The organism is Paraburkholderia sp. UYCP14C (assembly GCF_004197395.1).
In the GTDB taxonomy this organism is placed as follows: Bacteria; Pseudomonadota; Gammaproteobacteria; order Burkholderiales; family Burkholderiaceae; genus Paraburkholderia.
This window is the reverse complement of the sequence record NZ_SELS01000009.1, coordinates 1-56,816: the sequence shown is the minus strand read 5'-3', so window position 1 is coordinate 56,816 and position 56,816 is coordinate 1. Positions and strand designations below refer to the sequence as shown.

Annotated in this window: 57 protein-coding genes (1 of these 57 running past the window's edge); 23 read left to right on the top strand and 34 right to left on the bottom strand. The window is 62.3% G+C overall.

Features of this window, described 5'->3' with window-relative positions:
• The 7 genes in view from EVC45_RS10790 to EVC45_RS10760 are tightly spaced (at most 16 nt apart) and all read right to left on the bottom strand, a layout consistent with a single transcriptional unit that may run on beyond the window.
• Positions 1–1,352 carry the 5' end (the start) of a proton-conducting transporter membrane subunit gene (locus tag EVC45_RS10790; RefSeq protein ID WP_129957982.1) on the bottom strand. 1,744 nt of this gene lie to the left of the window's left edge, so the window shows 1,352 of its 3,096 coding nt (coding positions 1–1,352); the start codon lies at positions 1,350–1,352; its stop codon lies beyond the left edge, outside the window.
• A complete protein-coding gene (locus EVC45_RS10785) occupies positions 1,346–1,720 on the bottom strand; it encodes a sodium:proton antiporter (protein ID WP_129957981.1) in 375 nt (124 codons plus the stop codon). Before EVC45_RS10785 ends, EVC45_RS10790 begins: the two co-directional genes overlap by 7 nt.
• Positions 1,721–1,736: 16 nt before the next feature.
• The gene (gene mbhE / locus EVC45_RS10780) at positions 1,737–2,441 is read right to left on the bottom strand and encodes a hydrogen gas-evolving membrane-bound hydrogenase subunit E (RefSeq protein ID WP_129957980.1); all 705 of its coding nucleotides are present in this window, start codon (positions 2,439–2,441) and stop codon (positions 1,737–1,739) included.
• Entirely contained in the window at positions 2,438–2,782 is a 345-nt protein-coding gene (gene mnhG / locus EVC45_RS10775) for a monovalent cation/H(+) antiporter subunit G (protein WP_129957979.1), read from the bottom strand. Before mnhG ends, mbhE begins: the two co-directional genes overlap by 4 nt.
• A 3-nt stretch (positions 2,783–2,785) precedes the next feature.
• The gene (locus EVC45_RS10770) at positions 2,786–3,028 is read right to left on the bottom strand and encodes a hydrogenase subunit MbhD domain-containing protein (protein ID WP_008918956.1); all 243 of its coding nucleotides are present in this window, start codon (positions 3,026–3,028) and stop codon (positions 2,786–2,788) included.
• A 3-nt stretch (positions 3,029–3,031) separates the two neighbouring features.
• A complete protein-coding gene (locus EVC45_RS10765) occupies positions 3,032–3,292 on the bottom strand; it encodes a monovalent cation/H+ antiporter complex subunit F (protein WP_129957978.1) in 261 nt (86 codons plus the stop codon).
• Positions 3,285–3,812, bottom strand: coding sequence for a Na+/H+ antiporter subunit E (locus EVC45_RS10760; RefSeq protein WP_129957977.1), 528 nt, complete (start codon positions 3,810–3,812; stop codon positions 3,285–3,287). Before EVC45_RS10760 ends, EVC45_RS10765 begins: the two co-directional genes overlap by 8 nt.
• 557 nt (positions 3,813–4,369) lie before the next feature.
• Here EVC45_RS10760 and EVC45_RS10755 point away from each other — a divergent pair.
• Positions 4,370–5,152, top strand: a complete 783-nt coding sequence (locus EVC45_RS10755) for an ABC transporter substrate-binding protein (RefSeq protein WP_129957976.1) — start codon at positions 4,370–4,372, stop codon at positions 5,150–5,152.
• A gap of 212 nt (positions 5,153–5,364) precedes the next feature.
• Positions 5,365–5,691 carry a DUF190 domain-containing protein gene (locus EVC45_RS10750; RefSeq protein WP_129958105.1) on the top strand — a complete coding sequence of 109 codons (327 nt, stop codon included), beginning with the start codon at positions 5,365–5,367 and terminating at the stop codon, positions 5,689–5,691.
• Between the two features lie 39 nt (positions 5,692–5,730).
• Here the strand turns inward: EVC45_RS10750 and EVC45_RS10745 are convergent, their stop codons facing one another.
• Together EVC45_RS10745 and EVC45_RS10740 are read right to left on the bottom strand one after the other, a co-directional pair.
• Positions 5,731–7,143, bottom strand: coding sequence for a DUF2252 domain-containing protein (locus tag EVC45_RS10745; RefSeq protein WP_129957975.1), 1,413 nt, complete (start codon positions 7,141–7,143; stop codon positions 5,731–5,733).
• Positions 7,144–7,355: 212 nt separating this feature from the next.
• Complete coding sequence (locus tag EVC45_RS10740) at positions 7,356–7,784, bottom strand: VOC family protein (RefSeq protein WP_129957974.1); 429 nt, start codon at positions 7,782–7,784, stop codon at positions 7,356–7,358.
• 188 nt (positions 7,785–7,972) lie between these two features.
• On the opposite strand from EVC45_RS10740, the gene EVC45_RS10735 reads away from it, so the two are divergent.
• The 5 genes from EVC45_RS10735 to ggt all read left to right on the top strand — a co-directional run bounded on the left by EVC45_RS10735 (position 7,973) and on the right by ggt (position 12,887).
• Positions 7,973–8,656, top strand: coding sequence for a GntR family transcriptional regulator (locus tag EVC45_RS10735; protein WP_129957973.1), 684 nt, complete (start codon positions 7,973–7,975; stop codon positions 8,654–8,656).
• A gap of 85 nt (positions 8,657–8,741) precedes the next feature.
• Positions 8,742–9,563, top strand: coding sequence for an ABC transporter substrate-binding protein (locus EVC45_RS10730; protein ID WP_129957972.1), 822 nt, complete (start codon positions 8,742–8,744; stop codon positions 9,561–9,563).
• A gap of 13 nt (positions 9,564–9,576) precedes the next feature.
• On the top strand, positions 9,577–10,344 hold the full coding sequence (locus EVC45_RS10725) for an amino acid ABC transporter permease (RefSeq protein ID WP_129957971.1): 768 nt from the start codon (positions 9,577–9,579) through the stop codon (positions 10,342–10,344).
• A 1-nt stretch (position 10,345) separates the two neighbouring features.
• Positions 10,346–11,158 (top strand): amino acid ABC transporter ATP-binding protein, encoded by an 813-nt coding sequence (locus EVC45_RS10720; RefSeq protein ID WP_129957970.1) that lies wholly within the window; start codon positions 10,346–10,348, stop codon positions 11,156–11,158.
• A gap of 136 nt (positions 11,159–11,294) precedes the next feature.
• Positions 11,295–12,887 carry a gamma-glutamyltransferase gene (gene ggt, locus EVC45_RS10715; protein WP_129957969.1) on the top strand — a complete coding sequence of 531 codons (1,593 nt, stop codon included), beginning with the start codon at positions 11,295–11,297 and terminating at the stop codon, positions 12,885–12,887.
• A gap of 77 nt (positions 12,888–12,964) precedes the next feature.
• Here ggt and EVC45_RS10710 read toward each other — a convergent pair whose 3' ends face one another.
• Positions 12,965–13,441, bottom strand: a complete 477-nt coding sequence (locus EVC45_RS10710; RefSeq protein ID WP_129957968.1) for an SRPBCC family protein — start codon at positions 13,439–13,441, stop codon at positions 12,965–12,967.
• On the bottom strand, positions 13,434–13,769 hold the full coding sequence (locus EVC45_RS10705; protein WP_013093983.1) for a helix-turn-helix transcriptional regulator: 336 nt from the start codon (positions 13,767–13,769) through the stop codon (positions 13,434–13,436). The genes EVC45_RS10710 and EVC45_RS10705 overlap by 8 nt, the downstream gene beginning before the upstream one ends.
• 520 nt (positions 13,770–14,289) lie before the next feature.
• Between EVC45_RS10705 and EVC45_RS10700 the strand changes: the two genes are divergently transcribed.
• On the top strand, positions 14,290–14,991 hold the full coding sequence (locus EVC45_RS10700; RefSeq protein WP_129957967.1) for a potassium channel family protein: 702 nt from the start codon (positions 14,290–14,292) through the stop codon (positions 14,989–14,991).
• 235 nt (positions 14,992–15,226) lie between these two features.
• Here the strand turns inward: EVC45_RS10700 and EVC45_RS10695 are convergent, their stop codons facing one another.
• Complete coding sequence (locus EVC45_RS10695; protein ID WP_129957966.1) at positions 15,227–16,648, bottom strand: DUF2252 domain-containing protein; 1,422 nt, start codon at positions 16,646–16,648, stop codon at positions 15,227–15,229.
• 43 nt (positions 16,649–16,691) lie between these two features.
• The gene (locus EVC45_RS10690) at positions 16,692–18,416 is read right to left on the bottom strand and encodes a SulP family inorganic anion transporter (protein WP_129957965.1); all 1,725 of its coding nucleotides are present in this window, start codon (positions 18,414–18,416) and stop codon (positions 16,692–16,694) included.
• A gap of 815 nt (positions 18,417–19,231) precedes the next feature.
• Here EVC45_RS10690 and EVC45_RS10685 point away from each other — a divergent pair.
• The 3 genes from EVC45_RS10685 (at position 19,232) to ppk2 (ending at position 22,393) form a co-directional block, all read left to right on the top strand.
• Complete coding sequence (locus EVC45_RS10685) at positions 19,232–19,936, top strand: NAD(P)-binding protein (protein WP_248295084.1); 705 nt, start codon at positions 19,232–19,234, stop codon at positions 19,934–19,936.
• Between the two features lie 377 nt (positions 19,937–20,313).
• Positions 20,314–21,135, top strand: a complete 822-nt coding sequence (locus EVC45_RS10680) for a hypothetical protein (RefSeq protein WP_248295083.1) — start codon at positions 20,314–20,316, stop codon at positions 21,133–21,135.
• A gap of 436 nt (positions 21,136–21,571) precedes the next feature.
• Positions 21,572–22,393 carry a polyphosphate kinase 2 gene (gene ppk2 / locus EVC45_RS10675; protein ID WP_129957962.1) on the top strand — a complete coding sequence of 274 codons (822 nt, stop codon included), beginning with the start codon at positions 21,572–21,574 and terminating at the stop codon, positions 22,391–22,393.
• 298 nt (positions 22,394–22,691) lie between these two features.
• On the opposite strand, the gene EVC45_RS10670 is transcribed toward ppk2, so the two are convergent.
• From EVC45_RS10670 to EVC45_RS10615, 11 genes are all read right to left on the bottom strand, one after another.
• On the bottom strand, positions 22,692–23,396 hold the full coding sequence (locus tag EVC45_RS10670; RefSeq protein ID WP_129957961.1) for an SDR family NAD(P)-dependent oxidoreductase: 705 nt from the start codon (positions 23,394–23,396) through the stop codon (positions 22,692–22,694).
• A gap of 14 nt (positions 23,397–23,410) precedes the next feature.
• Positions 23,411–24,196, bottom strand: a complete 786-nt coding sequence (locus EVC45_RS10665; RefSeq protein ID WP_129957960.1) for a DeoR/GlpR family DNA-binding transcription regulator — start codon at positions 24,194–24,196, stop codon at positions 23,411–23,413.
• A 107-nt stretch (positions 24,197–24,303) separates the two neighbouring features.
• Positions 24,304–25,488: an exo-alpha-sialidase gene (locus EVC45_RS10660; protein ID WP_129957959.1), complete on the bottom strand. Its 1,185-nt coding sequence runs from the start codon at positions 25,486–25,488 to the stop codon at positions 24,304–24,306.
• A 27-nt stretch (positions 25,489–25,515) separates the two neighbouring features.
• Positions 25,516–26,943, bottom strand: a complete 1,428-nt coding sequence (locus EVC45_RS10655; protein WP_129957958.1) for a sodium:solute symporter family protein — start codon at positions 26,941–26,943, stop codon at positions 25,516–25,518.
• Between the two features lie 109 nt (positions 26,944–27,052).
• A complete protein-coding gene (pdxA, locus tag EVC45_RS10650; protein WP_129957957.1) occupies positions 27,053–29,398 on the bottom strand; it encodes a 4-hydroxythreonine-4-phosphate dehydrogenase PdxA in 2,346 nt (781 codons plus the stop codon).
• Positions 29,395–30,564 (bottom strand): iron-containing alcohol dehydrogenase, encoded by a 1,170-nt coding sequence (locus EVC45_RS10645; RefSeq protein ID WP_129957956.1) that lies wholly within the window; start codon positions 30,562–30,564, stop codon positions 29,395–29,397. Before EVC45_RS10645 ends, pdxA begins: the two co-directional genes overlap by 4 nt.
• 58 nt (positions 30,565–30,622) lie before the next feature.
• Positions 30,623–31,510 (bottom strand): 4-hydroxy-tetrahydrodipicolinate synthase, encoded by an 888-nt coding sequence (gene dapA / locus EVC45_RS10640; protein ID WP_129957955.1) that lies wholly within the window; start codon positions 31,508–31,510, stop codon positions 30,623–30,625.
• Positions 31,511–32,045: 535 nt separating this feature from the next.
• Positions 32,046–32,633, bottom strand: a complete 588-nt coding sequence (locus EVC45_RS10635; RefSeq protein WP_129957954.1) for a membrane integrity-associated transporter subunit PqiC — start codon at positions 32,631–32,633, stop codon at positions 32,046–32,048.
• Positions 32,630–34,258: an intermembrane transport protein PqiB gene (locus tag EVC45_RS10630; RefSeq protein ID WP_129957953.1), complete on the bottom strand. Its 1,629-nt coding sequence runs from the start codon at positions 34,256–34,258 to the stop codon at positions 32,630–32,632. Before EVC45_RS10630 ends, EVC45_RS10635 begins: the two co-directional genes overlap by 4 nt.
• Complete coding sequence (locus EVC45_RS10625) at positions 34,251–35,519, bottom strand: paraquat-inducible protein A (protein WP_129957952.1); 1,269 nt, start codon at positions 35,517–35,519, stop codon at positions 34,251–34,253. Before EVC45_RS10625 ends, EVC45_RS10630 begins: the two co-directional genes overlap by 8 nt.
• 430 nt (positions 35,520–35,949) lie before the next feature.
• Positions 35,950–36,612, bottom strand: a complete 663-nt coding sequence (locus EVC45_RS10615; RefSeq protein ID WP_129958104.1) for a DUF3313 domain-containing protein — start codon at positions 36,610–36,612, stop codon at positions 35,950–35,952.
• A 289-nt stretch (positions 36,613–36,901) separates the two neighbouring features.
• Here EVC45_RS10615 and EVC45_RS10610 point away from each other — a divergent pair, with 289 nt between their 5' ends.
• Positions 36,902–37,498, top strand: a complete 597-nt coding sequence (locus EVC45_RS10610; RefSeq protein ID WP_129957950.1) for a TetR/AcrR family transcriptional regulator — start codon at positions 36,902–36,904, stop codon at positions 37,496–37,498.
• A 92-nt stretch (positions 37,499–37,590) separates the two neighbouring features.
• Here the strand turns inward: EVC45_RS10610 and EVC45_RS10605 are convergent, their stop codons facing one another.
• The gene (locus EVC45_RS10605) at positions 37,591–39,141 is read right to left on the bottom strand and encodes an NAD(P)/FAD-dependent oxidoreductase (RefSeq protein ID WP_129957949.1); all 1,551 of its coding nucleotides are present in this window, start codon (positions 39,139–39,141) and stop codon (positions 37,591–37,593) included.
• A 254-nt stretch (positions 39,142–39,395) separates the two neighbouring features.
• Between EVC45_RS10605 and EVC45_RS10600 the strand changes: the two genes are divergently transcribed.
• The gene (locus EVC45_RS10600; RefSeq protein ID WP_129957948.1) at positions 39,396–39,872 is read left to right on the top strand and encodes a pyridoxamine 5'-phosphate oxidase family protein; all 477 of its coding nucleotides are present in this window, start codon (positions 39,396–39,398) and stop codon (positions 39,870–39,872) included.
• Positions 39,873–40,522: 650 nt separating this feature from the next.
• Here EVC45_RS10600 and fnr read toward each other — a convergent pair.
• From fnr to EVC45_RS10575, 4 genes are all read right to left on the bottom strand, one after another.
• On the bottom strand, positions 40,523–41,317 hold the full coding sequence (gene fnr / locus EVC45_RS10590) for a fumarate/nitrate reduction transcriptional regulator Fnr (RefSeq protein ID WP_129957946.1): 795 nt from the start codon (positions 41,315–41,317) through the stop codon (positions 40,523–40,525).
• Positions 41,318–41,742: 425 nt separating this feature from the next.
• The gene (locus tag EVC45_RS10585) at positions 41,743–42,390 is read right to left on the bottom strand and encodes a response regulator transcription factor (protein WP_129957945.1); all 648 of its coding nucleotides are present in this window, start codon (positions 42,388–42,390) and stop codon (positions 41,743–41,745) included.
• Positions 42,391–42,748: 358 nt separating this feature from the next.
• On the bottom strand, positions 42,749–43,252 hold the full coding sequence (locus EVC45_RS10580; RefSeq protein ID WP_129957944.1) for a universal stress protein: 504 nt from the start codon (positions 43,250–43,252) through the stop codon (positions 42,749–42,751).
• A gap of 23 nt (positions 43,253–43,275) precedes the next feature.
• Positions 43,276–44,115, bottom strand: coding sequence for a universal stress protein (locus tag EVC45_RS10575; RefSeq protein WP_129957943.1), 840 nt, complete (start codon positions 44,113–44,115; stop codon positions 43,276–43,278).
• Positions 44,116–44,160: 45 nt separating this feature from the next.
• Between EVC45_RS10575 and EVC45_RS10570 the strand changes: the two genes are divergently transcribed.
• Positions 44,161–44,424, top strand: coding sequence for a hypothetical protein (locus EVC45_RS10570; protein ID WP_129957942.1), 264 nt, complete (start codon positions 44,161–44,163; stop codon positions 44,422–44,424).
• Positions 44,425–44,501: 77 nt separating this feature from the next.
• On the opposite strand, the gene EVC45_RS10565 is transcribed toward EVC45_RS10570, so the two are convergent.
• From EVC45_RS10565 to acs, 4 genes are all read right to left on the bottom strand, one after another.
• Positions 44,502–44,996: a hypothetical protein gene (locus EVC45_RS10565; RefSeq protein ID WP_248295082.1), complete on the bottom strand. Its 495-nt coding sequence runs from the start codon at positions 44,994–44,996 to the stop codon at positions 44,502–44,504.
• Positions 44,997–45,243: 247 nt separating this feature from the next.
• Complete coding sequence (locus tag EVC45_RS10560; protein ID WP_168991441.1) at positions 45,244–45,579, bottom strand: c-type cytochrome; 336 nt, start codon at positions 45,577–45,579, stop codon at positions 45,244–45,246.
• Between the two features lie 173 nt (positions 45,580–45,752).
• On the bottom strand, positions 45,753–46,364 hold the full coding sequence (locus EVC45_RS10555; RefSeq protein ID WP_129957941.1) for an acetate uptake transporter family protein: 612 nt from the start codon (positions 46,362–46,364) through the stop codon (positions 45,753–45,755).
• Positions 46,365–46,479: 115 nt separating this feature from the next.
• A complete protein-coding gene (gene acs / locus EVC45_RS10550) occupies positions 46,480–48,456 on the bottom strand; it encodes an acetate--CoA ligase (protein ID WP_129957940.1) in 1,977 nt (658 codons plus the stop codon).
• Between the two features lie 377 nt (positions 48,457–48,833).
• On the opposite strand from acs, the gene EVC45_RS10545 reads away from it, so the two are divergent.
• From EVC45_RS10545 to EVC45_RS10510, 8 genes are all read left to right on the top strand, one after another.
• Positions 48,834–49,076: a hypothetical protein gene (locus EVC45_RS10545; protein ID WP_129957939.1), complete on the top strand. Its 243-nt coding sequence runs from the start codon at positions 48,834–48,836 to the stop codon at positions 49,074–49,076.
• A 255-nt stretch (positions 49,077–49,331) separates the two neighbouring features.
• Positions 49,332–49,646 (top strand): hypothetical protein, encoded by a 315-nt coding sequence (locus tag EVC45_RS10540; RefSeq protein WP_129957938.1) that lies wholly within the window; start codon positions 49,332–49,334, stop codon positions 49,644–49,646.
• An 82-nt stretch (positions 49,647–49,728) separates the two neighbouring features.
• Complete coding sequence (locus EVC45_RS10535) at positions 49,729–49,920, top strand: DUF2964 family protein (RefSeq protein ID WP_129957937.1); 192 nt, start codon at positions 49,729–49,731, stop codon at positions 49,918–49,920.
• A 40-nt stretch (positions 49,921–49,960) separates the two neighbouring features.
• A complete protein-coding gene (locus EVC45_RS10530; RefSeq protein WP_129957936.1) occupies positions 49,961–51,097 on the top strand; it encodes an ABC transporter permease in 1,137 nt (378 codons plus the stop codon).
• Positions 51,098–51,099: 2 nt separating this feature from the next.
• Positions 51,100–51,798 carry an ABC transporter ATP-binding protein gene (locus EVC45_RS10525; RefSeq protein ID WP_129957935.1) on the top strand — a complete coding sequence of 233 codons (699 nt, stop codon included), beginning with the start codon at positions 51,100–51,102 and terminating at the stop codon, positions 51,796–51,798.
• A 47-nt stretch (positions 51,799–51,845) separates the two neighbouring features.
• Entirely contained in the window at positions 51,846–52,880 is a 1,035-nt protein-coding gene (locus tag EVC45_RS10520; protein WP_373683012.1) for an HlyD family secretion protein, read from the top strand.
• Positions 52,858–54,357, top strand: coding sequence for an efflux transporter outer membrane subunit (locus EVC45_RS10515; protein ID WP_129957933.1), 1,500 nt, complete (start codon positions 52,858–52,860; stop codon positions 54,355–54,357). Before EVC45_RS10520 ends, EVC45_RS10515 begins: the two co-directional genes overlap by 23 nt.
• Before the next feature lie 156 nt (positions 54,358–54,513).
• Entirely contained in the window at positions 54,514–54,789 is a 276-nt protein-coding gene (locus EVC45_RS10510; RefSeq protein ID WP_129958102.1) for a DUF1488 domain-containing protein, read from the top strand.
• Here EVC45_RS10510 and EVC45_RS10505 read toward each other — a convergent pair.
• On the bottom strand, positions 54,773–55,066 hold the full coding sequence (locus tag EVC45_RS10505; protein ID WP_129957932.1) for a hypothetical protein: 294 nt from the start codon (positions 55,064–55,066) through the stop codon (positions 54,773–54,775). The genes EVC45_RS10510 and EVC45_RS10505 overlap by 17 nt on opposite strands.
• A gap of 127 nt (positions 55,067–55,193) precedes the next feature.
• Between EVC45_RS10505 and ftsH the strand changes: the two genes are divergently transcribed.
• Positions 55,194–56,816: ATP-dependent zinc metalloprotease FtsH (gene ftsH / locus EVC45_RS10500; protein WP_248295095.1), on the top strand; the 1,623-nt coding region annotated here is incomplete at its 3' end.

Below are 56,816 nucleotides of genomic sequence, written 5' to 3'. Positions count from 1 at the left end.
AGCACGGCGACGCCGAGCAGCGGCAGCAGCGCGGCGAGGTTGGGGCGAGCTTTGGCTTCGACACCCGACGGAGCCAGCGCGCGCACGAACCAGTGGAACATGTAACCCGCTTCGAGCAGCGAGCCGGTGAGGATCAGCACGATCCAGTAGGGCTTGCCGGCGGCGGTCAGGCGCATCACGAGTTCCCACTTCGCCCAGAAGCCGGGGAACGGCGGCAGCCCCGCGATCGCGACGAGGAACAGGCCGAGCAGGCCGATCAGCAGTGGGCTGCGCGACAGGATCGCGCGCGCATCGTCGCCGTGGCGTCGCAGCACGCCGATCAGCCAGAACAGCCCCGCCTTCGCGAACAGATGGTTGATGAAGAGGCCGCCGACGACGAGCGGGATCGAGGTATCCGCGCCGATCTGGCGCAGCAACGCGAGCGACAGCATCAATAGCGCCATTTGGCCGATCGACGAATAGCCGAGCACGCGTTGCGGTTTCGTCTGCTTGATCGCGAGCAGATTCGAAAACAGGAACGTGACGCCGCCCGATACGGCGAGCAGCGTGAGCTGGCCGTCGAACAGCGGCAGCAATTTCAGCAGCGCGAAAAACACGCCCGCCGATACGCCGACCGATACCATTGCGGCGACACCGCTCGGCGCGGTCTCGTAGACGTCGAGCCCCCAGCCGTTGGCCGGAAACGGCTTCAGCTCGATCACGAGGCTCGCGAATACGAGCAGGATCGCGGTGGTGCCGATCGGGCCGCCGATCTGGTTGCGCAGCGACAGCAGTTCGTCGATATTCAGCGTGCCGGCCACGTAGTACAGCAACATCGCGCCGAGCAGGAACAGCGTCGACGCGATCACGGTCGCAAAGATGTACTTGAACGCGGCGGCGAGCGCGGCGGGCGTGCGTTCGAGCCCGAACAGGCCGTAGGTCGCGATCGACACGATCTCGAGAAACACGAACAGGTTGAACAGGTCGCGGGTCATCACCATGCCGTCGATGCCCATCACCAGAATCAGGTACAGCAGCAACGCCGCGTAGTTGCCGCGCAGACGATCCCACAGATGCAATGCGCCGAGCAGCGCGACCACGTTGACGCTGAACGTGAAAAAGCCTTCCCACAAGCCGAAGCGCAGATTGATCGACACCGGCGGCAGCGCGCCGGCGGTCAGGATCTCGATCGTGTCGCCGCCGTCGAGCAGGCCGTAGAACGACACGCCGGACACGAGCACGATGCCGCACAACGCGATGAAAAAGCCGAGCGTGAGCCACGGCTTGCCGAGCCGGTACAGCAGCGGAATGACGAAGCCGCCGCCGAGCCCGAGGATGAAGATATGCAGCGGATGAAAGAGCGCGGCTACCATTTCGACTCGGTGAAGGCGTCGATGGAGAGGGTCTTTTTGGCGGCGTAAAGACGGATCGCGAACGACAGCATGATGGCGGTGACCGAAAGCCCGATCACGATCGCCGTGACGACGAGCGCCGATGGAATCGGATCGATCGCGCGGTGCGCGGCGGCGGATTTGCTGAGCGCCGCGTCGATGATCGGCGCGGTGCCGCCCGTGATGTAGCCGGTCGCGACCATCACGATGTGCAGGCCCGTGTCGATCACCGCGAAGGCGATGATGATGCGCAGGATGTTGCGGTGGGTCAGCATGCCCCACAGGCCGATCAGCGACAGGCAGAAGCCCGTGATCAGCAGGATCTTCGAAACCGGGATGCCCGTGCTCATGCGCTCTCCTTGTCGCTCAGCTTCTGAAGCGGTCGATGATGACGCTGAGCTCCGCGCCGACCTTGACGCCGAGCAGCGCGGAAATCAGCGGGATCGCGCCGGCGCTGAAGAACGCGCCGAACTCGCCGCGCGGCAGAAAGCGCGCGTCGAGAAAGCCGCCCGCGAGCACGAGGCCCAGAATGCCGATGCAAACGTAGATCACGCCCGCGAGCGATTCGACGACGCTCAGCAGCGCGACATTCAGCGTCGAGTGGGGCCGCGCGAGCAGCATCAGCATCACCGCGGACGCGACGATCGCGCCGCCCTGGAAGCCTCCGCCCGCGGACAGGTGACCGTTGACGATCACGTAGCCGCCGAACGTGAAGATCATCGGCAGCAGCACCTGCTTGCCGGTATGGACGATCTCGCCGGCGGGGCGGCGCGCGGCCGCGGTTTCAGCTGCCGCATCGGCGGAGGTCGCATCGCTTTCCTCTTTCAGCAATACGCCGACGCTCGCCGCGACCATGAACAGCACCGCGACTTCGCCGAGCGTGTCGAAGCCGCGAAAGGTGATCAGGATGCCGGTCACGATGTTCGGCGCACCGAGTTCGAGCGGCCCTCTGACGACGTAGTACCAGGCGAGCGGGCGCAGCCCCTGCAACTCCGTATAGCCGCCGATCATCCGCCAGAACACGACCGCGAACAGCAGCACCGTCAGCAGCGCGAACGCGCGACGCATCATGATTCGGCCTCCCCGGCGGTGCGGCCGTCTTCGTCGGCGAGCGCGTCGGTGATCGTGGACGAGGTCATCGGCGTACGGATCAGCCAGGCGGCGCGCGATAGCGCATGCGAGGACACCGGGTTGGTCACCAGCACGAAGTAGATCAGCAGGATCAGACGGAAGGTCCAGTTCGGGTGGTAGAACGCGAGGCCGATCAGCACGAGCATGTTGCCGAGCGTCGATGCCTTGGTGCCGGCCTGAATGCGGGTGTACGCATCCGGCATGCGCAACAGCCCGAGGCCGGCGGAGAACAGAAAGACGGCGCCCACGAGGATGAACACGCTGCCGATCAGTTCGAACATGCGCTAGCCCTTCTGATAACCGGTTTTGCGGATCGCGTACAGAAAGATGAAGGTCGCGAGTCCCGAGCCGATCGCCGCTTCGGCCATCGCGACGTCGGGCGCGGCGAGCAGCAGGAAGGCCACCGCGGCGAACAGGCTCGCGAGTCCCGAGCTGACCATCGCGGCCAGCAGATTCTTCAGGCACACAGCCAGTACGCCGCTCACCAGGATGCTCGCGCACATCAGCAGCAGGAGCAGTTCGAGCATGGCTCACAGCCCCCTTTCGAGAAACCGCGCAATCGCGAGCACCGCGAGAAAGCTCAGCAGTGCGTAGACGAGTGCGACGTCGATATAGACGAAACGACCGGAGATCTGCGCGTACAGCGCGATCAGCGACAGCGAGATGACCGTCAGCATGTCGATCGCGACGATGCGGTCGACGAGGGTTTTGCCGATCACGAGACGGATCACGCCGAACAGGATCGCGAAGAAGATCAGCACCGCGGCGATCCGGAGCATGATCTCAGCCAAAGATCTTCTCCAGATGCTTTTCGAACGGTGCGACGAGCGTGTCGGTCGCTTCGTCGATATCGGTCGTCTTCACGTCGAGCCAGTGAATGAATAGTATGTCGTCCCGAATATCCATCACGAGCGAGCCCGGTGTGAGCGCGATCGAATTGGCGAGCGCAAGACGGCCGAGCGGTGTCTGGAGGCGGGTGCGAACCTTGACGATGCCGGGCTTGATGTCGATTCGCGGCGAGTACACCAGCGCCATCACGTTCAGATTGGCGCGCACCAGCTCGACGACGAAGGTCGCGCTATACGCGGCGAAGTGATAAAGCGAGCCCGGCGTCAGACGCAGGCGCTGCCATGCTTCGCTCGAAGACACGAAGACACGCGCGATGACAAAGGTGATGACGAGACCGACGAGTGCGGGTTCGACGGCGAGCGATGCATTGGCGATCATCCAGATGACGAACAGGACGACCCAGAGGCCGGGCATTCCCCGAGGAACGAACGACGACACCGGTTTTCCGTTGTTCGAAGCCATGTCATCGGTTCCTAAGGAGGCCGTGCGGAAAATTCTAAGTGACAATTTATGGCAAATCAACCGGCGCGGTTATCCGCCGGGGGTTGCTTTCGCAAGTGTGAATAAGCTACTCGAAACGGAAGAAAGCTATGTGAAATGACGTGCTCGCCCGCGCATTGATATCGCGGGAAGGTGCGCGAGCGCTTATCGGCTGCGCATCGAATCAATTAGTCTTATTGCGATCTTTTCAATAAAATGGCGCGCCAAAACCCGACAGCGGGCAGCGCTCGTTTATTAAAAGAGACTGTGTCGCCGAGATAAAGCAGGTTCGTCTGGACAATCGGCATGCCACGCAGAACGACCTTGGATCGCTCAACGGCACGCACGGTTTTTTGTTGACGCTTGAACGATCGAACCATCGAAGCCTTATGCAGGTCTATGCGCGGACCGCATGAATTGATTTTTTTAATGAATTTGTGCAGGCGACCGGATCACGGTCGAATGTCGGGTTTCGCGCGGTCCGCGCGTGTCGCCGCGCCGCCCGTCTGAATTCTTTAAATGACCGATAAGGAGCAACAATGAAAGCCATGCTGGCAACCCTGACGATTGCGCTGCTGGCCGTCTCGTCCGGGAGCGCAATCGCCAAGGATTGGTCGACCGTGCGGTTCGGGGTCGACGCGAGCTATCCGCCGTTCGAATCGAAAGCCGCCGACGGCAAGCTCGTCGGCTTCGATATCGATCTCGGCAATGAGATTTGCCACCGGCTCAATGCGAAATGCGTGTGGATCGAGAATTCGTTCGACGGCATGATTCCCGCGTTGAAAGGCCGCAAATTCGACGGCGTACTGTCGACGATGTCGATGACGCCGGCGCGGCAGGCGCAGATCGCGTTCTCGTCGAAGGTGTTCCGCATTCCGACGCGTCTGGTCGCGAAGAAGGGCTCGCCGATCGAGCCGACGCCGGAAGCGCTGAAGGGCAAGCGCATCGGCGTCGAGCAGGGCTCGATTCAGGAAACCTACGCGAAGACGTATTGGGAGCCGGCCGGCGCGGTGATCGTGCCGTATCAGGATCAGGATCTGGTGTATTCGGATCTGCTCGCTGGCCGTATCGACGCGTCGTTGCAAAATGCGGTGCAAGCCGATCTCGGCTTTTTGCGCACCCCGCGCGGCAAGGACTTCGGATTTGCCGGCAATCCGCTTTACGACGCGAAGACGCTCGGCAGCGGCACGGCGATCGGCTTGCGTAAAGAAGATACCGATCTGCAGGAAAAGATCGACAAAGCGATTGCCGATATCCGCGCCGATGGCACTTACGACCGCATTGCGAAAAAGTATTTCGATTTCGACGTTTACGGTCAGTGAGTCGGGACCGCGCGGCACGTGGCCAGTTTCGACCTGGCACTCGCGCGGGGCGACATCTAGACTTGTCTCATGACCGTCCTGAGCCGTGATGCGGCGCTGCGGAAGTTTCCGCTTACGAAAGTAAGCGGGCAGGGGACGGCGCAATGCGGCTGCCCGCCCGCGCGCGCATCGGTGTGCGCAGGCGGCGCGATCCGCATTGGGGAGACACCGACATGCACGGCTTTCAGGTCACGTTCTTCACCCAGCAGGGGCGCAGCCATCATGGCAAGCCGCTCGCCGACTGGCTCGTGCGTCTCGCGAGCGAACTCGGCCTGCGCGGCGCGACCGTGATTCCGGCTTGCGAAGGCATCGGCCATCATCATCGCATTCACTCCGCGCACTTCTTCGAGCTTGCCGATCAGCCGTTGTCCGTCCTGATGGCGGTGACGGGCGACGAAGCCGACCGGCTGTTCGAGCGGCTGCGCGCGGAGGGCTTGCATCTGTTCTACGTGAAGACCACGGCCGAGTTCGGCGTCGTCGGCGAGGACGACGGCGCCTGAACGATTGGGCGTGAACGGCGAGTGCCCCGCCTGGTTCGTCTAGGCGACGAAGTCCGCCGCCATGTCCGTGTCGGTGCGTGCTTCGAGCTTGCCGCTGCGGCACGCGTGGCGGAATATCTCATAGTCCTTCTCGACCTGGTCCGCGTACGCACGCGAGTACACGATCAGCGCGTCCGTCATCTGATCGCCGTTGCCGAGATAGGCGGCAACCTCGGTCGCGAGCCCGCCCGCTTTCGCATGGGCCCGCGCGAGCACCCAGCCGCACATGGCCGCGTACTGGCGGAACGTTTCCTTTGCAAACAGTTCGAGCGTCGCCGAGATCTTCATGTCGCGTAGCTGGCGGCCGTAGATCGAGCGCCCGAACGGTCCCGTGGTCCAGCCGAGAAACGGGTCGCTTGCGCCCTGCATCAGCCGCTGTCCGTCGACCACACGCTGCCCCTGATGCTTCGGCCCCGCCGCCTTGAAGTAACGCGACACGACCGAGGTCGACGCCTCCTTGAACTGGATGAACAACGGCTTTTCGTGCTGATCGACCATCAGCAGGATCAGGCAGCGGGTGCCGACGCTGCCGACGCCGACCACCTTGAACGCCATGTCATGCATGTCGAAGTGATCGAGCAGCGTGCGGCGCACCGTGCCGAGCGACTTCAGATAGTGCTCGTAAATTGGCGCCATCAACGTGCGCCAGTCGCCGAGGCCGACCCAGTCGTCCTTGTGCGTGAACAGCGTGTTCTTGCCGTGCACATGGAAGACGGTGGGCGGCACGTCGCGGATTTGCCATAGACCTTCGCGGTGGCTCGCGAGCTTCGGCAGGATCGTCTCGTGGGTGCGGCGCGACGCTTTGGCGATGCTGTTGCGAATGCGTCGGCGCGCGTCGTCGGTGGGAGAGATTTCCTCGAGACGCGCGAACGTGATCAGCTCGCACCAGAGTTCGAGCGGACTCATCTGCGCGTACTCCGTGGTCCAGTGCTGATAGCTCTGCACGCACGACGCGACGGTTTCGTCCGCGAGGCGATCGCCGTGGCCGAGATGCCGGACCGCAATATGGAGGCTCGCCGTCAGGCGCTTCAGATCCCATTCCCACGGGCCGACCGCCGTCTCGTCGAAATCGTTGATGTCGAACACGAGCGCGCGCTCGGGGGTTGCGAAGCCGCCGAAATTCATCAGGTGACAGTCGCCGCAGATCTGGAAGTGAAAGCCGCTGTTCGCGGTCTTCGCGAGGTCGTGCGCCTGGATGATCGCGCTGCCGCGATAGAACGTGAATGGCGACGCGAGCATGCGACCGTAGCGCAGCGGCACGAGGGATTCGACGCGCCCGCGACTGCTTTCGCGCAGCAGGCGAACCGGATCACGATGGGTGTTGCCGATCTCGGCGTGGGCGCTGCGCGGCGTGTTCTTGCGTGCAATGCGGCCGTGTTCGCGGCGCTCCGCGAGCGTTTCGGGTGGCGTCATCGTTTTGCCCCTTGGTCATGCGGCGTTATTCGATTCGTCTTGCGGTGCGGGTCCCGTGAAAAGTGCCGAACGACGTTCTTGCCTGCTCCAACTCTAGCCTGTCCGCGCGGCGATTGCCATAGAGCGCGGCGCACGACGCAGCGCGCTCCAGGCTTCGACCGCGGCGAAGCGGCGATCGGGCGTGCGCCAGCAAACGCTGCCCCGCCTCAATGCTATGCCGCGGGCTCCTCGTGCCGCACATTGACCATCCAGGGCACGCCGAAGCGGTCGATCAACGTACCGAAGCCGATGGTCCAGAAGGTCTGCTGGAACGGCATCGTAATCTGTCCGCCGTCCGACAGCGCGTTGAAATATTGCTCGCCGGAGGCCTGGTCGTCGGCGGTGACCGACAGGCTGAAGCCTGCGTGCACAGTGTTGCCGCCGCGGCAATCGCCATCCGACATCAGCACGTGCGTATTACCGATGACGAGCGTCGCATGCAGGATCTTGTCGGCATGTTCGGGCGCCACCGGCCGAGCCGGATCGGGCGGCGCGTCTTTCGCGCGCAGCTTCAGCAATTCCTGCGCGCCGAGCGCCGAACGATAGAACGCAATGGCTTCCTCACAACGGCCATTGAAGAGCAGATAGGGCTGGATTTCCATGCTGATTTCCTGAGACGGGTGAGGGGCGGCAGACGATTCTATCAGCGTGATTTCGCGCACGGACGGCTCGCGAACTCGCGATGCCACCCACCCCCTCGGGACATTCCCTGATTTGTTTTTGAAAAACTGGATACAAAAAGCCAATTTAAGTATTCTGCCTCCGTGTTCCTGCCACTGCGTCCCGACTCATGCCGACATCCGCCGCGTCCCGCAAACCCGACCACAGCACGACCGCCGAGCAGGTGGCCTACCGCTACCTGTTCGATGCGATCTCGCAGGGCCGCTTCGCGACCGGACAGCGGATCGTCGCCGAAACGATCGCCGCGGAACTGTCGATGAGCCGCATGCCGGTGCGCGAAGCGCTGCGCCGGCTGCATGCGGAGGGACTCGTGATCCTGCGGCCGAACCGCGGCGCGATCGTGCGCGGCCTGAGCGCCGAGGAACTGCAGGACATCTTCGACATGCGCGTCGCGCTCGAAGGCCTCGCGATGCGCGTCGCGGCCTCGCGCTGCACCGACGAGCATCTGCGCACGCTCGAGCGCCTGCTCGAAGACATGGACACGTCCGTCGGCGATACCGACCTGTGGGTTCAGCGTCACTGCGCGTTTCACGAATACCTGTGCGGCATCAGCGGCCGCACGCGTCTGTATGAACAGATCTGCTCGCTGTATGCGTTGATCGAAGGGCCGATGCGGCTCTGGATCGAGCAGACCACCTTCAGACGCAAGAGCGCACGCGATTACCACCAGCTGCTGATCGATGCACTGCGCAGCCGCAACCCGGAACAGGCGGAGCTGGCCATGCGGGAACACATCGAATCGACGGTGCCGCGAGTGCTCACGCTTCTCGGAACCCCCCAACCTCGCGACTGACGGCGATGCCCGCGCCGGCATCGATGCTGGCGCAGGCCAATGCCGCATGCGGTCCGAGGTCGCTTATCACAACAGGAGCAAGCCCATGTCAGCAAAGAAGAACACGCGTTTTCGTCTCGCCGTCGCATGCGCAGGCGTTTCCATGCTGTTGCATGCGGGTATGACGTACGCGGATCAGGCGCAGCCGGCCGGTCTGCTGAAGAACGGCACGCTGACCTATTGCGCGAGCATGGACGCGCCGCCGCTCGCGTTCTACGACGAGCAGCAGCAGCCGCAGGGCTTCTCGGTCGACGTCGCGCGCGATGTCGCGAAGTCGATGGGCAATCTGAAGGTGGATTGGCATATCGTGCCGTTCAGCGGCCTGATTCCCGCGCTGAAGGCGTATCAATGCGATCTGATCATCGGCCAGCTGTTCGACAAGCCGGAGCGGCGCGAGATCATCGATATCATCGACTACATGTACTCGAGCCAGTCGATCATGGTGCCGCGCGGCAACCCGCGCAAAGTGCACTCGCTCGACGATCTGTCCGGCCAGAAGGTCGCGGTGATCAACGGCTCGACGATGCGCTCGCTGCTCGAAAAGGAAAACGACAAGCTCGCCGCCGCGCATAAGCCGCCGATGAACATCGTCGTGTACAACACCGACGCCGACGCGTTCCAGGCGTTCCGCCTGCAACAGGTCGACGCGTACGGCACCACCGCCGAAAGCGCCGGGCAATTCCAGAAGGTGTCGGGAAACTCGTTCGAGCAGGCGGTCACCGGCTTCGCGCGGATCGCGACCGGCATCGGCGCGCGCAAGGGCGAACCGCTGTCCGGCGCGGTCGCGAAGGCCACCGCCGACCTGACGAAGAGCGACCGCTACACGCAGATGCTAGGCAAGTGGAACCTCGAGAACGAACGCTTCTGAGCGGGATGACGCCATGAACTTCAGCTGGGAGATTTTCCGCAAGTTTCTGACGACGCCCAGTTCCGCGTATCTGCACGGACTGTTGCTGACTTGCGGAATCAGCGTCTGCGCGATTCTGCTCGGCGTGGCGCTCGGTCTTTGCATCGCGCTGATGCGGCTGTCGCCGAGCCGTCCGCTGCAGTACCTCGCGCGCGGCTACATCTGGGTCGTGCGCGGCACGCCGCTGCTCGTGCAGATCGTGTTCCTGTACACCGCGTTCGCGGCCGCCGATATCTTCCGCTTCCACGACCTCGAGTTCGGCATGTTCACGCTGCCCGGCAACATTCAGGCGGCAGTGCTCGCGCTCGGCATGAACTCGGCCGCCTACATGGCGGAGATCATCCGCGCGGGTCTGAGCGCGGTCGATCGCGGTCAGTACGAGGCGTCGCGCTCGCTCGGCATGACCTCGGTGCTGCTGATGCGACGCATCGTGTTGCCGCAGGCGCTGCGTGTGATCGTGCCGCCAATGGGCAACGAGTTCAACGTGATGCTGAAGAACACGACGCTCGTCAGCGTGATCGGCGTGCAGGAACTGATGTTGAGCACGCAGATGATCACCTCGGTCAATTTCCGCGTGTTCGAGCTGTACCTCGTACTCGCGATCTACTTCCTGCTGCTGACCACGCTGTGGAGTGTCGTGCAGCGCCGCCTCGAGGCGCACTTCGGTCGCGGCGAAGCGCCTGCGTCGTCGGGTCAGCGGCTGTTCGGCGCGCAAACCATGAAGCTTCTGAGAGGGCGTTGACGTGAGTCAGACAGACGAAGTCATTATCGAAGCGTCGGACATTCACAAGTCGTTCGGCGCGACGAAAGTGCTGAACGGCATTTCGCTGAGCGTGACGAAAGGCGAGGTGGTGGTACTGATCGGCTCGTCGGGATCGGGCAAGACCACCTTCATTCGCTGCCTGAATCTGCTCGAATCGTTCGACGCCGGCCGCGTGCGCGTGAATGGCCGTCTGCTCGGTTTCGTCGAGCGCGCCGACGGCAAGGTCGTGCGCGATTCGGCGCGCGAGCTGGCGCGGCAGCGTCGCGATATCGGCATGGTGTTCCAGCGCTTCAATCTGTTCCCACACATGACCGCGCTCGAAAACGTGATCGAGGCGCCGGTCCACGTGCTGAAAGTGTCGCGCGCCGAAGCGGTTCAGCAGGCTCAGCGCCTGCTCGCTCGCGTCGGGCTCGCGGAACGCGCGGATCATTACCCGTCGCAGTTGTCGGGCGGGCAGCAGCAGCGCGTCGCGATCGCGCGGGCGCTCGCGATGCAGCCGAAGGTGCTGCTGTTCGACGAGCCCACCAGCGCGCTCGATCCCGAGACGGTCGGCGAAGTGCTGCAGGTGATGAAGGAGCTCGCACGCGACGGCATGACGATGGTCGTCGTCACGCACGAAATGGAGTTCGCGCGTGAGGTTGCGCATCGTGTCGTCGTGCTCGATCAAGGCGAGCTGATCGAACACGGGCCGCCCGAGCAGATCTTCACCGCGCCGACCCATGCGCGCACGCGTGCGTTCCTGCGCCGCACGCTGAAAACGGCACCGGTGCTGGCGCCGGAGTCGTCGCTTTGAGCATCGCTTGATCGCGCGCTGGTGCCGTCGCTGCCTGCACGGCACCGCATAACATTATTCGAGGCGCGCGCGTTTGCCCAGGCAACGAGGCTCTACCCGCCGCGCGCGCCGCTTCAATGAATTGGAGAACGTTCCTATGCGTAACTTCGAGAAGCCCGGGCGTTCGCTCGCATTCGCCCGCAACGGCATGGCGGCGACGTCGCACGCGGCGGCCACGCTCGCGGCGCTCAACGTGCTCGCCGCCGGCGGCAACGCGATGGACGCAGCGATTGCCGCCTGCGCGGTGCAGTGCGTCGTCGAGCCGGGTTCGACGGGTGTCGGCGGCGATTGCTTCGCGCTGTACTCGCGCGGCGGTAGCGACGACATCGTCGCCTACGACGGTTCGGGCTGGGCGCCAGCGGATGCAACCGTCGAGCGCCTGCGGCAGCTCGGTGTGAATGCGATCGAGCGTCATTCGCCGCACGCGGTGACGGTGCCCGGCGCCGTGCATGCGTGGATGACGCTGCATCGCGATCACGGCCGCCTGCCGCTGCGCGACATTTTCGCGCCGGCGATCCGCTATGCCGAGGAGGGCTATGCGGTTACACCGCGCAGCTCGTCGGACTGGGCGCATGAAGTGGACACGCTCGCGCGCGACGCCGAGGCGCGCACGACGATGCTGGTCGACGGTGCCGCGCCGAAGCAGGGCACGGTGCACCGGCAGCCGCATCTCGCGGCCACGCTGCGGTTGATCGCCGAGGAAGGCCGCGACGGGTTCTATCGCGGACCGCTCGCTGAGAAGATCGTCGCTCATCTGGGCGCGCACGGTGGGCTGCATTCGCTCGACGACTTCGCCGATTACCACGGCGAATACGTGACGCCGATCCGCGCGAGCTTTCGCGGCTACGAGGTGGTCGAGTGTCCGCCGGCCGGACAGGGCGTGATCGCGCTGATGCTGCTGAAGATCCTCGAAAAACTACCGGCCGACGGCGATCCGCTCGACGCCGACCGCATCCATCGCGAAGTCGAGGCGGCGAAGCTCGCGTATTCGGTGCGCGACGCGGTCTTGGGCGATCCGCGGCAGCGGCACGTCGATGTCGACTGGCTGTTGTCCGATGGGCTCGCCGACGAACTGCGCGGCCGCATCGACGTTGCGCACGCATTGCCGCCCACGCCGGCGCTGACGCCGGTCGAGCACAAGGACACCGTGTATATCACCGTGGTCGACAAGGATCGCAACTGCGTGAGCTTCATCAACTCGCTGTTCCATCCGTTCGGCAGCGGCTTGATGGCGCCAGGATCGGGCGTGCTGCTGCACAACCGTGGACAGAGCTTCGTCGTCGAGCCGGAGCATCCGAATGCGATCGGGCCGCGCAAGCGCCCGATGCACACGATCATCCCCGGCATGGTCACGCAAGGCGGCCGCGTGCGCATGAGCTTCGGCGTGATGGGCGGCCACTATCAGGCGATGGGGCATGCGCACTTTCTGTCGAAGGTGCTGCATTACGGCGTGGACATGCAGTCGGCGATGGACCTGCCGCGCATCTTCCCGCGTCCGGGTACCGACTCGGTCGAAGTCGAAGCGACGATGCCCGCTTCAGTGTGCGCGGCGCTCAGCGAGCGTGGGTTCAGGCTCGCGCCGCCGTCGTCGGCGATCGGCGGGTCGCAGGCGATCTGGATCGATTGGGAGCAGGGTGTGCTGGTTGGGGCGTCGGATCATCGCAAGGATGGTTGCGCTTTGGGGTATTGAGCACAGCAGAGAGCCGCCACCCGAAACGAACGAGGCGGCTCTCGTCGGGTGACGGCCGCGACTTTGCTTGAGCACGCTCAGTGCTGCGAATGACTTCCGGCATTGGCCGGATAAGCCTCTTGCAACGCAATCGAGCCTGTTTCCAGCAGCGATTTGAGGTTGGACATGATCTTCGGCCAGCCGCCTGACACCGCCTCGATGAATTTGGAAGGATCGCGCTCGATCGTATGCGTGAGCGTCAGCTTGACCGCCGTGCCGCTCGGTTCGAGCTCCATCGTGCAGCGCGAATCGCCTTCGGCCTGCAACTCCGGCCGCTTCTGATGCTGCCAGCGAATCACGAGGCGCCGCGGCGGCACAGCCTCGATGATCTCGCCCGCGTCGAAAGTCTCCCCCGCGCTCGACACGAGTTTCCACGACGAACCCGCCGTCCACTCGCTATCGCAGTGCATGCCGAACCAGTATTGCTTGATGAACTCCGCGTCGGTCAATGCCGACCACAACTGTTCCGGCGTGGTGCGGATATACGTCACGTAGACGAAGGTCGATCTAGTCATTGCCTTTCTCCAGGCGTCGTTTCAGGGTCGAGAGCGCCTTCAGGCGCGGCTTTTCGAACTTGGCAATCCAGCGCTCGTAGATCTGCTGCAGCGGCACCGGATTGAGGAAGTGCAACTTTTCGCGCCCGCTGCGTACCGTCACGACGAGGTTCGCTGCTTCCAGCAGGCCCAGATGCTGCGTCACGCCTTGCCGTGTCATGTCGAGGTGCTCGCACAGATCGTTCAGGGTCTGGCCGTCGTGCGCGTGCAGCACGTCCAGCAGCTTACGCCGGCTCGGATCGGCGAGGGCTTTGAATAGCAGGTCGGTGTCGTCGGGGCGCTCGGCCATGAACGGCGATAGGCAAGTGATCTGTTGCCTTTAATATAGGCAAGAGAATGCTTGCATGTCAAGGAGACGCGAGGGACTTCGATCCGAGACATATCGGCGCACAACACAAAGTCTCAGGGATCGCGTTCTTTAGTTGATTTGTGTCAACGCCCTCCCCGATAACAACAAGAAGATACGATTGACGGGCAAAGACGTTCGCCGTGAGATTCAAGCCACCTTACGGTCGGCAGTGAGTTGAACAGATCGTGGAGATGGCCATCTCAGGCCAAACGCCGAAAGAAGCCGGTAAGGCGCGATAACGGTCACTCCAACGGTGCCGCAGAGGACGCCGCGCTCGCCGGTGCCCGCTCGTACCGCGAGCACATGCACACGTACAGCGAGATGAACTCACTCGACCTCTGGTATCACGCGACTTCGATGCTCTTTTTTCATTCGCCAACACTGCGAGCAAGGAGCCGATGACGCTGATTACCAGCTCTTCATGAAAGACGGTGCCTGTTATTGCCTTACGGGAGAAGCAATGTCGCACATGCAACAACTGGCAGACTGTCTCACACGGCTACGCAAGGCCAGCATTACCGTGCTTTTGGTGCTCCTCGTTATTGCCGTGTTCGGTGTCCCGTTCCTCACCGCGCCGGGTAGCCTGGTCGGACGGATTATGCAGGACACGCTTTTCTCGTTGATCCTCGTGGCCGGCGTCGTGACGTCGACAGAACGACCTGGCGCCGTTCCCCTGATCGCGCTGTGTGCTCTCGTTGCCGTAGCAGTGCGCTGTGCCAGTTGGCTGTTTCCCGCGGACTACACGCTGGCGATACGTGACGAAACCACTCTCGCGGCAATCGCGCTGATTGGCGCAACCCTTGGAATGATCGTGTTCGGCCCGGGGAAGGTTACCTTTGACCGGATTGACGGCGCGATCGCCCTTTATGTCCTGATTGGCATGATCTGGGCATATGCCTATCAGCTGGTTAACTTGCGGGTTCCCCATGCGTTTGCTGGCGCCGCCCTCGACCCGAATTCAGAAAACCCCTCAACCTGGCTATATTTCAGCTTCGTCACGTTGACTACCGCAGGCTATGGAGACATCGTGCCTGTTGCGCGTCAGGCGAGATCGCTTGCAAATCTCGAGGGGCTCATTGGCCAGCTTTATCCCGCTATTGTGCTCGCGCGACTTGTCTCACTGCACCTGGCCGGAGACGATTCCAGAACAGATAAAACTTGACCCTAAACGCTCCGCATGCTCCCGTTTGGCTGCGGCGGGTGGACGGTAAGCGGCGTCTGCAGAAAAGGCGCAGATCATGTGGTCGCCGATTCTGTTTTGGATCCCGAAGCTGGGATTCACGTGAACCGCGCAGCCGCCGATCTCCAATCCGGTGACCGTCCCGTCCCCTGCGGTGCCGATCCAGGCGATGTGGCTGCTGCGATGGACCGGCGCGACGGCAACCCCTCCGCGCAGCCTACTCCGATGTCGCTGCCTGAATCCGGCCTTCGCGGATCGCGTGCATAAACACGCGGTAGTCGCGGCGGTTCTGGCAGCTGTATTCGCTCGCGAACTCGGTGATCGCGTCGTCGAACGTCTGTCCCGAACCCATGTAGCCGGCGATCATTGCCGGATCGCCCGACCGTGCGTGAGCACGCGCAAGCGCATGCGCGCACGCGCGCGCGTACTGCCTGAGCAGTTCGGAATCGAGATTCTCTATGACGACGGACATTTTCATGTCGCGAAGCTGGCGGATATAAAATTCTCGCCCATTCTTTCCACGAGTCCAGCCGAGAAATACATCGCTGGCGGCCTGCATGATCCGCTGGCCCGCGACAACGCGCTCCCCGTGATTCAAAAACAGGCTCCTGCCCGCATAAGGTTCGAGCACCGACGCCTTGGCCTCCTTGACCTGGAGAAACAGCGGGTCGTTGTCCGACGCCATCAACAGGCCAACACCACACATCGTGCCGACGCTACCCACGCCGACTACCTTGGCCGCCAGATCAACGAAATGATATCTGTCGAACAGGACACGCACATGGGGGGCGAGGCTCTGGCGATACGATTCAATTGCTTCCGTATAACCCGAGCGAAGTCCCGGGGCAATATCTTCAGTGGGGTGAAAGATAAGCGGTGGCTCGTCCTTGATCCTAGGTCGCGTCCCTTCTTCCGAAACGAGCTTCGGATACAGATACTCCGGCACGGTCTTACGGCGTTCGACTTCGATTCGATGCGCGATCCTCTTGTGCGCGGCTACCGCGATTGCTGGATCGCCCGACCGATCCTGGTATTTTTGCAGGTCGATCCTGTCGTACCAGACGTCGAGCGCTCGCATCGACGCGTAGTTGTGCATGCGCTCGCGGTATTCACGCACGAGGTCTGTCGTGATATGCACCGTGTCGTTATAGGGCAGCTCCAGATGTTCCGCCGCAATCACGACGCTCGCCGCGAGGCGCTTGAGATCCCACTCGAACGGGGCAGGTAGCGTCTCGTCAAGATCGTTGATGTCGAAAATGACGTTGCGCTCGGGCGTCGCGAAACCGCCGAAATTCATCAGATGCGCGTCGCCACAGGCTTGCACACGCAAGCCACTGGTTGGCGTCGTCGCGAGGTCCGCCGCCATCACTGCGGCCGCGCCGCGATAGAAGGCGAACGGACACGCGGCCATGCGTCCGAAGCGGATCGGGATCAGACTCGGAAGGCGACCCTCGTTGGACTCGCGCAGAACTTCCACGGGATCCCGACGGTGACTCGGCGCCTGCCATCCTGCCTGCGACGCACGGGACACTGACTCCCGGATAGCTCGCCCTTCGGCCAACCTTTCATCCGGTGTTCTGTACAAGTCAGATTCGGCGTGCGGATCACGTGCGACCTTGTGTGAAGCGGGCTTGTCCATGACATCTCCTACCTGGTCCCATCCTAAGCGCTACCCGGTCAGCTCAGTGCTCGACGTTGCCCAATGCACCTTGCCTGCAGTGCAAGCCATTCCAGGCAACAAGCGCCCGTTCAAGGTTAAGAAACATGCGCTCTTGTCCAAGCGTCTTGCCCAGCGGGGCTTTTTCTACAACCGCGAACACCTCAGGGCTGAGTCCGACAAGCCATAGCGCAATGCCTTGTTCCCGGTACTTCTTCTCGCCTTCGGTCAACATCTTCATTGCCGTGTATTCGAGGTCGAATACTGCGCGCATGTCCAGCGCAACAACCTGCGGATGTGTCTCGTCGACGAGCGCCTTTATCCTGTGACCGATATTCGACGCATTCACGAAGAAGATCCGCCCCTCGGGCCGCAGAAGCAGCAGGCCAGGGAACTCTTCATCGTCGGGATGCTGGTCGGACACCGGGCGGAAGACGTTGGTGCCGCGCTTGCGACGCAGCACGTAGACGGGCGGATCGGACACCTGATAGGCGAGTGCCACAAGCGACACGAGAATGGCGATCAGGATGCCGTTCAACGTGCCAACGAGCACGACACCCACGAGCGCCACGATCGCCCAGACGAACTCGGTGCGTCTGATGGCGAGTATTGCGCGGAAATCAGCCGGCTTGAGCAGGCCAATCGAATAGACGATCACAACGGCGGCGAGTGTTGCATGTGGCATCAGCCCGATCAATGGAGCGAGCAGCAGCATTGTCCCGAGGGTGACCGCAGCCGTCACGAGTTCAGCCAGTTGAGAATGCGCACCCACCAGCCGATTGACCGCCGTCTGGGTGGTCCCGCCGCCGGCCGGCATCGAACCCAGCAGCGCACCTGCCGCATTGCCAAGGCCCGTCGCCAGCAGTTCACGGTTCGGCTGCGGCACGGGCTCTCCGCTTTGGGCAAATGCCCTGCCTGAAGCGATCGTTTCGGTGAAGCTCATCAGTGCGATACCCATGGCCGCAGGCCAAAGCGCCTCGATGAGCGAGGGGTCCGGCATGACGAGCGATGGCAGCCCCGTCGGAATATGGCCGACGACGCCAACGCCGAACCTCTGGAGTCCAAGAAGACCGACGCCCGCAATCCCGCACGCGACTGCAATGAGCGGGGCCGGCGATTTCGGATAGAAATGTTCGAGCGCGACAAGGATCGCAATCGTTGCGACACCGACGATGACCGTCGCCACCGATGCGTGAGGCAGCCCCGCGACGAGCGCATACACGTTGTGAAAGAACGAGCCCTTCGCGACGTGAAGGCCGATCAGTTTGGGTAACTGATCGAGCACGATAACGATGGCAATGCCGCCCTTGAAGCCCACCAGCACCGGCTCGGATATGAAGTTCGCGACGAACCCGAGCCTGAACAGCGCAGCGAGAGCCAGGATAATCCCGACCAGTAACGTCAGCGTGGCCGTCGCGACGGCGAGTTGGGTCGCGCCGCCGCCCGGGGCGACCTGGCCGAGCGCAGCCGCTGTCAGGATGGCCAGAGTTGCGCTGGTGCTGACACTGAGGGGTCTTGATGTACCGAAGAGCGCGTAGATCACCATCGGCACAAAGGCGGTGTAGAGTCCGACCTGCACCGGCAACCCGGCAACCGTTGCATAAGCCATCGCCTTTGGCAGCACGACGGCCGCCGCCGTGACGCCAGCGATGACGTCCGGCTTGATCCACGATTTTTGATATTCGCGAACCCACTCGAGAACGGGAAGACGAGAGCCGGGACTGTGGTGCGGCAAGAATTGGTCGCGCATGATCGTTCGCCATCAAAGGATCGAAGGGTTACCTCTGTCCGCTCAGACATTGGCCACCGGATTGCCGACGTTGCCTGCTTCACGCAAGCCTGGGCAATCTCATCTCGTCGCCTCACGGAAGCACACGAAGGAATTCGTCTGGCTACATCTGCGGGCCGGGTCAGGCCGCTCTCACACGTCCCATGCCTTGGAGACCCGTGGAAAGGTTGCCCTGGCTGCCCTCGCGGGCGTGACTGGCCAGGAATTCACGATAGCCACGCACGCCGGGTGCGGGGTTGATACAGGTCAACCGGTGATGTTGTCAAAGGCGACAATGCCGTGTGGCCCAAGCCATTCCTGGCATCTACGGTTGAAGCCTGACGGATTCAAGTTGTCGTTCCGGTTCGCGCGTTGCCATCAGTGGTCGCGCCGAGGCGGGTGCGATCCTTCAGGGGAATCGGCAAGGGTTTAGCGCTCCACGTGCAACGTTGGTCGCGCACATGCGCCTGTCGCGGTACAGATCGTTGCTGCGGCCGCCCAAGCGTTGACCCATATCAACCCGCTCGTAACGGCTGGGACTACCCTTCATCCAGGGGTGCTTGGCAGGCGTGACATGAGACCACCTGGTCGCAAATGCGCCCCGGTTGGTCACCAGGTCGCTGCGCGAGCCCAGGATCAACCGACGAGCGAGGGCGACGGACGAACCACCGTCGAAAACGCTCAAACCGGCCGGTGCGCTCATGTGGATATATCGTGTCAACGAACCGCGTCTGGGCGCGCTCCGAGTGCGCGAGTGGCGACGCCGGGCGCGTCACGCCGTTGCCCTGATAGTGGCAGTGCTCGTTGTCACCACCACGGGGCTCATGCTGCTGGACGAGTCGAATGCGCCATTCGGCAAGCGATTGTTCACAGCGTTGTGGGACGGCGTCAATCTGACGACCACACTCGGGGACTTTTCCGACTTCGATGAGCGTCAGAAACTCTTCATGCTGGCGGCGATGTTCGTGACGATGCTTGTGGGCGCGTACGCCATCTCCAGACTGACGGGCATGCTTTCTGGTGACGACGTCATCGCGTACAGGGAGAACCGGACAATGGAACGAAAACTTGGCCACCTCTCGAATCACATAGTCGTTGTTGGATACCGCTCACTCGGCCAGCGCATCGCCGCGAAACTTCAGGATGCAGGCGATACGGTCCTGGTGGTTGCGGCCGACAAGGCCCTGGCTGATCAGGCCGCGCAACGCGGACATCTGGTGATCCTTAGCGCCCCCGAAGCGTTTGACGACGCGCTTCGGCACGCACGACTCGACAGCGCAAGGGCTCTCATTGTGACGACCCCTGACAGCGACGCCAATCTGGCCATTACGCTGCTGACCAACTCCATCAATAAATCGCTGCCAATCATCGCGCCTGGCGAAAGCAACCTGCGCAAGACACTTTTGCAAAATGCCGGCGCAACCCACGTCGTAATCGGCGACGACATTCTCGCTGATGCGCTTATCGACAAACTCGTCATTCATGCGGAAGCCACACCGTGAAGGGAGCGACCGACCGGGCGTCCTGGACGCCGGAAACCACTGCGGCAGGGGGGCACCGTCTTCCCCGCGCAAGTTTGCGGGGATCCATTGTCACGGGACTTGACTCGATGCTCGGCGATAGTTGTGCAGGACCAGCGCTCTGAGCGCGAAACCTGAGTGGTCGACCGAGGAGACGACAAATGGGCATTTTCAGCTGGCTACTGGGGCAGGGCAACACAATCGAGGAGTCGGATGGGCCGCAAACCCGCGACGTAGTAGAGCGCGTCGTTGCGCTGAGCCCGCAATTGCGTCTCGCAACTCAATACGAAGCGCGTCTTTCGAAGGCCGCTAGGACTGCGCTCGATTATGTTGGCCGACTGGTCGACGACTTACCCGGTGTGCGAGAAGCGAGCGTCGCCGCATGGTCTACCGATTGTCAGATCCACGCGTTCTTCGCGGCCCCCGACGACATTGCCAGCGCCTTCAGTCGTTCGCACGTCGTGCGGGCGTTTTTCGATCAGCATCCGGGCGCGCACGAAGCTTTTGCGGTGCTCGGCATGGCGATTTCTGAGCGCCGTGTTCTCGGAGCGCGACAGGAAGGTGGGATCGTGCGCACGGACGTGCCGATCACCACCGTCAGCTTCGGCGATCATCAGGTCGGTCTTGTCGCGTGCACAGAAGAAGAATTGCGCGACGAACTCGTGTTACGGGTCGTCGATCAGCTCGCGCTGGCGGCGCTTGCGCAGGTCGAAGCCAATACATTGCGCCGTGAATCGCTCATGCAGGAAAGGGCGTTGCTCAAGGTCCGCCTTCGGTTGCTCGAACGCGGTGGGCTGGGCATGAATCCGGTGTTGGGTGGCGGCATGCCGGACGCGGCAGCGGATCTCAACAGCCTGCAAGCGGAGATGGACGAGAACGACCGTGAACTCGCCGGACTCGGACTGGCGAGCGACGCCCTGGAGCGGCAGCTGAAGGTGGTTTGCGACCTGCTCGCGGACCCGGCGTCGCATGTTAGCGTCGTGCGCAGGCGGTTGTGGCTCGATCGGTTGAATGTGGTTGTGGACGACGGGGCGCACGACGGGGCTCCCGTCGAGTTTCGGGTCGCCCGCATCCCCGCAAGCCCGCCACGTATCCGCGCCTTTGCGCTGGTGCGCTTCGCGCGGGCCGACCTGCTGCCCGCGACGACGATTGTCGAGGCGAGCTCGAAGCTGGTGATCTGAAGCTCCCGCACGTGCGCTGAATTTCACTGAATCCGCAGGCTCCGTAAGGCCACGCGCGGCCCGAGACCTGAATCTCGCCGAGAGGCACACGAAGCGGGATCGGTCAATCGCCTTTCGCCGGTGCATGAGGCACCTGCTTGCCACGTGCCCGATTTCCTTTCCTAACGTCAGACGTGGACGTAGCTTGCGCTGTCGACGACGGCACTTGATTCATCGACGTTCGAGGGAGATCAGCAAAACAGTGACAAGTGCTGCGTCGATATTTCGGAGCCTGGCCATACCCACTCTCGTCGTAATAAATCGGGCTGTGGATCCGATGAATTTCGAAAATGAACCAGAATTCGAAAGCGGTAACGCTTGATTTGAATCAATCCCACTACGAGCTCGTGTACGAAACTGAATCAAGGTCAAATGGACGTTTTCTTGGAGTGAAGAGATGTCTGAAACCCTGAAAGAAGCAAAAGGCGGCAAGCTGAAGTCTGATGTCAAACTCGGCAATAAGGCGTATATGAAGGAGCTGCGCCGGCTTCACGTCGAACTGGTAAAGATGCAGGAATGGGTCGTGCACACAGGCGCGAAGATCTGCATTGTCTTTGAGGGGCGCGACGGCGCGGGCAAGGGTGGCGTGATCAAGGCGATCATGGAACGCGTGAACCCTCGCGTCTTTCGCGTCATCGCGTTGCCAGCACCGACCGAGCGCGAAAAGAGTCAGATGTACGTGCAGCGCTATCTTCCGCATCTGCCGGCAGCGGGCGAAGTCGTGATATTCGACCGGAGCTGGTACAACCGCGCGGGCGTCGAGCGCGTGATGGGTTTCTGCACGGAGCAGCAGGCGCAGGAGTTCCTGATGGCTGCGCCGCTTGTGGAGCGGGCGATCGTTCATTCGGGCGTCATCCTCGTCAAGTACTGGCTCGAGGTAAATCCCGATGAGCAGACTCGGCGCCTCGAAGACCGCATTGACGACGGGCGCAAGATATGGAAACTGTCGCCGATGGACCTCGAATCGTATAGCCGGTGGTACGACTATTCGAAGGCACGCGATGAGATGTTCGCGAAGACCGATACCGACTTCGCACCCTGGTTTGTCGTACGTTCCGACGACAAGAAGCGCGCGCGGCTGAACGCCATTAGTCATCTGCTCAGCATGGTGCCGTACGAAAGCGTAACGCGGAGCAAGGTGAAATTGCCGGCGCGGCAGAAGGCAGGCGGCTATCGCGAGCCCGACTATCCGTACAAGCTCGTGCCTGAACTGTATTGACGAGCCACCGCAGGCAGGCACTGGATACCAAGTTGCCGGCGCGCGGCGCGCCGCATCGCCGAGGTGCAAATCGCGGAAAAGCGGTCGGGAGCTGCTCCACGAATGACGACCCCCAAATGACGGCTTTGGCCAAACTGTACTCGTAGACTATCGAGCAGATTCGGAGCAGCCATTCGGTCAACGGCTTCGCAAGACGAGCGCGCGTCAGGAACCACAATCGCTCAATCGCTGTCGACTGCCAGCCGTGAGGGCAAGACGTGGTGTTTCTTTGATCTGCGCAGATAAGACAACGGTCCCCTTAAAGAGATGCTCCACCACACATGACGATTTGCTGTCCGGTGATTGAACCGGCTGCTTCGCTCAACAGGAAACCCGTCAGGGCGGCCACTTCGTCGGGCGTGATGAATCGTCCGATGGGAGGAAGCCTGGGTGGCGTTGCTGCCCGCGCTGGGTCGCGAAGGAAAGGGGTGTCCGTTGCCCCGGGTGCCACGACGTTCACCGTTATACCTCTCGGCGCAAGCTCCGCTGCCCAGGACCTGGCCAGGCCGACTAACGCCGACTTGGTCGCGGCATATTGGCTACGCGTCGCAGCGCCGTTGGCCGTTCGGCTGCCCACCAGCACGATTCTTCCCCCCACGGGCATGCCGGGTGCCAAACGGTCGGCGAGATATGCCGCCGATTCGACGTGCAGGCGCCACATCGCTGCGCCGTCATCGAGCGAAAGCTGACCAAGCGGCGCGGTACGCATGAAGCCGGCAGCGTGCACCAGTGCGTCGACAGCGCCCAGGTCGTCGCAAACGTGGCCGAGCGCGTCGAAATCAGTGACGTCGACTGGAACGACTTTCAGCAGATTGTGCGTCGCTGCAATCTGCGAGCGGCACAGCCCGGTAACCCGCCAACCGTCAGAAACCAGGCGCTCGACAATTGCCTTTCCGATTCCTGATGACGCACCCGTTACCACGGCATGACGCCGAGCCGACCTTGGCTGCTCCGATGGGTCCACCACACCTCCTATCGTTATTGAATCTGCAAAGACCCTTTAACGCTGACCGCCCGAACCGTCACCCGTTCTTGCGCAGCGAAAGGTTCTAGCTGTTCTCGTTGCGCCGCGTCATCCGTGATGAGCGTCCAGTCCCGCTCGAGCGGAGTCCAGTGCTGCTGACTGGCCCTCCCGAGTTTGTCGGCCGTCACCAGTACGAAGACCTGAGCGGCCTGGCGCATCACGCACTCCTTCAGGTAGGACTGGTCGCTGCTCGCCTCGCACAGCCCTAGTTCCGCCACGACTCCGTCAGCGCCGAGGAATGCTTTGTCGACACTCACGCGACTCAGGGCGATTTGCGCGAGCGGGCCCAAGGTGCTCATGCTCGACGACCGTACGTCACCGCCGATGACCGTCACCTGAACGCCCGACGATACAAGTAGACTGACCACCAGCAGGTTATTGGTGACGACGTGTACGGAGGTGCGGCCGGCGAGGAGTCGCGCCAGTTCCGCGGTGGTCGTTCCCCCATCCAGAAACACGGTGTCGCCGTCTTCGACGAACTCACTTGCCGCTTGCGCTATCGCCTGCTTCTGCTCGGGCGAGCTGATGCGCCGTTCCTCGAGCGATGGTTCACGCTCATGCGAGCCGACCGCCGCCGCACCGCCGTAGGTGCGAAGAATCCGATTGTCGCTGGCAAGCGCCCGCAGGTCCCGGCGAACCGTTGCTTCCGACATGCCGAAATGCTCACAAAGCGTTGCAACATCCGTCATCCCGCCGAGCACTGCCTGCAGCATCGCCTCACGGCGTTTGGTCACTTTCATGTGCGTGAATTCTTGGTCCGATAAAGTTCGCGCGTTGCTCCGCGCGTCTCGAGCACCAAGTTTATCCAAATGCCGCACTGACTGTCGATTTGCAATGGCGAGACTCATCAGCCGCGGACCCAGGATTCGTCAACGCATACGTACTTGATTTTCTGTCGAAACCAGGTGAACGCAATGTGCAACGCGCCATCACCAGATTGCACGATGGACGGGTACGAGTATTCCCGATTGCGTTGGTCGGCGGAGTTGTTCGTCATGCAGTAGCCGTCTCCGATTTCCAGATTGCGGCGCCGACGCCAGGTCTTGCCACCGTCCTCCGAGATCGCCAGCGACATCGGTGCGCGCGGTGCGCCCCAGAGCGCAGTGCCGCGCGCCGAGGCCTGCTGGTCGCGCAACTCGCCACTGTCCTCCGAGTCCTCGATGTCGTCGTACAGCGAGGCTCGACGCTCCTTGCTATGCGACGCATCGCTCTCGTTGAAGACAAGCGCGAGATGACCGTTCTTCAACACCGTGAACTGAATCGAGGAGTTGTTGTTCGGCAGGTCAGTCGGCTGTGGAGCACTCCATTCTTTGCCGTTGACGGAGCGGCTCGCATACACGAAATCGGCCCAGCGACTGCGGTAGAGAGCCAGCAGCGAGCCATCCTGCAAAACGTGGACATTCATGTGAACGCAGCCGACACTCTCAGGCACTTCGTGCAGCTCCCATGAACCGCCCTGGTCGGCGGAAACCATGACTGCGCTAACGTCATCATTGCCGACCCAACGTTCACCAGCCTGCGTGCGGCACAGAAACACCGGACAGATCCACGTTCCATTTGCAAGCGCGATAATCGGTTGGCGAACGAACGTGCCCGGACGGTCGAACAACGTTTCGACCGGACCCCACGTGACGCCGCCGTCCATTGAAACTCGACGGCGGACAATCGCCGTGTTTTGATGGCCGGACAACTGTGCGGTATAGATTAGCCAAAGGCGGCCATCAGGAGCGTTGAAGAGCACTGGATTTTGCTCCGAACGCGTCGGGTCGTCCGAGAGCTTCCGCGGCGCAGACCATTCGCCGGTCCCTGCCGCGAGACGCGACATGTAGATGGACACGTCCGGAATGCCTTCCTGAGTTCCTCCGAACCAGACGCACAGCAGGTCACCGTTATCGAGTACGTGCAAATTCGCGGCATGGTTCTGAACGCAGTATGTGGGAAGGAAAGCCTCCTTGCGCTCCGCGTCGGCGTAGGCAGTGCGAACGCGGTTATCTGAAACGGCGGCCGCCACACCACTGAAGTTCGAGTTCATGAAAATTCTCTCTGAGGAAATGCTGATTCAGTGCGACTCACGATGCGTGAGCCCCTTGTCGTGAACACCCGAAACGTCGGGGTTACTGCCGTGGAACAGCAGCTTGCCTACGACAAGGACAATCGCGGGCGTGACCAGCGCGATGTACATGTTGTCGATGCCGAACGGGTTGCCAAGCAGATACCAGAGTGTCGTTGCGAGAGTTGCAATGACAAGGCTCCAAACCGCGGCGCGCTTGCCGCTGAAGAACGGTAGATAGATGCCGATCAGTGCGACAACCGAGACGGAAAGACGCAGCGCACGGGTGAAGAAGGACAACGCGAGAATCTGAGGCGCGAAAAGGACAAAAACCAGCGGAAGGAAACCCACTACCAGAGAAATCCAGCGCGTCACACGCAGTTCAACGTCCGGGGTGGGATTGAACCGCGGCACATAGAAATCCTTCACGATCAGTGAGGCAATGGCCAGTGCGACTGTACAGACGCTCACAAAGATGGACGCAACGAGCGAAGTCGTGACGACGCCGGCAAGAATCGGATTCATGTGCTGCAGGAACACCGGCAGCGAGTACAGGCTGTTGATATTGGGGTAGAGATATTTCGCCGCTACACCGATGAAGCCGAGCGCCAGACCGATGGGTACACACAGGAATGCGGCGATCAGCGAAGAGGCGCGTGCGGCCTCGGCGCTTCTGGTCGCTGAAATCGCCTGGATGATGAATTGCGTCGAGAAAATGGCGCCGGCCGTACCGATGATCCACGCGCCAATCGTGCCGCCCGACAGAGCACCTGACCAGGTGAAGTAGTGCGGGGGCATGCTTAGCTCCATGTGCCTGACACCTCCCGACAGCTTCCACGCGACAGCAACGAGAACGCCAATGCCGAACAGCTTCACCGCGCTGTGAACGATTGTCAGGTACGCAACGCTTTTGAGTCCTCCCCACGCGAAATAGATGGTACTGACGACGGCCGTGATGATTGCGGCGGTGGGAAGATTGATACGCATGACCGTCGCAATCGCCGCGGCACCACTGACGTAGTTGCCCACGTTCACGAGGAAGAGTGCGTAAATCATGATGGCCGACACGACGAGCTTCGTGCCGTTGCCGTACTTCTTTGCAATGAAGCCTGAGATGGTGAATTCGCCCGAGGCGTACAGGCGCTTAGCCATAAAAAGGCCGAAGACAAGGAATCCAATGGACGCTGCCAGGACCGACCACGCGGCAGCCATACCAACCGAGAATGCTTCCTGGGATGTCCCGACCGTTGATTTTGCGCCGATGAACTCGGACATCAGCAGAATGGCGACGACTACCGCGGGCATCGAACGCCCAGCCACCATGAACTGTTCCGAATTACGGCTGCGCAAGCGAATACTGAGCAGGCTGGTTATGAAGATATAGGCGACGACTATCCCAATGATGATAGTTGTATCCCAGTAACTGAAGGTGGCCATTGCTTGTCTCCGGAAGACCTTCGGGTGATCCTTTTTTCATTACATTGAACGACCCGGCATGTGCCTGCCGGTATTGCTCAATGCTCAGTTCCTACCGTTGCGCTGGAAATCAGGCGACGCTGTCGGCGGGTGAGTGCTCGTTGTGACGCGTGGCGAGGTCCACGGCCTGACGGAATGCTTCGAGCATGCTGCGTTCGTCGGCGATGCCTTTCCCGGCGATATCGAATGCGGTCCCGTGGTCCACCGAAGTGCGGATGACCGGCAGGCCGACGGTGACATTCACCCCTGCTTCGAGACCCATCACTTTCACCGGGCCGTGACCCTGGTCGTGGTACATCGCGACCACCACATCGAAATCGCCTCGTCCGGCGCGGAAGAACAGGGTGTCCGCGGGCAGCGGACCTTCGACGTCCCATCCGCGGTTCTGAAGGACCTTGACCGCGGGAACGATCTTCTCTTCCTCTTCGCCATAGCCGAAGAGTCCGTTCTCGCCGGCATGCGGATTGATTCCGCAGACGCCGATGCGGGGACTGGAGATGCCGGCGCGGACCAGCGTTTCGTGTGCCCGTTCGATGGTGCGCTGGACGAGGCCCGGCTCGATCTTACGAATCGCGTCGAGCAGACCGATATGAGTCGTGACGTGAATCACGCGCAGATTGGGTGCAACCAGCATCATCGACACTTCGTCGATGCCAGTCAGATAGGCGAGCATTTCAGTGTGCCCGGGGAAGATATGGCCGCCCGCGTGCAGCGCTTCCTTGTTGAGCGGTGCTGTGCAGATCGCGTCGAGTTCGCCTTTGGAGGTCAGTTCCACCGTACGGGCGATGTACTGGTACGCCGCGTCGCCTGCGATAGGGGAGAGCTTCCCATAGGGCAGGTCTGCAGGAATGAGTCCGAGGTCGATGCAGTCGACTACGCCCTGACGAAACTCCCCCTCCGACGGTTGACTGATCGCGCGAACTTCCAGATCGACTCCTGCTCGACGGCCCGCGTCGCGCAGACGCGCGACATCCCCAATCACGACGGGACGGCACTGCTCATACACCGACGCATGCGCGAGGCTTTTCATGATGATTTCGGGACCAACACCGGCGGCATCGCCCATGGTGATGCCGATTACGGGACGATAAGTCATAGCTTCCTCTTCGCTAGGTTGACGCGGCGCTTGCGCATCCGCTTGCTGCATGGCGACGAGTTGTCGCCACGCGCGATACAGGGTGTCGGGCTGACCGAAGCCGCCTGCCTTGGTCACAACCGGCAAGGTGCGAGCGCCGTGCGTAGCGGCGAGCAACGGCACGCCACTTTCGATTTCCTTGACTACTTCAAGCGACGCGATGCCCATCGCCGTCAGCAGCGCACGCGCCGTTTCGCCTCCGGTTGCAATCAATCCGCCCGCGTGCTCGGCCACGGGGGCAAGCCGCTCCGCGAGGCGCCGCGCCAGCAATGCGCCATCCGTGACAGGAATGCGCTCGGACTGGCTCAACGCAACGACTGCACTACGGCCACGCGTGAGCGCGTTCGTCACCTCCGCGGTGAGCGCGAGTGTGGCGGAACCGATTGGATCGAGTAGTTCCTGAGCATTTGCTTCGAAGAAGTCGACAGCGCCGTTGGCGTTCGAGCGCAATGTCGCGACCTGCTGATGCGAAACACTCGACATGCTGCCAACTACCGTTAGTACCCCGCGTTGAGCAGAGATGCCTTCCATCGAAGCAGGCGCCGCATTCTTTCCAGCTCTGGACGATTGCGGGGCCGATTCGGCCAGCAATTTGACCAGCGGGGCCGCCAGCCCGGCGGAGCCAACCCAGAACACTTCTGTGAGCGCGATCGATGCTGCGGCCACGGCAGCGAGGTCGTCTTCGGTTTCGCTGTCACAAACTACGGCATCCCAGTGACCCCGCTGGCAGTCGGCCAGCTTCGAATGCAGCAGTGACACACCGGTTCGCACTGTCTCCAGCGGAACATGGCAGACGCGCAGATCTGCGCCGGCGAGCATCGAACACAAGTCGGCATTCCCGGCGATGTGTTCATTTCGCCAGACCTCGGACGCTTCTACCGGGACGCCAAACACAAACTGGTGCCCGTTGCGGGTCGTCCTGCCGGCTTGCGGGAACGCCGGTGCGACTATGGCCATACCGGCAAGGGCTGAGAGCGCCGCTACCTCCGCGGCGACGTTCCCGCGCAGCGTCGAATCTATCTTCTTGTAGACATGGCGTCCGTTGGCAAAGAGATTCCACGCATGGGTGTTTGCCCGTGCGGCCTTGGTGGGTGCATCCCGGCGCGTGTCCATGTCCACGGCCAGTACGTCGACATCGCCTGTCGCGCCGGGCCGCTCGGCGCCCAGAGTGACGACGCTGCGAAGCCCGTGATGCGTGCACGTGACGGCGCAATCGGCAGTGCCGGACAGGTCGTCACCGATGATAAGAAGCTTCGCGTCGCTGCCGGGCAAGGTATTCATGGCAGTAGACGGCTATAAATCGCCTTGATATCGTCAAGGCTCAACGGCTTTGGATTGTTGCCGAGCAGGCGCTTCACTTTGGATGCGGCGAGCGCGAGTGCGTCGAGATGGTCCACCGACACGCCGAAGACGCGCAGGTCCTGCGGAATGGCGATGGCTGCGGTCCATTCATGAATACGCGCAAGCAGTTTGTCGGCAGCCGACTCGTCACTTTCGCCGTGTTGCGCAATGTCGAGGGCCCGCGCGACATTCGCGAGGCGGTCGACGATTGCATCCAGGTTGAAGGCCATCACGTGCGGCAGCAGCATCGAATTCGCAACGCCATGCGTGATGTTGAACATTCCACCCAACGGGTAGGCAAGCGCGTGCACAGCCGCGGTCCCGGCAGCCGTGAGCGCAAGACCGCCGTACATTGACCCGAGCAGCATCGCTTCGCGGGCTTTCAGCGATTGGCCGTTTTCATAGGCTTCTACGAGGTTCGCGCCGATCAACCGCATCGATTCCATCGCGAACATGTCGCTGATAGGGTTCGCCTTGGTTGAAATGTACGATTCAAGTGAGTGGATGAAAGCGTCCATGCCGGTTGCTGCCGTAATCGGTTTCGGCAAGTCAACGGTGAGTGTCGCGTCCAGGATAACGAGCTGCGGCAACAGGTGGCGACTGACGATGCCAACCTTCAACTCCTCGTCGGGAAGAGTCACGATGGCGTTCGGGGTCACCTCGGAACCCGTACCGGCGGTTGTGGGGACGAGGATCAGTGGAATGCCTGGCGCCTGAATCAAATCGATGCCCAGCCATTCGCGCAACGGTTGCTGATTGGTCAGTCGAACAGCGAACAGCTTTGCGGCATCCAGCACGCTGCCGCCACCAATCGACAGCACAGCGTCGGGTGAGAACGGCTCGATCTGGGTGTGGTACACCGACTCGACATTTTCGATCGTAGGCTCGGGCTGCACGTCTCGCACAATCAGCGTTTCGATGTCTTTCGCCCTGAGTGCGGCGACGACACGCCCGGCAACGCCGTTTTCTTCCATCACCGGCTGCGTGATGAATGCAATCCGGCGAATCGGCCGGTCAAGCAGCGCGAGCTTCTCTGGTAACTGGTCCAGGCTGTTGGGACCGTGAACGATGTGCTTGACGCCCTGGAAGTGATAGACGGTGTTCATGTGAAAAGCCTTTGCCTCTGTCAATCGGTGAAATCGGTGCGGCCCGGCCGCCTCGTACTCAGTCAACTCGCGGATAAATCGCGAGCGCTTTGGCGAGCCTCTCGCGAGCCGCATCATCGAGCGGCTGCGCAGGCGAGCGGGCAGGACCAGCCGGCATGCCGAGCATGGCCGCCGCTGTCTTCAGCACGACGGGCATCGTGCCGAGTGCGAATGCGTCGCGCAGCGCGCGCAGTGACTCCTGCGCGCGGCGGGCCGCTTCGATGTTGCCCGCCTGGAAGTTGTTCCAGATCGACATCACGACGCTCGGAACGGCGTTGGTCGTCGCCGCGACCGCACCGTCGCCGCCGGCAATCAGCGTCCACAGAATCATCGAGTCGGTGCCGGTGAATACGGCGAAATCATCCCGGCGCAAACCGATCAGTTGCACGAGGCGGTCGAAGTCGCCTCCACTGTCCTTGATGCCGCGAATATTCGGGATTTCGGAGAGCCGACGCACCGTGTCGACGTTTAGCGTCACTCCGGCCTTGGCGGGAATCGTGTAAAGCATCACGGGCAGCGACGTGCCGCATGCGATCCGTTCGTAGTGAATGAACAGCTCCTGCTGTGTCGCGCCGTTGAAATACGGCGTGATCACGGACAACGCATCGACGCCCACATCGTGCATCTTGTGGTTCAGCTCGATGACGTCGCGCGTCGCATAAGCACCCGTCCCCGCGATGACAGGGACTCGTCCGCGCGCCTGCTCGACCGCGATGGCGGCGATCCGCAGCTTTTCCGTTTCCGACAATGCAATGAATTCACCATTCGTACCGAGCACGAAGAGACCATGCACGCCCGCGTCGATCAGGCGGTCGATAAGCGTGCGAAGGCCAATCTCATCGACTTCCTCGGCCGAGGTCATCGGAGTGATCAGAGCGGGCACGATGCCCTTGAACGTGACTGACATGGTGAATCTCTCCACTTTGCTTGGTGGGCAGCTTCGTGCTGCCCTTCATTGGCGCCCGCGCAACGCGTGCCGAAGTAGCTGATCAAGTCTGCGCCGTACACCCTACATCGCGAGAAACTGACTGATGCAATCAATTTTTCGGGCTCCGGTAGCGCTTTCGACTGCCATTACTGCAACTAAGTGACCGTTGTGAGCATTTTAGATAATCGAAACGCTCAATATAAACCCGGGAAAACCCCAACAAATGATCGAATCGGTCATTTGTTGGGCGGTATAGCCGCCCCTTTTTTCTGGATGAGCGATTCGATCAAATTGGGGCGGCCGTGTTTTGGGCGCTATGAAGTTCGACAAACCTGTTGGATTCGCGTCGTGCGACGCAGGTGTGACGAGCCCGATTCTGAAATCGTCACGGCTCATGAGCGACGACGATTTCGCCAGGAAAACCTAACCTGATAGCTGCATTTGTAGAGCCGGGCCGCCGTGCAACCTGTGGCACAGGGCCGCATCGCCTCGCGAATTCGAATTCTTCGCGTTTTCACCGATGCATCATCGAATGCGTCGCCACGGCGATGTCGCAAGCGACAGATTCGAGGGCTTCGTCGTGCGCGCTCACGAGGGCGGGGTACCCCTGACCACGACCGCTTCGGGATACAACGGAGCGTCCGCTTACTCTATGCCCCTGCTTCGGCGCGCGTACCGACCAGAGCACGGCGAGCATCACTGTCCCTTCGGCTGACGATTCGAAGGTCTGCACGTCCACTGTTACACGGTACGCTGTATCGTCGGCATGCTGCGGGTACGTCGATGCGATCGCGCCCGGAATAAGTTGCGTGAGATCCGCGGCTAGCACGCGCGGAATCTGGTTCTTGAGAGGTTCCGCCCAGCGAGCGAATTCATCGATCGAGACCCGGTTCGGATCGAGCCGCACGACCATTTGCGGTCGATCGACGATTTCGGGAAGCGTAATCGGATCAAGCGCTATTGCAATCCGATCTGCGGCCGGTGCAGCCTGGGTTATCTGGATGAGGCTCAATGTGTAAAACTTCGCGGGTGGCGGGGAGGCGCACGCCGCGAGACAGCCAGCTACGGTGATCGATAGGGACAGTGATATCAGCCGGTTCATGGCGTGTCCTCCCTCTTGCCACGGATCAGCGATTCCGGGTGACGTTCGAGATAGTCCGCAAGCGAGCGAACCGACGCCGCGGAGCGCGATAACTCGCGCATCGTTTCAGCCGTCTGCTGCTGCAATGGCGAGTCGCTCTGCAGCGTGCGATTCGCAGACGTCAGTGCCTCACGGGCCGCGCTCAGTGTTTCTTTTGCCTCAGGCGCAATATCTGTATTGATGGTTTTCAGCAATGTGTCCGCATCGCTGAGCGTCTTGTGCAGGTCCGCGCTGATTCCGTCAAAAGGAATCCGGTTCAGCTTCGCGACCAGATTCGTGATGGACTCCTGCAAGCCCTGGAGGTTGCCCGGCACGGTTGGCAATTGCGGCATCTTTTCGTTCCAGTCGACGGCCGCTTCAGGCGCCGCCGGGAAGAAATCGATAGCGACATAAAGTTGTCCAGTAAGCAGACTCGCTGTTCTCAGTTGCGCGCGCAATCCCTTCGATACGAGGTAGTCCGCAAACGACTTTCGGTCCGACTGCGTACTGCCGGCGTTTCCTTGCCAGTCTTCGCGCGAGATAAGCCGGTCGGGAAAAATGCTGACCTCGACGGGAATGCTGAATTCCTTCCTGACAGGATCGAAGTGCGCGCGGATCGCCGATACCTCGCCGATGACGATGCCCCGGAAATCGACAGGCGCACCCACGGTCAAGCCACGCACGGACTCGTTAAAAGTCAGCACGTATTTATCGACGATAGAGTCATGCCGCTTCATGGCTTCGTTGCGGTCGCCAAAAAGCTGGTACGTATGCTGGGCCTGCGCTTCAGCTTTGCCCGACGAATCGGGTGGGTTTTCGAAGGCGAGGCCGCCAATCAGGATCGATACGAGCGATTCAGTGTCGACTTTCACGCCGGTCGTATCCAGCGTCACATCCACGCCGCTCGCCTGCCAGAAACGCGTGTCATTTGTCACATACCGGTCGTAAGGCGCATTGATGAAAGCGTGGATGGTCATGCCGGCTCCGTCCGCGTCGAGCGCATAGGAGACGATCTGACCGACCTGAAGCCGCCGGAAGAAAACCGGCGAGCCGATATCCAGCGAGCCGATGTTGCCGCTCTTCAGCACGAACTCGCGTCCGGGCGTTCCGGATGCGAGGACGGGTGGCGACTCGAGACCGGCAAAATCCCGGCGCAGCGTATGCGATGTACCGATGTCCATACCGATGTGAGCGCCTGATATCAACGTGGTGATACCCGACACCGTGCCGCCCGAGATGCGCGGTCGAACCACCCAGAAGCGGGTGTCGTCGACGAGCATGCTGGAGGAGTTGCGAGACATCTCCGCGCGGGCCACCACGGTCTTGTGGTCGTCGGAAAGTTCGAGGCTTTTGATCACGCCGATATCGACGTTCCTGAATTTGATCTTTGTCTTGCCGGGCTCGATTCCGTCACCCGTAGCAAAGCCGATTGTGATGGTCGGCCCTCGTTGCATGATCGACTGCACGGCCAGCCCGCCAGCGATCAGAATCGCGACGAGCGGGACGAGCCAGACGAACTGCGGACGCCAACGAGATGGTTCTGCCACGACGGCGATGGGTAAGTTCGGTGCGTTTCGGTCATCGCTTTCTCCGGACAGCTTACTCACTATCAGGCTCCACGACGTCCCACATGAGTCGCGGGTCGAACGACAATGCGGCAAACATCGTCAGCACGATGACCGCGCCGAACGCAATCGCACCGGGTCCCGCATCGATCGTCGCGACTTCGCCGATCTGCACGAATGCCACCAGAATCGTGATGACGTAGATGTCGAGCATCGACCAGCGACCGACAGACTCGACCAGCCGATAGATGCGCGTGCGTCTGCGCGCATTCAGAGGTGACCTCAACTGGGTGGTCCAGGCGAGAAAAACCAACGACAGGATCTTGAGGATCGGCACCAGGACGCTTGCGATGAAGACGATCACGGCGAGCGACCATGACCCGGAGTTCCACAGGAAGACGACGCCGCTCAGAATCGTGTCGGACTGAGCGCCGAATAAGGTACTTGTCATCATGACCGGCAGCAGAACGGCCGGCATGTACAGCACCGCGGCCGCCAAAAGGAATGCCCACGTGCGAGCGAGACTGTCGGGCTTGCGCAGATGCAGTGCCGCGCCGCAGCGCGAACACGTTCCGGTGGCGGCATTCGCATGCTGCTTTGAGAGCCGGCCGCAAAGGTGACAGGCGGCCAGACCCGCCCGTGCCGCGGTGGTCCCGGTTGACGTCCTCCACACAGCGTGTGAAATGCTGAGATGGGCTGGGGGAGAGTCGATCCGCGCCCAGATCGCACGAGGGGAGAAAGCAGCGGTTGCGGCGGCCAGCAACACCATCACCGCGCCGAATGCACCGATGCCGACTCCCGGAACGACATCGGCAATGTGCTGGAGTTTGACGAGCGCAACGAGCATCGCAAGCACGAGCACCTCGATCATTCCCCAAGGGGCGACGTGTCGTAGCACACGCAGCGCCTGTTCGGGCCGTTGGGGAATTCGGCCGAGATGCAACGGCAGAAGCAGATAGAGCATTGCAGCAATGTTTAGTGCCGGCATGAACAGCGTGGTCACGAAAACCAGGCCAGCGATGGGCCACATACCCTCTGCGTAGAGCGACGATGCGGCCCCGAGCAGTGTGGTTTCAACGAGCGTTTCGTGAAGCCGGAACCCGAAGATCGGAAAGCAGTTGGCAATCACAAACAGGATGGCGGCAGCCGACGTATACGCGAGCGCGCGAGTGGCCGTGGCTGGCGAGCTTTTGTAGAGAACCGCGCCGCAACGTGCGCATCGCGCCGCACCGCCGTTCGGGAGTTGCGTGTCCGCTTGAAGAAAGTCGCATTCGTGACAGGCAATCAACGTGGTTTCATCCATTTTCGATGTCCGGTTGCCGGTATATGAGCCTGCAGGCCGTGCCTTGACGAGGCTTGTGTGTCGTTGGCAAGCAGACCGGGTATTGCTTCAACGTAGCGGGGGATGAATGTTTGCATGGACCCCGAGAACCCACGTGATATAGACAAGTGCAGCGAAAACGCCCGCCAACGTACCGAGCACGTCCCTCGCGACCGCGCCGCGCGTGAAATGGACTGGAATCCCGACCAGCAGGTACGCCACAGAAAAGACAATCGCGACCATTAAAGGTGGGCACGCGAATGCAACGTTGACATCGGTCAGTCCATGCATGATGGGATCTCGCGGGAGTCCGTTACGGCCGCACCACCTTCGAAAGAGGTTTCGGCGCGCCGTGCTTTGGAAATCTGAGCAGAGACAGCAATCACGCAAGTGATCCTGCCGGTCGAGAAATTCAGCGGAGTTGACTGACGAGCGCATCGGCGCCCTTGTCCAGGCCGGTTCTCGCTGCGCTCAGAGAGCCGAAGGCAGCCGGGAGATTCATTGCATTCGGGTACTGCTTCGAGACATAGGCTTTCAGCAGTTTGCCGCTGCTGCTGTCATAGATTTCCACGGCGTAAGAGACCGACCCACTAAACGCACCCTGTCCTCCGCGGACAGCCTGAACACCGTTATAGAGATTGCCCGCAATGTCGAAATGCATGACCTGACCGACAATCGGCGTCGTTTTTTCCGCACCGGTCAGCGTGAGCTTGACCCGCAGCGTGTTCAGGCCGGCCTGCTTCGTAACGTCGAACCGTTTCGACAGTTTCTTCGCGAAAGTCTCCGCCATGTAGTTGGCCAACTCGGTCCGGTCATCGTTTTTCATGTCGCCGAACTGGTTGTCGGCGCCTTGATAGACGGCAACAGGATCCAGCACGACTTGCGTGTATCGCGACCAGACGACGGGCTCCACGTACTTGTAGGGCACGTGGCTCGAATCGTCATCCCGGTTCTGCTTCAATTGCGGCGACGATGAAATAGCCGTGTAGGGGACAGGCTGCACACCAGCGCATGCCGCGAGAGATAACGCCGCCGCGACGGGAAGAAGAAGCGGGATGAGTTTGTGCTTGAACATACTGTGTTCCTTGAAGAGGTGGCTGCGGGGTCGGGCCAGGATTGAGCCAAATCCGATGAGGTCGAACAGTAGCATCGTCTAAATCGAATGTAAACCGTCTACCCGGTTTGTTTGTGCGTTACTCGAGGCGGTACAATTCCGCGAAGTACGGCGACCGCCCCCTTGCGGTATCGGGTTGGGGGGCGTTTGCCGTCACGCATTCGCCACGTCGGGCGCCCGCCGGACACCATCACGATGCGACAGCAATCGGGCAAGCGCCGCTCCTGCCGCAACGTCATTAATATCGACAATGGACAACCAGACCCGCTCGGAGATATCCCGCAAGAAAGCGATCGATGCCGCTCTCGCCATCCTGACCCGGGAGGGAGTAGGCGGACTGACTTTCGACTCTTTGTCGCGCGAAAGCGGCATCAGCAAGGGTGGACTGCTGCATCAGTTCCGCACCAGGCAAGGCGTGCTTGGTGCGTTACTCGAGTATCAACGGCAACAGTTCGAGCGGATTGCGCGTGACTATGTGGCGACGGAGGGAGCGTCGAAAGCCGAACCGACGCTGGCGGCCCAGATCGCCATCTACCGGGAATCCGTCAATCAGCCGCACTCCGTGGCGAGGGCCGTGCTCGCCGCGCTTATCGAGAGTCCGAACCTGCTGGATCAAATGAAGACGTCGGACGACGCGAAAATGAAGGCGTTGCACGACGAGGCGGCAGACCCGGATTTGTCGCTGCTGCGCTACTTCGCCGCCAGCGGCCTCGCGTTTCACTCTCTGCTGGGCATGTCGCCTTTGGATGATACGGCCCGCAATCGTCTGTTCGACCGGCTTCTTGATGAAGAGAAATGGCATGGTCAGGGCGCGAAGGGAACGCGTCGCAAACGATCAGCCGGATGAACCGGCCGTTGTCATCCAAGTCTAGCGCTCCCTCCGCATCGACACGCTTAGAGGCATCGTCGTATCACGACCATTACCGATGGCAAAACGAACTAACGAAGACGGTTGAAGACCTCGTGTTCAATCGCCGCAGCGGACAGTACGCCTGCCATCAACGCAGCGGTGACGCCTGGGCTCGTCACATCTTGCCCGGTGAGAAAGAGTCGGGAAATCGGCGTGCGCACATTGAGTGCGTTTGAAAGAAACCTGCGCGGGCTCACCTCGAGCCCATAGCTTGCACCTTGTTGGGCTCCCGTGAACGACGACATGGTGAGCGGGGTGGAAACTTCGTGGAATATCACCATCGGCGCCAGTTCAGGGAAATGGCTCTTGAACTGCGCAAGCAAGCTGCGAGCGAGCGTTGCCTTGAATTCATCGTATTCCTGAGGACGCTGCTGCGCTGTTGTCCCATCCCAACGCGCGAAGAGGTCCCAGTTGATGGTCGTCACAACTTCGGCGGTGTGTCGCTGTTGGTCGTCACGAGCATGCGCTGGATCCTTCAGCGATGGGAATGAAACGAACAGTACGGGAGCGGACGCTTCTTTCGCGGGTCCCTGCCATACGCCGCTACCCGCATCCCACCTCTCGTGAAACCAGTGATTCGCTCCAGAGGCTCCATGTGCGCGGATGTCGCCGGTCAGGCCAAGGTATAGCGTGACGTGGCAAACCGATGGCGAGAACGCGAGAATCTCCTTTGCCCAGGCGGTCTCACGCAGGTCTGGGGGCAACAATCCGACGGTGTTGCGCGCGCCGATATCCGAAAAAATTGCCGGTGCGCGCAGGACCGTGCCATCGCTGAGTTCCACGGCCGTGGCAACATCGTTTTGCACATGCAGCGCCCGGACCTTTGCGTTCAGCCGGACCATGCCGCCTGCTTTTTCGATCACAGGAATCAGCGTTTCGGCGAAAACCTTCGCGCCTCCGAGCGGGTAATAGCCGCCGCTCAGATAGTGACTCATCACGACGGCGAGCATCCCGAAGCTTGTCCCGGAAGGTTCCATGCCTCCGTAGTCGCCCCGTTGAGCGAAGAGAACCGCGCGCAGTCGTGGGTCACTGATCAGGTCGTTGACGACATCGGCACTGTTGCGGCCCCACCACTTTCGAATTTCCTGCTCGTGCCAGAGACCGTATATGTTGGCGAAGAATCCCGACAACGCCTTTCTCGTAAAGAGGGCTCGTCCGGCATGAACCGCTTCGGCAAGTGCGTTGAAAAACGTATCGATTTCATTTGCGGAGTGCGGAAACTTGGATTTGAGCTCGAGTTCCAACGCTGCCTTCGGGCGCGCGAAGCTTACCGTGAAATCACCTGGGAAATGCACAGCGTCGTACACATCGCCGGGTGATGCGAATGTGATGGCGCTGCCGGTAAGCCAGTCGAGCACCGCACGCGCCTGGCCATCGGGACCCATCTCACCGAGATAGTGCAATCCGACGTCCCATTGAAAGCCGTAGCGGCTGAATGACTGTGTGAGACCGCCGGCGGTGTGTTGCTGTTCGAGTACAAGCACGGCCTTGCCGCACCGGGCCAATGCCGCCGCACAGGCGAGGCCGCCGATGCCCGAACCTATGACGATTGCTTCCGGCTGTACCTGTTTTCCTGACATGCGCGCCTCCGCATCAAGCCAATGATGGCGGCTTTCGAAAGCAAGCCTATGTCAGGCGAGTCGGAGCGAGATTGATACGTATCAATTCTGGCCGCCGCGCCCAATTCCCGGACAAGCAATCAGCTTGGCCGAAGCATGTCTTGCTTTGCAACGCATCGCGTTGCAGCGGTGGGCATCGCCGGTTATTGACTTGCATCAACTGAACATTGCGCTGCGAGTCCACCATGTCACTTTTCAGAGTGGGAGGACGATCAATGAAGGAACAGCTCAAGGCAAAGATCCTGTCATTGCTTGATCAGCATCGGATCATGTCGATCGCCACGCTAAGGCCCGACGGTTGGCCACAGACGACAACCGTTGGCTATGTGAGCGATGGTCTGACGCTTTACTTCCTTTGCGGTCCGGAAAGCCAGAAGGCGGCCAACCTGGCTCGCGATGACCGCGTCTCGCTTACGATCGACCACGATACGCCAGACCTTATGGCGATTACGGGTTTGTCGATGGCGGCGCACGCGTACGCGGTGACTGATCGTGCCGAAGCGGAAAAGGTGTTGCGCATGTTTCCAATGAAGTATCCGGAGGTTCATGCGCTGCCGCTGCCGATGCCGTCGCCCGACGATGTGCGTATATTTCGCGTGTGCCCCACGGTGATCTCAGTGCTCGACTATGCGCAAGGATTCGGTCACACCGATCTTTACACTTGCGAATCGCCTTCGCGGTTGCCATCGTAAAAGCGGTCGCGCCTAAGCCGTTTTCGACCATTACGCGGTTCGGGCTTCGACAGGGAAGCACTAAGACAGAAGCGCGCTGTTCCAGGATGTATCGGGGATTTACCGGCCTGCGCGATCGGTTTGCATCAGCTGGCAAAGCTCGCTCGCAAAGCGCTGCAGCGACGTGACCGAGCCCGCCACGCTTTGATACCTCTCGCGGCCGATTTGCGCGTCGAGCATGACTAGCATCCCTGCGTTGCGCGCGATGGAAAGGAGGCACTCGACATCGGCGAATGGCTGGTCAGGTTGCTCTAGCCGGTGTACGGCAACGTCGCGAAGTCCTTCGTTGTGGTTCGCGCAGTACGTTGCAGCGGTAGAGGTAGCGCATGACATATCAGTTCTCCTGTCGGATCGCGGGCACCGTCTCGCCTTGGGTGTCACGCGATCTTCATCAAGGTCGGTCGCATATCTTTAGTATTGGCTGTCCCGCACATAAGGCCAATAGGTGCAGGCGGAACTGGAACCAGGAATTTCCGCAAGGTCGTCGGACTACTCCTACAGCTTCATCCGCAGGCCGCGCACGCTTGAGACAGGTCAATGTTCAGAATGTCTCTCAAGTAATCGGCAACTGTCGAACGCGCCGGCTCGCCACAGCGCATCGGGAGCGGCGCTCAGATCCGGGCCAGTTTCTCCGCGTCTTCGATGCGGATGGTTTTGCCGTTCGCGTGCACGAGGTGCTCGCGGTGAAACTTCGAAAACATCCGGCTCACCGTTTCGAGCTTCATCCCCAGATAGCAGCCGATTTCCTCGCGCGTCATGCGCAGATGGAATTCGGAGCCCGAAAAGCCACGCACCTTGAAGCGCTTCGACAGATTCAACAGAAACGTTGCGAGGCGCTGTTCGGCGCTCATCGTGCCGAGCAGCATCATCTGGCTCGATTCGCGAGCGATTTCGCTGCTCATCTTCCGATAAATATGATGTTGCATCGGCTTCATCTCGCGGCAGACCGCCTCGAGTTGCGCGAACGGAATGATGCACACGACACTGTCCTCAAGGGCGATCGCGTCGCAATTCTGCTTGCCGGCGCAGACGCCATCGAGACCGAGCGTGTCACCGGCAATCTGGAATCCAGTCACGTGCTCGCGGCCGTCGCGATGCATGACCGCGGTCTTGAACGATCCTGCGCGTACGGCATAGATGCTCTGAAAGGTGTCGCCCGCGCGATACAGCGTGTCCCCGCGTTTGATCGGGCGCGTCGTGCAGATCATCGTGTCGAGTCTGGCGAGCTCGCTGGCGCTCAGCTCGGGCGGCATACAGACCGAACGCATCGAGCAGGTGGAGCAGTGCGGTGTGCCGTGCCGCGCCGCGCTGCTGGCCGACACAGCGCGTATCGGCGTCACGGTCGCGGTGCGTGGCGCCTGGTCGGGCGTCAGGTTGCGGGGTTCACAGGCGGCAGAAGCTTGCATGATCGTCTCCGGAGACTACGCAGAATGCGCACGGCGCACATACGCAATTGGTTCGGTGGTGCACGCAGGTGAGTTCGATCTCCGATGTCTGGTCGAAGGGAAGTACCCGGCTGCGGCTTCGCACGCACGGCAAAACGCCGTGGCGCGATGGCTCGTCAGTTCGATGCCGACGATGGACGATTGTTCGCACGAAAGCGCCTTGAACGAGATTCGACTTGCTGGCAAAACGCGAGTCCCGCACGACGGTATCAGAGAAGGAATTCGAGGCGGTGGCTGACGCGGCGGTGTCCATGTCAACCAGTATTGGCCACCGAATCGCAAAAATGTATCAGCGGTGCTTGAAGCGAGCCCAGGAGTTCAGGAAAACGTTGTCGGAATATTCCTGGCGACAGGTGGTCGCGTGCCGAGGGCAGGAGAGGGAGGTGCTACAGGTCGGTTTCGTCGTCGAACAGCTTGTGGTGGATCGCGTAGCGAACGAGCCCGTTCTCGTTCGGCATCTGCATTTTTTCGAGGATGCGCGTCTTGTGCGTGCTGATCGTCTTCACGCTGACGGATAGTTCGTTGGCGATCTCGGTGATGCTCTGGCCTTCGACGAGGCGCCGGAACACGTCGAATTCGCGATCGGACAAGCGCTGGTGCGGCAGCGCGTCGACGGGCTCGTTCAGGTTCTGCGCAAAGCGTTCGGCCATCGCGAGGCTCACATAGACGCCTCCTGACGCGACTTTCGTCACCGCGCCGACCAGTTCCGCGCTCGCACTTTCCTTGGTCAGATAGCCGGACGCACCCGCCTTGAACGCGCGCACCGCGTATTGCTGCTCGGCGTGCATCGTCAGCACGAGAATCCGCAGGTCGGGTTTTTCGTCCTTGATCTGCTTGATCAACTCGATGCCATTGCGTCCCGGCATCGACAGATCGAGCACGAGGACGTGCGCATGCGTCGCGCGGATCAGTGCGATCGTCGAGGCGCTGTCGCACGCTTCGCCGGCCACATCGAAGCCGCTTGCTTGCTGCAGAATATGGCGCAACCCGTCGCGCACGAGCGTGTGGTCGTCGGCCAGCAACACCTTGGTCATGGGGCGATCTCTTTCTGTTGCATCGATTGCAAGCAAAACGTAACCACCATTGCCTTCGACTGTCTGCCGATTGGCGTCAAGACCATTATCCGCTATCCGCAGCGAGCAGTACGGACCATTTGTGCGCAGCGTCAGTTCAAGCGTGCTCGTCTTCGCGCGGCGTTATTCAGCGGTTCCTTAACGTTGTGGACCGGCGAGATCGCGCCGTGCCGTGAATAGTCTGCATCGAGCGCGTCGCTGGGGCGTTCTCGCCAAGCGTCGGCACGCGCCCGCGTGCGGGATCACGAGCGCGGACGCCCCGCGCCGAGCACGACCTCGCCAACGAACTGCCGCTCGACGTAGGTCGCGGGAACGTAGCTCATGTCAGCGCCTTTTCGGCCGGGGACGCGACTGACTGCCCGGCGGGATCGACGCCGGCATGGGCCGGAATCATCAGGACCGGGCAGCGGGCGCTGCGCAGCACGCGCTCGGCGACGCTGCCGAGCATGACGCGTCGGAAGCCTCGGCGGCCGTGCGTGCCCATGACGATGACATCGGCGTGCCATTCGAGCGCCGCCGCGACGATGAGCTTCGCGACGTCTTCGCCGGGGATCGAGGCTTCCATCGTGCGTGGCGTGCCCTTGACGCTGCGCGCGGCCAGCCGGCTCTGCGCGTCGGCCACGATCCGCTTGCCTTCTTCGACGAAAGCGTCCCGAATCACGCACGGATCGAAGCCGGGCGCGTCGTACGCGATGACGGGCATATCGACCACGTACAGCGGCATCAGTTCGGCGCCGGACTCGGCGGCGAGAATCAATGCGGCATCGAAGGCACGGGAGGCAGTATCGCTGCCGTCGAGCGCGACGAGTATGCGGTGAAACATGGCGATCTCCTTGGAGGCTGCGTTCAGTGCGAGAACAGGACCGGAACGGTCATCGACTGGAGCATCGCGCGCGTCGCGCCGCCCAGTATCACTTCGTGCAGACGTGAATGCGCATACGCACCCATTACGATCAGGTCGCACTCGAGATTCGACGCCTGCGACAGTAGTGCGTCTCCCACTGGCGTGTCGGCTTCGACGCTCAGTTCGCGTACGTCGACCTTCACGCCGTGACGCGCCATGGTCAGCGCGATGTCGGCGCCCGCAATCCGGTCGCGCGGCGGTTGATCGGTACGAGAGTGGACAGTCAGCAGCGACACCTTCGCGGCATGCGCCAGGAACGGTAGCGCGTCGTGGATCGCGCGGGTGGCTTCCCGGCTGCCGTCCCACGCGACCAGCACGTGCCGGCTCGGCGGCGCGACGCTACCTGCCGACGGCACCAGCAATACCGGCCGCCCCGCCGACAGCACGACGTGCTCGACGAACTGTTCCGCGATGAACGCCTCGGGGTCGGTCGGGTCGGTCTGGCCGAGCACGATCAGATCGGCCAGACGTGCATACGGCGGCACGACGTCGTTTGCGTAGCCGTCTATGGCGATCCATTGACCTTCGACCTTTGCACGCGCGAGTTCGGCATGAAAGAGCCGCTCGAGCGAACCGGCCTTTTCGTGGCGCTGGCGCTCGTGTTCCACGTAGTACTCGGCGGTGCCGGCCATGACGAAGAATTCGTGGCGCGGCGGCACATAGGTCGAAAACAGACCGGTCAGATGCGCGTGAAACCGGTGTGCAAGCTGCAACGCGATCTCGAGGCGCGGACGTGCTCGGACACTCGTGTCGAGGTGAACCAGAATGCTTTTGTAGCTCATCGAAAGCTCCATGACAGACGGTGTGGAAACGGGCGTGGACCCGTGGTGACATCGAGTCTATGGGCCGGGCCGGCGCGACTGTTGACGCAGATCAAGCGCGAAACCGCGTGGCCGCATTCGTTCGGCTGCATGTATCTCGGAGCGTTGAAAGAGCAGACGGATGAGGACCACGCGCTGAATCAGCTGAAAGCGATGTGCCGCGGCAGGTACGACACCGATGGCGGAGCGGGCGCGTTGTATTCGACCTGCGCGGAGGCGATCGTCGCGATCGAGGATGAGTTTCGCGCGTTTGTGAGCGTGGCGAAATGACGAAATTCACCGCCACGGGGGCGTTACGGGGGCGTTAGATAGATCCGCTATCCGCGCGCCCGGGGTCTGGGGCTAATCTATTTCGCCACTGCCGAACATCGGGACGGCGATGGTGACTCGCTTTCCAGCTTTCGGGGCATTTCCGCGTCGCCGACCGGTTCCAGCCCCAACGCGCCCCAGCCGAGCGGCGCGAAGACCCGGCCGCCCGCGAGTTCTACCAGCTCGACGAATCGTTCGAGCGAGACGCCGGCGACGATACGCACCGGCGCATTGCCGATGTAATTCTGCGTTCGCAGCCACGGCGCGTCGCCACGATTGATCTCGTTGACGCTCAGCGCGCGTGCGTCGTCGCCCGTATCCGGCGTCAGCAGAGGACCGTCGAATGCGACGGTAAGGATCTGCTGAGCCGCATCTGCGTACGGCGGACCGGCGTGCTGCTCGTACGGCGTGCGCTCCCAGCCGTCACCCCATTGCTGATCGAGCGGCAGGCGCGTGAAATAGGCCCACGGTGAACGCACGAAGCACAGCTCGTACGCATTGCGCACGCCATCCAGATTGGCAACAAGCGTCATCCCGATAGCCTCCTCGATCGCGACGGACTGCTTCGGTCCTCCGCGATTTCACAATCCCTCTGCAGTGCGCCCATTGGCGCGGTTCGAGCCCAACTGGACCTTCCCGCGACCCTTCCCGCGTGTCCTTGCCGAGCCACAGAGCGAATGCGTCGAGATGAACGTCAAACGCGCGACAACCGGGCGCAACGTAATCGGCCGAACCGGGTCGTCGCCGCAATCTTGTGTCGGTGGCGGGCTCGACGAGTCCTCATTGACTCAGTACCCATTGCACAAGCGTGTGCGCGTCCTGCGGCGACAGCGGGCCGCCGCGCTCGGCCGCCGGCGGCATCGGCATATCGCCCCAGTGGGCTTTGCCGCCCAGCCGCAGCTTCTGCTCGAGCATCGACTGCGCATCGGGCACGTTGCGATAGCGCTCGGCGATCTGCAGGAACGACGGCGCGAGAAACGGTGCGTCGCGCGTATGGCAAAACATGCAGTGTTGCTGATCGACCAGCGCGCTCGGCTCTGATTGGCCATAGGCGATACCGAACGTCAGCGCAGACGCCGCGCATACGAGCAGACAGTTGCGAATTCGCACAATCACGGCAGGTACTCCCGCAGCAGGACTAACTTCAGTGTATGGGCGCCGCAACGGTTCTTGTTGACCTCGGTCAAATGAACTGCGGCGCGGGGCGGCCGGAAGCGGGCCCGAAGACTAGCGCGACGCGCACGCCGTCTGCCTCGATCCCGAGCGAAACGGCGAATGTACGCAATCAATCAGTCTGCATACCGCGTCACCACCGCGGCACTGACCGATTCCATCTCGACGAGCGCGGGTTTGGCGCCGACCGGCAGCAAGGTGTGGCCCAGCGACTCGTTGATGATTTCCGCCGCGGACAGATAGAACGCGAGCAGCGCGGTCAGCAGGCCGCCATATCCGCCCGCGTGCTTCAGCGTCGCCGAACCGGTCCATTCGGCGGCCGCGAGCAGAAGGAAGGTCGCCCACAGCGCGAGGAAGACGCACTGCAGCGCCCGCGACGAGCGGAACGTCGCGATCCACATGTAGAACGTGAAGACGCCCCACAGCAGCAGATACCAGCCGATGAACGCGGCCGGCACCTGCTCGTGCAAAAACAGCGCGAACAGCGCGAACGACCACCAGAACGCGCCGTAGCTCAGAAACGCGGTGGCGCCGAACGTGTTGCCTCGCGGAATCTCCATCAGTCCGGCGACGATCTGCGTGCTGCCGCCGAACGCGAACGCGACGGCCAGCACGAGTCCGAGCGAGCCGGCGCCGAACCAGCCTGCGTTGATCATGCTGAGGAGCCACGTGGTCAGCGCGAAGGCGGCGAGGCCGAGCGATGCGGGGTTGGGGGCGGTGGGTTTCATGGTGGAAGTCTCCTGAGTGAATCAAGCGTCGGCGCGGCCCGGTCGAGAATCGCGATGACCGGGTCGGCCTTGAAATCTTCGAAGCACGAAGCGAATCCGAGGACGCAAAGCGCGCTCAAGCGTGATGCCCGAACTGCTGCAACACCGCGGGGTTTTCGACGGTGGACATGTCCTGCGCAACCGTTTCCCCTTTCGCGACCGAGCGCAGCAGACGCCGCACGACCTTGCCGGAGCGCGTCTTCGGCATGCTGTCGCCGAAGCGGATTTCCTTCGGCTTGGCGATCGGACCGATTTCCTTGCCGACCCATGCGCGCAACTGCTCGGCGATCTTCTTCGCTTCGGCGCTTTCCGGGCGCGGACCCTTGAGCACGACGAACGCCACGATCGCTTCGCCGATCGTCTCGTCGGGCCGGCCGACGACCGCGGCTTCCGCGACGAGCGGATGCGCGGCGAGCGCCGATTCGATCTCCATCGTGCCCATGCGGTGGCCGGACACGTTCAGCACGTCGTCGATGCGGCCGGTGATCGTGAAGTAGCCGGTCTGCGGATCGCGGATCGCGCCGTCGCCCGCGAGATACAGACGACCGCCCAGCTCCGCGGGGTAATAGCCGTTGATAAACCGCTGCGGATTGCCCCAGATCGTGCGCAGCATCGACGGCCACGGCTCCTTGATCACCAGCAGCCCGCCCTGGCCGTTCGGCACCTCGCAGCCGGTCTCGTCGACGATCGCGGCTTCGATGCCCGGAAGCGGCAACGTGCACGAACCGGCGACGAGCGGTGTCGCGCCCGGCAGCGGCGTGATCATGTGACCTCCCGTTTCGGTTTGCCAGAACGTGTCGAGCACCGGACAGCGCCCGCCGCCGACTTCGCGCGCAAACCATTCCCACGCGCTCGGATTGATCGGCTCGCCGACGGTGCCGAGCAAACGCAGCGAGCCGAGGTCGAAGCGGCGCGGGTGCACGCTGGCGTTGGTCTCGGCGGCCTTGATCAGCGAGCGGATCGCGGTGGGCGCCGTATAGAAGATGCTGACCTTGTGCCGCGCGATCATTTCCCAGAACCGTCCCGCGTCGGGCCACGTGGGCACGCCCTCGAAAATCACCTGGGTCGCGCCGACCGCGGTCGGACCGTAGCAGATGTAGCTATGACCCGTGATCCAGCCGATGTCGGCGGTGCACCAGTACACGTCGTCGGCACGGATGTCGAAGCTCCACTTCATCGTGACGGCGGCCCACAGCAGATAGCCCGCCGTGCTGTGCTGCACGCCCTTCGGCGTGCCGGTCGACCCGGACGTGTACAGAACGAACAGCGGGTGCTCGGCACCGACCCATTCGGGCTCGCAAGTGTCGGGCTGGGCCGCTTCGAGCACATGCAGCCAGCAGTCGCGCGGCTCGTCCCACAGGATCGAGCCGCCCGTGCGCCGATACACGATCACGGTATGGATGCCGTCGGTGCCGGCCATTTTCAGCGCTTCGTCGACGACGGATTTCAACGGCAGATTCTTGCCGCCGCGCATCTGCTCGTCGGCGGTGATGACCGCGACGGCGCCGACATCGACCATCCGTTCGTGCAGCGACTTCGCCGAGAAACCGCCGAACACGACCGAATGCAGCGCGCCGATGCGCGCGCAGGCCTGCATCGCGACGACGCCTTCGATCGACATCGGCAGATAGATCATCACGCGCTCGCCGCACCGAATGCCGCGCGCGCGCAACGCATTCGCGAGGCGGCACACGCGGGCATGCAGTCGCCGGTAGGTGATGGTGCTCACGCTGCCGTCGTCGGCCTCGAAAATGATCGCGGTCTTCTCGGCATTGCCGTTATGCAGATGGCGATCGAGGCAGTTGTACGACGCGTTCAGCAGACCGTCGTCGAACCATTTGAAGAACGGTGCCTCCGAGTCGTCGAGCACCTTCGTGAAAGGCCGGTGCCAGCTCAGATGCTCGCGCGCGAGCCGTGCCCAGAAGCCGGTGCGGTCGCTGCGCGCTTCGTTCACGAGCGCTTCGTAGGCGGCCATGCCGTCGATGGCGGCGCCTTCCAGACGTGGCGGGGTGGCCGTTTCCGGCGCTTGAGGGTTGATGGCGGCAGTGGACATAGTCTCCTCGCTGGCTTGCATAAGTAATATGGAACGGGCACACCGCGACTGGCCGACCCACGACGATCGGCAGTGCGGCTGCGCGCATGAATCGGACGGCGCTTGGGATGTCGCAACCAGTGTGTGGCACGCGGCACGGGGCACGATTGACTCAGATCAACTGCGGGTGGGTGACGCGCGCTGGAACCTCAGCCGGGGAGTACTGAGAGCGTCGTCCGATTGCTCAACGTGGGTCGGCCGATTCCTACGAGCGGCGTCGGCGGACTACCCGGGATTCCGCCGACGCTGATTTCGATACCGCAGTCTGTTGCCGATAATGGATTTGACGGCACGCCGCAGCGCAAGGCGCCAAGATCCGCAATATTGAGGAGACGGCAATGAACGACACCATCATCCCTCTGCGAGCACTGGTTGAAAAATGGCTCGCGCCGACCAGCGCGACACCCGCGCATGTGGTGCGCACCGGCCGTATGGCGATCACTCGGGCGCGTTATGTCTGGCTCGAAGGCGCGATTTGCTCGCGGCCCCTGACGATCGTCTTTTTCCGGCACGGCAATGGTTCGTGGGGCGTATTTCCGCCGGTTGAACAGGTGCCGTCGATGAGCGCGCGGCTTCTTTAACTGCTGACCCGTATCGAGGGATCTGGTCAAGCATCGGCCAGCCTTTCATTAGACGGTGGCACCACGGGCTGCAGGAACGACGCGAATGCCCGCTCGATCACGCGCGCAAACAATTGACTTGATTCTCGCCTTGCGTCGCGGTTGACTCAGGTCAATGACTCCGCTTCACGTAGGAACACGATAAGCCTGTGGTGAACGGCGGCGAGCGCAGAGGTTGCCACGGGGTTCGGTCAATATTCGGAGCGGGGGCAGAGGATGGGCATCGGCATGCAGATTGTCTATCTCGGCTTCCCAGGCGCGGCGCAGCTCGAAGCGGAAGCGGCGGCGCAACTGTTGCGCCTCGCGCGGTTCGGCGCGCTCGTGTCGAACTGCCATCTGGCGATCGAGGTGTTGCGCCCAAATCGCACCGGCCCGCACTACGACGTGCGGCTCGATCTGATCACGCCCGCGCACGAATTCAGGCCGATCGCTCATTGCGCCGGCGACAACGCCGAGGCGGCGATTCGCGGCGCGTTCGATCTCGCGGAACAGGAACTCGAGACGATCGCAGCGCGAGCGCGCACCCACTGAGTCAAGCCGCAAAGGGGTAACGATCGAAGATGGCAGCGAGGCTCGAAACGACGCGCATGCGCAAAGCCGGGTGGGGGACATTATGGTGCGTGACACGTATCAGATCGTGCTGTCGGTCATCGGGGTTTTAGCCGCCCTTGGTGCACTTGCGTGGGCGTTGGACGGGCTGATTTTCGATGATGTCTTCGCGTTTCGATGTGGCGTCGTGATCGTGATGGCATCGATCACCATGGTCGTCGCGCTACTGAACAGCCAGTCGGGCGGCAATTCGTGAAGGTACTTTTCGGCGCTTTCAAGCGAAAGGAACGGCGCATATGAAGGGAATCCTGCGTCTCGCGTTCAAGCTGCTCGTCAACGACAGCGCGAAGTTCACGGCCCTGCTCGTAGGCATAACATTCGCGGTGTTTCTGATGATCGAGATGACCTCTCTGTTTGCGGGCATTCTGAACAAGTCCTCGTCGACCGTGATCAACGTGGGCGCGAAGGTGTGGGTGATGGACCCGGCCGTGCAGACGATCGCGAGCAGCATCGGCATGCCGGACTATGTGCTCGACGCGGTGCGCAGCATCGACGGCGTCAAATATGCAGTGCCGCTCTATTCGGGCGCGGCGCTGGTGCGCCTGCGCGACGGCACGTACCAGGCGGTCACGGTCATCGGCATCGACGACGCGAGCCTGTTCGGCTGGCCGAAGATGAAGGCCGGCCGGATCGAAGACATCTACGCGGAGAACGGCTTCATCGCGATCGACGACGCCGAGTTCGTGAAGCTGCACAATCCGCGGCTCGGTACCGATTTCGAGCTCAACGATCACCGCGGCGTCGTCGTGGGGATCGCGACGGTGGCGAGCAGCGGCCTGTTCGGCACGCCGACGCTCTACACGACCTACACCCGGGCGGTCGAATATATCCCGACGACGCGTTACACCACCTCATACATTCTCGTCGAGCCGAAAACCGACGCGGATGTCGCGCACATCAAGCAAGTCGTCGCTTCGCTAGGGTATGTCGCCTTTACGAAAAAGGAGTTCATGCAGCGCATCTCACGCTTCTACAAATACGAAACGAGCCTCGGCACCAACATCCTGCTGATGACGGTGATCAGCTTTATCGTCGGTCTGTCGATCTCGGGGCAGACGTTCTACACGTTCATCCTGGAGAACCTCGAGAAGTTCGGCGCGCTCAAGGCGATCGGCGCGAAAGGCCACGAGCTCGTCGCGATGATCCTGTTTCAGGCTACTTTCACCGCACTGACGGGCTACGGGCTTGGCGTGGGACTGTGCGCGGCGTCGATTACGCTCGCGCGGCTGCGCATTCCGAGCTACGCGGCGCTGATCACGTCCAGCAATCTCGCGCTCGCGTTCGCGATGGTCGTCGTGATCGCCGCGTCTTCGAGCTATCTCGGCGTGCGTCGCGTGCTGCGCATCGAGCCGTTCGATATTTTCCGGGGCTAGCGATGAGCGCGGTCGCGATCGACGCAAGCGGCCTGAACAAGTCGTTCGGCGAAGGCGACGCGCGCACGCAAGCGCTGTCCGATGTCGCGATGCAGGCTTATTTCGGCGAGATGCTGCTGATCGTCGGGCCTTCGGGCAGCGGCAAGACCACGCTGCTGAGCGTCATATCGGGCATCCTGCGGCCCGACTCGGGCACCGTATCGATCGACGGCGTCGATCTGTGGCATCAGCACGACGACGCGATCGCCGATTTCAGGCTCAAGCGCATCGGTTTCGTGTTCCAGGACTATCACCTGTTTCCGCGTTTGACCACCGCGGAAAACGTCGCGATTCCGCTGATCCTCAAGCGCCGCGACTGGGACGAATCGATCGCCGAGGCGCTGACGTGGCTCGACGTGGTGGGTCTGAAGAGCCGGGCCGCCTTGCCACCGGTGAAGCTCTCCGGCGGCGAGCAGCAGCGCGTCGCGATCGCGCGCGCCATCGTCAGCCAGCCCGACATTCTGATCCTCGATGAGCCCACTGCCTCGCTCGATGGCGACACAGGCCGTTCGGTGATCGAGTTCGTCAAGCACAAGGTGCTCAACGCGCATCGCTGCATCGTCATCGTGACGCATGACAGCCGCATCTTCGAGTACGCGGATCGCGTGATGCACATGGAAGACGGCAAGCTGAAGACGATCGACGCGGGAGGCGGGAAGTGAAACATAGACTGCTTTTCGTGCTCGCGTTCGCCGGCTTTCTGGCGGGCATGGCGGCGGCGTGGGTCTACGGTATCCAGCAGCCGCCCCAGCCGCCCGTGTACGATCCGGCGTCGAATCCTTATGCGCATGGCGTCTACGCAACCGGTATCGTCGAGAGCGACCAGCCCGCCGGCTCGAACATCAACGTTTATCCCGACGTCTCGGGGGCGGTTACGCAAGTCTTCGTGCACGACGGCGACAGGGTGAGCCGCGGCCAGCCGCTGCTGACGATCGATGACGCCGTGCAGGCGGCCACCGCCGCGCAACTGGCCGCACAAGCCGACGCCGCGCAGTCGCTGCTCGACGAACTGCGCGCGCAACCGCGGCCCGAGACGCTGAATGTCGCGAGTGCGCAGGTGGTCGCGGCGAACGCGAGCCTCAAGATGGCGCAGGATCAGTTCGACAAACAGAAGCACGCGTACGAGATCGACCCGAAGGCCGTGAGCCGCGACACGCTCGACAATGCAGCCAACGGCGTTGCGGTCGCACGCGCGAATCTGGACGTGGTGACACGGCAGTACGCGCTCACGCGCGCCGGCGCATGGTCGTTCGACGTGCGCAATCAGGAGCGCCAGGTCGAAGCGCTGCGCAAGGCGGCCGAGGCGGCGGACGCGCAACTCGGCCGCTACACGCTGCGCGCACCGAGCGATGGCATGGTGCTGTCGGTGAATACCGCGCTCGGCGCCTATCTGTCGCCCCAGGGTGTGTACGACACGTATGCGCAGGGCAGCGAGCCGCCGCTCGTGCTCGGCACGCCCTCGGATCAGCTCGCCGTTCGCTGCTACGTCGACGAGATCCTGATCAATCATTTGCCGGATCTGCGCGGCACCAAGGCGACGATGTTCATTCGCGGCACCACGGTGCAGGCCGAGCTGCGCTTTATGCGCGTGCAGCCCTATGTGACACCGAAAATCCAGTTGACCGATCAGCGCACGGAACGTGTCGATGTCCGTGTGCTGCCGGTGCTGTTTCGCGTCGTGCCGCAGGCGGGCACGCGTCTCTATCCGGGGCAGATCGTCGATGTCTATATCGCTGCGAAATAACCGGCGTCTGGGCTGCGCATGCCGGCGCATCTTGCGCAGGGCGCGCTTGCCTCGCTACGCCGCGCTCGCGCCGTGCGCCGTGCTCGTCGCGTCGTGCGTGGTCGGCCCGGATTTCTCGCGACCGCCTGCGCCGTCTGTCGACCGGTACGAGAAGACCGGGCAGCAGAGCTTCGCGGCGCCGGGCGGCACACAGACGCTGTCGCCGGAAGTTGGCGTGCGCGACGACTGGTGGACCTCGTTCGGCAGCCCAGCGATCGACACCGCCGTCGATCAGACCTTGACCGGCAACGCGACCCTCGCGGGCGGCGAGGCGGCTCTGCGGCGCAGCGATGACCTGTTGCGGGCGGGCGCGGGCATCTTCTATCCGCAGATCGACGCCCAGGCCGATGCGACACGCCAGCGCTTCTCGCCGTTGCGCAACGGCGTCCAGGCACCACCGACCGTTTTCAATCTGCTCACGTTGTCGGCCACGATCAGCTATACCCTGGACATCTGGGGCGGCGAGCGCAGGGAAGTCGAGTCGCTCGCCGCGCAAACCGATTCTCAGCGTTACGCGCTCGCCGCAACCTACCTGACGCTAGCCGCCAACGTCGTCAACACGATGATCGCGCGAGCTGCGTACAGCGACGAGATCGACGCGACGCAGGAGATGATCGGGCTCGTGCGCGAGCAGATCGGGATCACCCAGGCACAGGTCACGGCTGGCGCGAGCGCATGGTCGGCCGTGTTGTCGTTGCAGAACCAGATGGCCACGCTGGAGGCATCGGTGCCGGGACTCGAACAGAAGCGCGCCGAGAGCGAACATCTGCTCGCGTTGCTGGCGGGCATGGTTCCGGCGCAGTGGAGTGCGCCGGCGCTGTCGTTGCAGGACATCAGGCTGCCGGGACTGTTGCCGCAAACGCTGCCGTCCTCGCTCGTTAGACGTCGGCCCGACATCCTGCAGGCGGAAGCGGTATTGCATGCGGCGAGCGCGAACATCGGCGTGGCAACGGCGGCGCTGTTTCCGCAGATCACGTTGTCGGCGTCGGGTGCTCTCGACAGCATGGTGTTTCACGAGCTCGGCAACCCGGTCGGGCAGGTCTGGAGCCTCGGGGCGGGGCTGACGGCGCCGGTGTTTCATGGCGGCGCACTGTGGTTTCAGCGCAAGGCCGCGATTGCCGGGTACGAGGAGTCGCAGGCCGCTTATCGCGAAGTGGTGCTGGCGGCGTTCTCCCAGGTCGCCGACACGCTGCGCGCGCTCGAACACGACGCTCAGATAGTCGAGGCGCAGTCTCGCGCGGTGCAGTCGGCGGCCGAGGCGCTGCGACTGCTGAAGGTGTCGTATCTCGCGGGCACCGCCGGCTATCTGGAGATTCTGATCGCGGATGGTCAGTACCATCAGGCCCGCATCGCCTGGCTGCAGGCGAGTGCGCAGCGCCTGCAGGACACGGTCGCACTGTATGCGGCGCTCGGCGGCGGCATTGTTCCGCAATCCTGAGCGCCGTGTCGTTTTGCGATGTTGTCACCGGCACCGGCCGCGTTGACGTGGATCAAATCCGCCATGCATCGCGTGGCTAAGCTGGGAAGATCGCGCGGCGGCCGATGCATCGAGGATCCGCCGATGCGGAATTTCATGCCTGAAGAGGTCATCGCCATGCAGATTTCCTTTCCACCGAGCCCTCCCGAGTATTGCGCCCGCGATCTGGTGCTGGGGTTTCCGGCACTCGTCGATGACCAGTCGGTGCAGTGCGCAATCACGGCCGAAGCGCTCGAAGATCATTTCGGCGCGCGCTCCCTGCGCGAAGAAGATCTGGCCGATGCGTTCACTGCGCATCGTTTCGAGATCGAACTGGCCGCACAGCGCATGCTCAACGAGGTCGGTGCCAAACCCGTGCTGCTGCACAGCGGTTTCTTCAGGTTCTGCACGTAACGAGCGAGGCAGCGGCGACGCGTTCCATGCGTGGCCGCCATTCCGGGCGCGAGGCGCCGCGGTCCGCGTCGTAGGTGCGATCCGTCGCCGGCCGCACGATCATGCAGCCGATCGTGAGCAACAGCGACGCGACGGAGATCGCGAGCCGCTCCGCGATGCGCGCATGATCGCCGTGCCCGGCGACGATCGTTGTCGGTTCATGGAAGTCGCACACTGGCAGGCAGGGAGGGGACGATGAAACCGGATCGCGCTGCACGGCGCGTAAGCGTGAAGCCATCAGATGGCGAACGACTGTCCTGCCGCCCCGATGACGTCACGAGGGAGCAACGCTGATGCCGATGCCGTTTCCCTCGCGTCAGCGCCGCAAGCCCTCGCCATGGCTCGACTTCACGAGCGCCGCGGTGATGCTGTTCGTCGGCATCGTGTTCGCGCTGCGGTTGCTGGTGTCGCACGCGCCGACCATCGATGTCGCCTATAGCGACTTCCTGCAGCTGGTCGCCGCGAGGCAGGTGCAGGACCTCGTCGTGACCCCGACGCGCATCACCGGCACGCTGAGGATGCCCGGCGCCGCCGCGTGGTTGCCGGCGTCTGCCGTTGCCGGAACCAGGAAGGCAAGCGGTGGCCCGTCGGACTTCTCCACCGTGCGCGTCGCGGACGACGGGCTCGCGCAGACGCTGGCTGCCGCCGACATCCGCTATACGGGGGGCGAAGACAGCGCGTGGCCGGCTTTGCTTCTGTCATGGGGTGCTCCGCTGCTGCTGCTGTTGATGCTCTGGCATTTCATGTCCGGGCGCGTCGGCGGCATCCAGGAATATACGAAGATCGGCCGGGGCAACCCGCATGTGTTGATGCAGGAGGACACCGGCATCAGCTTCGACGACATCGCCGGGATCGACGAAGCGAAAGCCGAACTCCGGCAGATTGTTGCCTTCCTGCGCGACGCTGATCGCTATCGCAAGCTCGGCGGCAAGATACCGAAAGGGGTGCTGATCGTCGGCGCGCCCGGCACCGGCAAGACGCTGCTCGCGAAAGCCGTCGCCGGGGAAGCGGGCGTGCCGTTCTACTCGGTGAGCGGCGCGGCGTTCGTCGAAATGTTCGTCGGCGTGGGCGCGGCGCGCGTGCGCGATCTGTTCGAACAGGCGCAGGCCGAGGCGCCGTGCATCGTCTTCATCGACGAGCTCGATGCACTCGGCAAGGTGCGCGGAGCGGGCCTGACATCGGGCAACGACGAACGCGAGCAGACGCTCAACCAGTTGCTGATCGAAATGGACGGGTTCCGCTCCAACTCGGGCGTGATCATCATGGCGGCGACCAACCGTCCGGAGACGCTCGATCCGGCGCTGCTGCGCCCCGGGCGCTTCGACCGGCACATCGCGATCGACCGGCCCGATCTGAACGGCAGACGGCAGATCCTCGCGGTCCATACGCGGCACGTGACGCTGGCGCCGCAGGTCGACCTGGGCGAGATCGCGTCGCGCACCCCGGGCTTCGTCGGAGCCGATCTCGCGAATGTCGTCAACGAAGCCGCGTTGCATGCCGCCGAGGCCGACAAGGAGAGCGTCGACATGTCGGACTTCGACGAGGCGATCGACCGCGCAACGGCCGGCATGGAGCGCAAGAGCCGCGTAATGAACGCGCAGGAAAAGCTGACGATCGCCTGGCACGAAGCGGGGCACGCGCTCGTCGCATACAACCGCAAGCACAGCGATCCCGTGAAGAAAGTGTCGATCATCCCGCGTGGTGTGGCGGCGCTCGGCTACACGCAACAGGTGCCGACCGAAGACCGTTACCTGCTGCGGCAAAGCGAACTGCTCGACAGGCTCGACGTGCTGCTCGGGGGGCGCGTGGCCGAAGAAATCGTGTTCGGCGATGTCTCGACGGGAGCGGAGAACGACCTCGAACGGGCGACGGCGATGGCGCGCCATATGGTGGCGCGCTACGGCATGAGCGAGCGCATCGGTCTCGCGACGCTCGGCGAGCCGGCCGACCCGATGGGCTTGCCGGGCTTCGAGCCCTGGCGCGGCGCG

Coding starts and splice junctions, on each gene's coding strand:
- EVC45_RS10505 (WP_129957932.1), bottom strand. CDS start 55,066: ATGGCTTCACGCTTACGCGCCGTGCAGCGCGATCCGGTTTCATCGTCC.
- EVC45_RS10510 (WP_129958102.1), top strand. CDS start 54,514: ATGCAGATTTCCTTTCCACCGAGCCCTCCCGAGTATTGCGCCCGCGAT.
- mnhG (WP_129957979.1), bottom strand. CDS start 2,782: ATGTTCGAACTGATCGGCAGCGTGTTCATCCTCGTGGGCGCCGTCTTT.
- fnr (WP_129957946.1), bottom strand. CDS start 41,317: ATGCAAGCTTCTGCCGCCTGTGAACCCCGCAACCTGACGCCCGACCAG.
- EVC45_RS10605 (WP_129957949.1), bottom strand. CDS start 39,141: ATGTCAGGAAAACAGGTACAGCCGGAAGCAATCGTCATAGGTTCGGGC.
- EVC45_RS10580 (WP_129957944.1), bottom strand. CDS start 43,252: ATGTTTCACCGCATACTCGTCGCGCTCGACGGCAGCGATACTGCCTCC.
- EVC45_RS10540 (WP_129957938.1), top strand. CDS start 49,332: ATGGGCATCGGCATGCAGATTGTCTATCTCGGCTTCCCAGGCGCGGCG.
- EVC45_RS10745 (WP_129957975.1), bottom strand. CDS start 7,143: ATGACGCCACCCGAAACGCTCGCGGAGCGCCGCGAACACGGCCGCATT.
- EVC45_RS10600 (WP_129957948.1), top strand. CDS start 39,396: ATGAAGGAACAGCTCAAGGCAAAGATCCTGTCATTGCTTGATCAGCAT.
- EVC45_RS10770 (WP_008918956.1), bottom strand. CDS start 3,028: ATGCTCGAACTGCTCCTGCTGCTGATGTGCGCGAGCATCCTGGTGAGC.
- EVC45_RS10735 (WP_129957973.1), top strand. CDS start 7,973: ATGCCGACATCCGCCGCGTCCCGCAAACCCGACCACAGCACGACCGCC.
- EVC45_RS10545 (WP_129957939.1), top strand. CDS start 48,834: ATGAACGACACCATCATCCCTCTGCGAGCACTGGTTGAAAAATGGCTC.
- EVC45_RS10535 (WP_129957937.1), top strand. CDS start 49,729: ATGGTGCGTGACACGTATCAGATCGTGCTGTCGGTCATCGGGGTTTTA.
- EVC45_RS10660 (WP_129957959.1), bottom strand. CDS start 25,488: ATGAACTCGAACTTCAGTGGTGTGGCGGCCGCCGTTTCAGATAACCGC.
- EVC45_RS10730 (WP_129957972.1), top strand. CDS start 8,742: ATGTCAGCAAAGAAGAACACGCGTTTTCGTCTCGCCGTCGCATGCGCA.
- EVC45_RS10615 (WP_129958104.1), bottom strand. CDS start 36,612: ATGTTCAAGCACAAACTCATCCCGCTTCTTCTTCCCGTCGCGGCGGCG.
- EVC45_RS10530 (WP_129957936.1), top strand. CDS start 49,961: ATGAAGGGAATCCTGCGTCTCGCGTTCAAGCTGCTCGTCAACGACAGC.
- EVC45_RS10555 (WP_129957941.1), bottom strand. CDS start 46,364: ATGAAACCCACCGCCCCCAACCCCGCATCGCTCGGCCTCGCCGCCTTC.
- EVC45_RS10695 (WP_129957966.1), bottom strand. CDS start 16,648: ATGGACAAGCCCGCTTCACACAAGGTCGCACGTGATCCGCACGCCGAA.
- EVC45_RS10690 (WP_129957965.1), bottom strand. CDS start 18,416: ATGCGCGACCAATTCTTGCCGCACCACAGTCCCGGCTCTCGTCTTCCC.
- EVC45_RS10710 (WP_129957968.1), bottom strand. CDS start 13,441: ATGACTAGATCGACCTTCGTCTACGTGACGTATATCCGCACCACGCCG.
- EVC45_RS10575 (WP_129957943.1), bottom strand. CDS start 44,115: ATGAGCTACAAAAGCATTCTGGTTCACCTCGACACGAGTGTCCGAGCA.
- EVC45_RS10750 (WP_129958105.1), top strand. CDS start 5,365: ATGCACGGCTTTCAGGTCACGTTCTTCACCCAGCAGGGGCGCAGCCAT.
- acs (WP_129957940.1), bottom strand. CDS start 48,456: ATGTCCACTGCCGCCATCAACCCTCAAGCGCCGGAAACGGCCACCCCG.
- EVC45_RS10520 (WP_373683012.1), top strand. CDS start 51,846: ATGGCGGCGGCGTGGGTCTACGGTATCCAGCAGCCGCCCCAGCCGCCC.
- EVC45_RS10705 (WP_013093983.1), bottom strand. CDS start 13,769: ATGGCCGAGCGCCCCGACGACACCGACCTGCTATTCAAAGCCCTCGCC.
- EVC45_RS10740 (WP_129957974.1), bottom strand. CDS start 7,784: ATGGAAATCCAGCCCTATCTGCTCTTCAATGGCCGTTGTGAGGAAGCC.
- EVC45_RS10515 (WP_129957933.1), top strand. CDS start 52,858: ATGTCTATATCGCTGCGAAATAACCGGCGTCTGGGCTGCGCATGCCGG.
- EVC45_RS10585 (WP_129957945.1), bottom strand. CDS start 42,390: ATGACCAAGGTGTTGCTGGCCGACGACCACACGCTCGTGCGCGACGGG.
- EVC45_RS10700 (WP_129957967.1), top strand. CDS start 14,290: ATGTCGCACATGCAACAACTGGCAGACTGTCTCACACGGCTACGCAAG.
- EVC45_RS10725 (WP_129957971.1), top strand. CDS start 9,577: ATGAACTTCAGCTGGGAGATTTTCCGCAAGTTTCTGACGACGCCCAGT.
- EVC45_RS10625 (WP_129957952.1), bottom strand. CDS start 35,519: ATGGATGAAACCACGTTGATTGCCTGTCACGAATGCGACTTTCTTCAA.
- EVC45_RS10665 (WP_129957960.1), bottom strand. CDS start 24,196: ATGAAAGTGACCAAACGCCGTGAGGCGATGCTGCAGGCAGTGCTCGGC.
- dapA (WP_129957955.1), bottom strand. CDS start 31,510: ATGTCAGTCACGTTCAAGGGCATCGTGCCCGCTCTGATCACTCCGATG.
- pdxA (WP_129957957.1), bottom strand. CDS start 29,398: ATGAATACCTTGCCCGGCAGCGACGCGAAGCTTCTTATCATCGGTGAC.
- EVC45_RS10760 (WP_129957977.1), bottom strand. CDS start 3,812: ATGGCTTCGAACAACGGAAAACCGGTGTCGTCGTTCGTTCCTCGGGGA.
- ggt (WP_129957969.1), top strand. CDS start 11,295: ATGCGTAACTTCGAGAAGCCCGGGCGTTCGCTCGCATTCGCCCGCAAC.
- EVC45_RS10610 (WP_129957950.1), top strand. CDS start 36,902: ATGGACAACCAGACCCGCTCGGAGATATCCCGCAAGAAAGCGATCGAT.
- mbhE (WP_129957980.1), bottom strand. CDS start 2,441: ATGATGCGTCGCGCGTTCGCGCTGCTGACGGTGCTGCTGTTCGCGGTC.
- EVC45_RS10565 (WP_248295082.1), bottom strand. CDS start 44,996: ATGACGCTTGTTGCCAATCTGGATGGCGTGCGCAATGCGTACGAGCTG.
- ppk2 (WP_129957962.1), top strand. CDS start 21,572: ATGTCTGAAACCCTGAAAGAAGCAAAAGGCGGCAAGCTGAAGTCTGAT.
- EVC45_RS10755 (WP_129957976.1), top strand. CDS start 4,370: ATGAAAGCCATGCTGGCAACCCTGACGATTGCGCTGCTGGCCGTCTCG.
- EVC45_RS10645 (WP_129957956.1), bottom strand. CDS start 30,564: ATGAACACCGTCTATCACTTCCAGGGCGTCAAGCACATCGTTCACGGT.
- EVC45_RS10785 (WP_129957981.1), bottom strand. CDS start 1,720: ATGAGCACGGGCATCCCGGTTTCGAAGATCCTGCTGATCACGGGCTTC.
- EVC45_RS10525 (WP_129957935.1), top strand. CDS start 51,100: ATGAGCGCGGTCGCGATCGACGCAAGCGGCCTGAACAAGTCGTTCGGC.
- EVC45_RS10635 (WP_129957954.1), bottom strand. CDS start 32,633: ATGAACCGGCTGATATCACTGTCCCTATCGATCACCGTAGCTGGCTGT.
- EVC45_RS10655 (WP_129957958.1), bottom strand. CDS start 26,943: ATGGCCACCTTCAGTTACTGGGATACAACTATCATCATTGGGATAGTC.